60 protein-coding genes, 1 tRNA gene and 8 pseudogenes (1 of these 69 cut by a window edge) are annotated in these 54,487 nt (G+C 57.8%); 39 read left to right on the forward strand and 30 right to left on the reverse strand.

The genetic code is table 11. The features are described from left to right. The first annotated feature begins 22 nt into the window (after positions 1 to 22). The gene (gene katE / locus PYR65_RS26900) at positions 23 to 2,140 is read left to right on the forward strand and encodes a catalase (RefSeq protein WP_276121851.1); all 2,118 of its coding nucleotides are present in this window, start codon (positions 23 to 25) and stop codon (positions 2,138 to 2,140) included. An 85-nt stretch (positions 2,141 to 2,225) separates the two neighbouring features. On the opposite strand, the gene PYR65_RS26905 is transcribed toward katE, so the two are convergent. Genes PYR65_RS26905 through PYR65_RS26925 form a run of 5 tightly spaced genes read right to left on the reverse strand, consistent with a single transcriptional unit; the run spans position 2,226 to position 11,312 of the window. Next, positions 2,226 to 3,635 carry an HlyD family type I secretion periplasmic adaptor subunit gene (locus PYR65_RS26905; protein ID WP_276121852.1) on the reverse strand — a complete coding sequence of 470 codons (1,410 nt, stop codon included), beginning with the start codon at positions 3,633 to 3,635 and terminating at the stop codon, positions 2,226 to 2,228. Further along, entirely contained in the window at positions 3,632 to 5,776 is a 2,145-nt protein-coding gene (locus PYR65_RS26910) for a peptidase domain-containing ABC transporter (protein ID WP_276121853.1), read from the reverse strand. Before PYR65_RS26910 ends, PYR65_RS26905 begins: the two co-directional genes overlap by 4 nt. A gap of 34 nt (positions 5,777 to 5,810) precedes the next feature. Next, on the reverse strand, positions 5,811 to 6,119 hold the full coding sequence (locus PYR65_RS26915; protein ID WP_060637760.1) for a hypothetical protein: 309 nt from the start codon (positions 6,117 to 6,119) through the stop codon (positions 5,811 to 5,813). Positions 6,120 to 6,150: 31 nt separating this feature from the next. Continuing rightward, positions 6,151 to 7,383, reverse strand: a complete 1,233-nt coding sequence (locus tag PYR65_RS26920) for a GTP-binding protein (RefSeq protein WP_276121854.1) — start codon at positions 7,381 to 7,383, stop codon at positions 6,151 to 6,153. A 2-nt stretch (positions 7,384 to 7,385) separates the two neighbouring features. Continuing rightward, complete coding sequence (locus PYR65_RS26925) at positions 7,386 to 11,312, reverse strand: DUF4082 domain-containing protein (RefSeq protein WP_276121855.1); 3,927 nt, start codon at positions 11,310 to 11,312, stop codon at positions 7,386 to 7,388. Between the two features lie 187 nt (positions 11,313 to 11,499). Between PYR65_RS26925 and PYR65_RS26930 the strand changes: the two genes are divergently transcribed. Further along, on the forward strand, positions 11,500 to 11,691 hold the full coding sequence (locus PYR65_RS26930; RefSeq protein ID WP_276121856.1) for a hypothetical protein: 192 nt from the start codon (positions 11,500 to 11,502) through the stop codon (positions 11,689 to 11,691). Between the two features lie 452 nt (positions 11,692 to 12,143). Here the strand turns inward: PYR65_RS26930 and PYR65_RS26935 are convergent, their stop codons facing one another. Next, complete coding sequence (locus PYR65_RS26935; RefSeq protein WP_276121857.1) at positions 12,144 to 12,752, reverse strand: ABC transporter ATP-binding protein; 609 nt, start codon at positions 12,750 to 12,752, stop codon at positions 12,144 to 12,146. Positions 12,753 to 12,956: 204 nt separating this feature from the next. Beyond that, the gene (locus PYR65_RS26940) at positions 12,957 to 13,424 is read right to left on the reverse strand and encodes an ATP-binding cassette domain-containing protein (protein WP_276121858.1); all 468 of its coding nucleotides are present in this window, start codon (positions 13,422 to 13,424) and stop codon (positions 12,957 to 12,959) included. A 253-nt stretch (positions 13,425 to 13,677) separates the two neighbouring features. Between PYR65_RS26940 and PYR65_RS26945 the strand changes: the two are divergent. Beyond that, positions 13,678 to 14,714: pseudogene (locus PYR65_RS26945) on the forward strand (site-specific integrase). An 876-nt stretch (positions 14,715 to 15,590) separates the two neighbouring features. Here the strand turns inward: PYR65_RS26945 and PYR65_RS26950 are convergent. Beyond that, positions 15,591 to 15,758 (reverse strand): annotated as a pseudogene (locus PYR65_RS26950) (integrase core domain-containing protein); the annotation flags it as partial. Positions 15,759 to 15,845: 87 nt separating this feature from the next. Here PYR65_RS26950 and PYR65_RS26955 point away from each other — a divergent pair. Continuing rightward, complete coding sequence (locus PYR65_RS26955; RefSeq protein WP_276121859.1) at positions 15,846 to 16,241, forward strand: hypothetical protein; 396 nt, start codon at positions 15,846 to 15,848, stop codon at positions 16,239 to 16,241. A 126-nt stretch (positions 16,242 to 16,367) separates the two neighbouring features. On the opposite strand, the gene PYR65_RS26960 is transcribed toward PYR65_RS26955, so the two are convergent. From PYR65_RS26960 to PYR65_RS26980, 5 genes and pseudogenes are all read right to left on the reverse strand, one after another. Then, a complete protein-coding gene (locus tag PYR65_RS26960) occupies positions 16,368 to 17,573 on the reverse strand; it encodes a site-specific integrase (RefSeq protein WP_276122338.1) in 1,206 nt (401 codons plus the stop codon). Positions 17,574 to 17,742: 169 nt separating this feature from the next. Continuing rightward, complete coding sequence (locus PYR65_RS26965) at positions 17,743 to 18,888, reverse strand: site-specific integrase (RefSeq protein ID WP_276121860.1); 1,146 nt, start codon at positions 18,886 to 18,888, stop codon at positions 17,743 to 17,745. 113 nt (positions 18,889 to 19,001) lie between these two features. Then, a complete protein-coding gene (locus tag PYR65_RS26970) occupies positions 19,002 to 19,424 on the reverse strand; it encodes a type II toxin-antitoxin system VapC family toxin (protein ID WP_276121861.1) in 423 nt (140 codons plus the stop codon). Next, complete coding sequence (locus PYR65_RS26975; protein ID WP_276121862.1) at positions 19,421 to 19,669, reverse strand: type II toxin-antitoxin system Phd/YefM family antitoxin; 249 nt, start codon at positions 19,667 to 19,669, stop codon at positions 19,421 to 19,423. Before PYR65_RS26975 ends, PYR65_RS26970 begins: the two co-directional genes overlap by 4 nt. Before the next feature lie 132 nt (positions 19,670 to 19,801). After that, positions 19,802 to 20,192 (reverse strand): annotated as a pseudogene (locus tag PYR65_RS26980) (hypothetical protein); the annotation flags it as partial. A 273-nt stretch (positions 20,193 to 20,465) separates the two neighbouring features. On the opposite strand from PYR65_RS26980, the gene PYR65_RS26985 reads away from it, so the two are divergent. From PYR65_RS26985 to PYR65_RS27035, 12 genes and pseudogenes are all read left to right on the forward strand, one after another. After that, a complete protein-coding gene (locus PYR65_RS26985) occupies positions 20,466 to 21,059 on the forward strand; it encodes a response regulator (RefSeq protein WP_276121863.1) in 594 nt (197 codons plus the stop codon). Then, positions 21,056 to 21,238, forward strand: a complete 183-nt coding sequence (locus tag PYR65_RS26990) for a hypothetical protein (protein ID WP_276121864.1) — start codon at positions 21,056 to 21,058, stop codon at positions 21,236 to 21,238. The genes PYR65_RS26985 and PYR65_RS26990 overlap by 4 nt, the downstream gene beginning before the upstream one ends. Positions 21,239 to 21,284: 46 nt before the next feature. Next, positions 21,285 to 21,545, forward strand: a complete 261-nt coding sequence (locus PYR65_RS26995; protein WP_276121865.1) for a hypothetical protein — start codon at positions 21,285 to 21,287, stop codon at positions 21,543 to 21,545. Positions 21,546 to 22,592: 1,047 nt separating this feature from the next. Continuing rightward, positions 22,593 to 23,113 (forward strand): annotated as a pseudogene (locus tag PYR65_RS27000) (transposase); the annotation flags it as partial. Positions 23,114 to 23,236: 123 nt separating this feature from the next. Further along, positions 23,237 to 23,581, forward strand: coding sequence for an IS110 family transposase (locus PYR65_RS27005; RefSeq protein WP_276121866.1), 345 nt, complete (start codon positions 23,237 to 23,239; stop codon positions 23,579 to 23,581). Between the two features lie 103 nt (positions 23,582 to 23,684). Further along, positions 23,685 to 24,173 carry a transposase gene (locus PYR65_RS30630; protein WP_407951361.1) on the forward strand — a complete coding sequence of 163 codons (489 nt, stop codon included), beginning with the start codon at positions 23,685 to 23,687 and terminating at the stop codon, positions 24,171 to 24,173. A gap of 28 nt (positions 24,174 to 24,201) precedes the next feature. Then, positions 24,202 to 25,026: a sensor histidine kinase gene (locus tag PYR65_RS27010; protein WP_276121867.1), complete on the forward strand. Its 825-nt coding sequence runs from the start codon at positions 24,202 to 24,204 to the stop codon at positions 25,024 to 25,026. Next, positions 25,023 to 25,673 carry a response regulator gene (locus PYR65_RS27015; protein WP_276122339.1) on the forward strand — a complete coding sequence of 217 codons (651 nt, stop codon included), beginning with the start codon at positions 25,023 to 25,025 and terminating at the stop codon, positions 25,671 to 25,673. Before PYR65_RS27010 ends, PYR65_RS27015 begins: the two co-directional genes overlap by 4 nt. 115 nt (positions 25,674 to 25,788) lie before the next feature. Further along, positions 25,789 to 26,190: a DUF1236 domain-containing protein gene (locus tag PYR65_RS27020; protein WP_276121868.1), complete on the forward strand. Its 402-nt coding sequence runs from the start codon at positions 25,789 to 25,791 to the stop codon at positions 26,188 to 26,190. A 401-nt stretch (positions 26,191 to 26,591) separates the two neighbouring features. Beyond that, complete coding sequence (locus tag PYR65_RS27025) at positions 26,592 to 26,783, forward strand: hypothetical protein (protein WP_276121869.1); 192 nt, start codon at positions 26,592 to 26,594, stop codon at positions 26,781 to 26,783. Positions 26,784 to 26,912: 129 nt separating this feature from the next. After that, a pseudogene (locus tag PYR65_RS27030) lies at positions 26,913 to 27,261 on the forward strand (nutrient deprivation-induced protein); the annotation flags it as partial. Positions 27,262 to 27,537: 276 nt separating this feature from the next. Further along, on the forward strand, positions 27,538 to 28,026 hold the full coding sequence (locus PYR65_RS27035) for a YciE/YciF ferroxidase family protein (protein ID WP_276121870.1): 489 nt from the start codon (positions 27,538 to 27,540) through the stop codon (positions 28,024 to 28,026). Between the two features lie 58 nt (positions 28,027 to 28,084). Here the strand turns inward: PYR65_RS27035 and PYR65_RS27040 are convergent. Further along, positions 28,085 to 28,453 (reverse strand): annotated as a pseudogene (locus PYR65_RS27040) (TIM barrel protein); the annotation flags it as partial. 698 nt (positions 28,454 to 29,151) lie between these two features. On the opposite strand from PYR65_RS27040, the gene PYR65_RS27045 reads away from it, so the two are divergent. The 5 genes from PYR65_RS27045 to PYR65_RS27065 all read left to right on the forward strand — a co-directional run bounded on the left by PYR65_RS27045 (position 29,152) and on the right by PYR65_RS27065 (position 31,685). After that, positions 29,152 to 29,424, forward strand: a complete 273-nt coding sequence (locus PYR65_RS27045) for a hypothetical protein (protein WP_276121871.1) — start codon at positions 29,152 to 29,154, stop codon at positions 29,422 to 29,424. 62 nt (positions 29,425 to 29,486) lie between these two features. Next, positions 29,487 to 29,756: a CHASE4 domain-containing protein gene (locus PYR65_RS27050; protein WP_276121872.1), complete on the forward strand. Its 270-nt coding sequence runs from the start codon at positions 29,487 to 29,489 to the stop codon at positions 29,754 to 29,756. 764 nt (positions 29,757 to 30,520) lie between these two features. Next, entirely contained in the window at positions 30,521 to 30,703 is a 183-nt protein-coding gene (locus PYR65_RS27055) for a hypothetical protein (RefSeq protein ID WP_276121873.1), read from the forward strand. A 35-nt stretch (positions 30,704 to 30,738) separates the two neighbouring features. Beyond that, positions 30,739 to 31,035 (forward strand): hypothetical protein, encoded by a 297-nt coding sequence (locus tag PYR65_RS27060; RefSeq protein WP_276121874.1) that lies wholly within the window; start codon positions 30,739 to 30,741, stop codon positions 31,033 to 31,035. 89 nt (positions 31,036 to 31,124) lie between these two features. Then, positions 31,125 to 31,685, forward strand: coding sequence for a YcxB family protein (locus PYR65_RS27065; RefSeq protein WP_276121875.1), 561 nt, complete (start codon positions 31,125 to 31,127; stop codon positions 31,683 to 31,685). Between the two features lie 129 nt (positions 31,686 to 31,814). Here the strand turns inward: PYR65_RS27065 and PYR65_RS27070 are convergent, their stop codons facing one another. Next, a complete protein-coding gene (locus PYR65_RS27070) occupies positions 31,815 to 32,171 on the reverse strand; it encodes a hypothetical protein (RefSeq protein ID WP_276121876.1) in 357 nt (118 codons plus the stop codon). Positions 32,172 to 32,178: 7 nt separating this feature from the next. After that, positions 32,179 to 32,805, reverse strand: coding sequence for a hypothetical protein (locus tag PYR65_RS27075; protein WP_276121877.1), 627 nt, complete (start codon positions 32,803 to 32,805; stop codon positions 32,179 to 32,181). Positions 32,806 to 33,134: 329 nt separating this feature from the next. Between PYR65_RS27075 and PYR65_RS27080 the strand changes: the two genes are divergently transcribed. From PYR65_RS27080 to PYR65_RS30495, 3 genes are all read left to right on the forward strand, one after another. Continuing rightward, a complete protein-coding gene (locus tag PYR65_RS27080) occupies positions 33,135 to 33,584 on the forward strand; it encodes a ferritin-like domain-containing protein (protein WP_276121878.1) in 450 nt (149 codons plus the stop codon). A gap of 160 nt (positions 33,585 to 33,744) precedes the next feature. Beyond that, positions 33,745 to 34,341 carry an alpha/beta hydrolase gene (locus PYR65_RS27085; protein ID WP_276121879.1) on the forward strand — a complete coding sequence of 199 codons (597 nt, stop codon included), beginning with the start codon at positions 33,745 to 33,747 and terminating at the stop codon, positions 34,339 to 34,341. A 97-nt stretch (positions 34,342 to 34,438) separates the two neighbouring features. Continuing rightward, positions 34,439 to 36,163 carry a sensor histidine kinase gene (locus tag PYR65_RS30495; RefSeq protein ID WP_328518517.1) on the forward strand — a complete coding sequence of 575 codons (1,725 nt, stop codon included), beginning with the start codon at positions 34,439 to 34,441 and terminating at the stop codon, positions 36,161 to 36,163. An 89-nt stretch (positions 36,164 to 36,252) separates the two neighbouring features. Here the strand turns inward: PYR65_RS30495 and PYR65_RS27100 are convergent, their stop codons facing one another. The 4 genes from PYR65_RS27100 to PYR65_RS30635 all read right to left on the reverse strand — a co-directional run bounded on the left by PYR65_RS27100 (position 36,253) and on the right by PYR65_RS30635 (position 37,875). Further along, positions 36,253 to 36,486 (reverse strand): hypothetical protein, encoded by a 234-nt coding sequence (locus PYR65_RS27100; RefSeq protein WP_276121880.1) that lies wholly within the window; start codon positions 36,484 to 36,486, stop codon positions 36,253 to 36,255. 395 nt (positions 36,487 to 36,881) lie between these two features. After that, complete coding sequence (locus tag PYR65_RS27105; RefSeq protein ID WP_276121881.1) at positions 36,882 to 37,061, reverse strand: hypothetical protein; 180 nt, start codon at positions 37,059 to 37,061, stop codon at positions 36,882 to 36,884. After that, the gene (locus PYR65_RS27110; RefSeq protein WP_276121882.1) at positions 37,058 to 37,465 is read right to left on the reverse strand and encodes a response regulator; all 408 of its coding nucleotides are present in this window, start codon (positions 37,463 to 37,465) and stop codon (positions 37,058 to 37,060) included. The genes PYR65_RS27105 and PYR65_RS27110 overlap by 4 nt, the downstream gene beginning before the upstream one ends. 167 nt (positions 37,466 to 37,632) lie before the next feature. Further along, on the reverse strand, positions 37,633 to 37,875 hold the full coding sequence (locus PYR65_RS30635) for a DUF6894 family protein (RefSeq protein ID WP_407951362.1): 243 nt from the start codon (positions 37,873 to 37,875) through the stop codon (positions 37,633 to 37,635). Between the two features lie 397 nt (positions 37,876 to 38,272). Between PYR65_RS30635 and PYR65_RS27115 the strand changes: the two genes are divergently transcribed. The 4 genes from PYR65_RS27115 (at position 38,273) to PYR65_RS27130 (ending at position 40,551) form a co-directional block, all read left to right on the forward strand. Continuing rightward, the gene (locus PYR65_RS27115; protein WP_276121883.1) at positions 38,273 to 38,533 is read left to right on the forward strand and encodes a DUF982 domain-containing protein; all 261 of its coding nucleotides are present in this window, start codon (positions 38,273 to 38,275) and stop codon (positions 38,531 to 38,533) included. Then, a complete protein-coding gene (locus PYR65_RS27120) occupies positions 38,530 to 39,009 on the forward strand; it encodes a DUF2243 domain-containing protein (RefSeq protein ID WP_276121884.1) in 480 nt (159 codons plus the stop codon). Before PYR65_RS27115 ends, PYR65_RS27120 begins: the two co-directional genes overlap by 4 nt. Positions 39,010 to 39,313: 304 nt before the next feature. Then, a complete protein-coding gene (locus PYR65_RS27125; protein WP_276121885.1) occupies positions 39,314 to 39,844 on the forward strand; it encodes an NAD(P)/FAD-dependent oxidoreductase in 531 nt (176 codons plus the stop codon). A gap of 29 nt (positions 39,845 to 39,873) precedes the next feature. Beyond that, a complete protein-coding gene (locus PYR65_RS27130; RefSeq protein ID WP_276122341.1) occupies positions 39,874 to 40,551 on the forward strand; it encodes an NAD(P)/FAD-dependent oxidoreductase in 678 nt (225 codons plus the stop codon). A gap of 269 nt (positions 40,552 to 40,820) precedes the next feature. On the opposite strand, the gene PYR65_RS27135 is transcribed toward PYR65_RS27130, so the two are convergent. Continuing rightward, on the reverse strand, positions 40,821 to 40,955 hold the full coding sequence (locus PYR65_RS27135; RefSeq protein WP_276121886.1) for a hypothetical protein: 135 nt from the start codon (positions 40,953 to 40,955) through the stop codon (positions 40,821 to 40,823). Between the two features lie 196 nt (positions 40,956 to 41,151). On the opposite strand from PYR65_RS27135, the gene PYR65_RS27140 reads away from it, so the two are divergent. The 5 genes from PYR65_RS27140 (at position 41,152) to PYR65_RS27160 (ending at position 44,040) form a co-directional block, all read left to right on the forward strand. Continuing rightward, complete coding sequence (locus tag PYR65_RS27140; protein ID WP_276121887.1) at positions 41,152 to 41,565, forward strand: CBS domain-containing protein; 414 nt, start codon at positions 41,152 to 41,154, stop codon at positions 41,563 to 41,565. Between the two features lie 63 nt (positions 41,566 to 41,628). Continuing rightward, positions 41,629 to 42,516, forward strand: coding sequence for a DUF72 domain-containing protein (locus tag PYR65_RS27145; RefSeq protein ID WP_276121888.1), 888 nt, complete (start codon positions 41,629 to 41,631; stop codon positions 42,514 to 42,516). A 74-nt stretch (positions 42,517 to 42,590) separates the two neighbouring features. After that, positions 42,591 to 42,770, forward strand: a complete 180-nt coding sequence (locus PYR65_RS27150) for a DUF3606 domain-containing protein (protein ID WP_276121889.1) — start codon at positions 42,591 to 42,593, stop codon at positions 42,768 to 42,770. Continuing rightward, entirely contained in the window at positions 42,767 to 43,003 is a 237-nt protein-coding gene (locus PYR65_RS27155; protein WP_276121890.1) for a hypothetical protein, read from the forward strand. The genes PYR65_RS27150 and PYR65_RS27155 overlap by 4 nt, the downstream gene beginning before the upstream one ends. Before the next feature lie 71 nt (positions 43,004 to 43,074). Continuing rightward, entirely contained in the window at positions 43,075 to 44,040 is a 966-nt protein-coding gene (locus tag PYR65_RS27160; RefSeq protein ID WP_276121891.1) for an ATP-dependent DNA ligase, read from the forward strand. 31 nt (positions 44,041 to 44,071) lie between these two features. On the opposite strand, the pseudogene PYR65_RS27165 reads toward PYR65_RS27160, so the two are convergent. Then, positions 44,072 to 44,796, reverse strand: a pseudogene (locus tag PYR65_RS27165) (DUF2270 domain-containing protein). A 48-nt stretch (positions 44,797 to 44,844) separates the two neighbouring features. Further along, positions 44,845 to 46,611: an SLC13 family permease gene (locus PYR65_RS27170; RefSeq protein ID WP_276121892.1), complete on the reverse strand. Its 1,767-nt coding sequence runs from the start codon at positions 46,609 to 46,611 to the stop codon at positions 44,845 to 44,847. Positions 46,612 to 46,658: 47 nt separating this feature from the next. Here PYR65_RS27170 and PYR65_RS27175 point away from each other — a divergent pair, with 47 nt between their 5' ends. After that, entirely contained in the window at positions 46,659 to 47,030 is a 372-nt protein-coding gene (locus PYR65_RS27175; protein WP_276121893.1) for a nucleotidyl cyclase domain-containing protein, read from the forward strand. Between the two features lie 75 nt (positions 47,031 to 47,105). Here PYR65_RS27175 and PYR65_RS27180 read toward each other — a convergent pair whose 3' ends face one another. Further along, positions 47,106 to 47,939, reverse strand: a complete 834-nt coding sequence (locus tag PYR65_RS27180) for an MBL fold metallo-hydrolase (RefSeq protein ID WP_276121894.1) — start codon at positions 47,937 to 47,939, stop codon at positions 47,106 to 47,108. 111 nt (positions 47,940 to 48,050) lie between these two features. Between PYR65_RS27180 and PYR65_RS27185 the strand changes: the two genes are divergently transcribed. The 3 genes and pseudogenes from PYR65_RS27185 (at position 48,051) to lov (ending at position 50,381) form a co-directional block, all read left to right on the forward strand. Continuing rightward, positions 48,051 to 48,242 carry a hypothetical protein gene (locus PYR65_RS27185; protein ID WP_276121895.1) on the forward strand — a complete coding sequence of 64 codons (192 nt, stop codon included), beginning with the start codon at positions 48,051 to 48,053 and terminating at the stop codon, positions 48,240 to 48,242. A gap of 62 nt (positions 48,243 to 48,304) precedes the next feature. After that, positions 48,305 to 49,201 (forward strand): ATP-binding protein, encoded by an 897-nt coding sequence (locus PYR65_RS27190; RefSeq protein WP_276121896.1) that lies wholly within the window; start codon positions 48,305 to 48,307, stop codon positions 49,199 to 49,201. Positions 49,202 to 49,396: 195 nt separating this feature from the next. Next, positions 49,397 to 50,381 (forward strand): annotated as a pseudogene (lov, locus tag PYR65_RS27195) (blue-light-activated histidine kinase). Positions 50,382 to 50,627: 246 nt separating this feature from the next. Here the strand turns inward: lov and PYR65_RS27200 are convergent. The 4 genes from PYR65_RS27200 to PYR65_RS27215 all read right to left on the reverse strand — a co-directional run bounded on the left by PYR65_RS27200 (position 50,628) and on the right by PYR65_RS27215 (position 51,970). Beyond that, on the reverse strand, positions 50,628 to 51,065 hold the full coding sequence (locus PYR65_RS27200) for an I78 family peptidase inhibitor (RefSeq protein ID WP_328518518.1): 438 nt from the start codon (positions 51,063 to 51,065) through the stop codon (positions 50,628 to 50,630). A 59-nt stretch (positions 51,066 to 51,124) separates the two neighbouring features. Further along, positions 51,125 to 51,298: a hypothetical protein gene (locus PYR65_RS27205; RefSeq protein WP_276121897.1), complete on the reverse strand. Its 174-nt coding sequence runs from the start codon at positions 51,296 to 51,298 to the stop codon at positions 51,125 to 51,127. Positions 51,299 to 51,573: 275 nt separating this feature from the next. Beyond that, the gene (locus PYR65_RS27210; protein ID WP_276121898.1) at positions 51,574 to 51,720 is read right to left on the reverse strand and encodes a hypothetical protein; all 147 of its coding nucleotides are present in this window, start codon (positions 51,718 to 51,720) and stop codon (positions 51,574 to 51,576) included. A 67-nt stretch (positions 51,721 to 51,787) separates the two neighbouring features. Next, complete coding sequence (locus tag PYR65_RS27215; protein WP_276121899.1) at positions 51,788 to 51,970, reverse strand: DUF3606 domain-containing protein; 183 nt, start codon at positions 51,968 to 51,970, stop codon at positions 51,788 to 51,790. A gap of 400 nt (positions 51,971 to 52,370) precedes the next feature. Between PYR65_RS27215 and PYR65_RS27220 the strand changes: the two genes are divergently transcribed. Continuing rightward, a tRNA-Met gene (locus PYR65_RS27220) sits at positions 52,371 to 52,449 on the forward strand. Between the two features lie 407 nt (positions 52,450 to 52,856). Here the strand turns inward: PYR65_RS27220 and PYR65_RS27225 are convergent. Both PYR65_RS27225 and PYR65_RS27230 read right to left on the reverse strand, forming a co-directional pair. Next, positions 52,857 to 53,132, reverse strand: coding sequence for a hypothetical protein (locus PYR65_RS27225; RefSeq protein ID WP_276121900.1), 276 nt, complete (start codon positions 53,130 to 53,132; stop codon positions 52,857 to 52,859). Between the two features lie 195 nt (positions 53,133 to 53,327). Then, the gene (locus PYR65_RS27230; RefSeq protein WP_276121901.1) at positions 53,328 to 54,248 is read right to left on the reverse strand and encodes a DMT family transporter; all 921 of its coding nucleotides are present in this window, start codon (positions 54,246 to 54,248) and stop codon (positions 53,328 to 53,330) included. A gap of 201 nt (positions 54,249 to 54,449) precedes the next feature. Between PYR65_RS27230 and PYR65_RS27235 the strand changes: the two genes are divergently transcribed. Further along, a protein-coding gene (locus PYR65_RS27235) for a hypothetical protein (protein ID WP_276122343.1) crosses the window boundary here: on the forward strand, positions 54,450 to 54,487 show its 5' portion. It continues 277 nt past the right edge of the window; 38 of the gene's 315 nt are visible here — the first part of the coding sequence; its start codon is at positions 54,450 to 54,452; its stop codon lies beyond the right edge, outside the window.

A 54,487-nucleotide genomic window follows, 5' to 3' on the forward strand; every position in this document is an offset into this window, starting at 1 on the left:
CCTCAAATCCGGAGCCCCCTCGATGGCCAAGAAGTCCACACCGGCGTCGCCTGCAAACGCCGCCACCATCCACGATCAAAAACTGCACCGGGGCGAAGGCGGGGAACTGCACCAGTTCGCCGAAGACGGCGCACCGGTCATGACCACGGCGCAGGGAGGACCCGTCGCCGACGACCAGAACTCCCTACGCGTCGGCGCTCGCGGTCCGCTTGTCGTCGATGATTTTCACTTCCGTGAAAAAATGTTCCACTTCGACCATGAACGCATTCCGGAGCGGGTGGTCCATGCCCGGGGATATGCGGCGCACGGCTTCTTCGAAACCTATGAATCCCTTGCCTCGTATACGCGCGCGGATTTGTTCCAGCGCCCCGGCGAACGCACACCCGCCTTCGTGCGCTTCTCCACAGTGGCCGGCAGCCAGGGGTCGGCCGACCTCGCACGCGACGTGCGCGGCTTTGCCGTAAAAATGTACACGAAGGAAGGCAACTGGGACCTCGTCGGCAACAATATCCCGGTGTTCTTCATCCAGGACGCCATCAAGTTTCCGGACCTCATCCATGCGGCTAAGCCGGACCCCGACCGGTCTTTTCCGCAGGCGCAGACCGCGCATGATACATTCTGGGACTTTATCAGCCTGACGCCCGAAAGCATGAACATGGTGATGTGGATCATGTCGGACCGCACCATTCCGCGGTCGTTCCGGTTCATGGAGGGCTTTGGCGTCCATACCTTCCGTCTCGTCAACGCCAAGGATGAATCGACCTTCGTTAAGTTTCACTGGAAGCCGAAGCTTGGCGTTCAGTCGGTGGCTTGGAATGAAGCGGTCAAGATCAACGGCGCCGATCCCGATTTTCATCGCCGCGATTTGTGGCAGTCGATCCAGTCCGGTAATTTCCCGGAATGGGAATTGCAGGTCCAGCTTTTCGACCAGGCCTTCGCCGACAGTTTTGACTTCGACGTCCTTGATCCGACCAAGATCATTCCGGAGGAAATTCTACCGCCGCAGCCGATCGGCCGCCTTGTGCTCGACCGGATGCCCGACAATTTCTTTGCCGAGACCGAGCAAGTTGCCTTCATGACCCAGAACGTGCCGCCGGGCATCGATTTCAGCAACGATCCCCTGCTGCAGGGCCGCAATTTTTCCTATCTCGATACGCAATTGAAGCGTCTTGGCGGGCCGAATTTTACCCATCTGCCGATCAATGCGCCCAAGTGTCCGTACGCACATTTCCAGCAGGATGGGCACATGGCCATGCGCAATCCTGTGGGCCAGGTCAACTATCAGCCGAACTCGTTTGGCGAGGGCCCGAGGGAATCGCCGGTAAAGGGCTATCGTCATTTCCCCGCCGAAGAACAAGGGCCGAAGGCGCGGTTGCGCCCCAAGAGCTTTGCCGACCATTATAGCCAAGCGCGGCAATTCTTTATCAGCCAGACGGAACCGGAGCAGCGCCACATCGCCGCTGCGCTAATTTTCGAGCTGTCGAAAGTGGAGATGCCGGTCATCCGCGAACGGATGGTGTCTCACCTGTTGAACATCGACGAGGCGCTTGCCAAAAAGGTTGCCGATGCGCTTGGATTGGCTTCGATGCCAAAGGCAGCCGATGCGGCCGTGCCGACACGGCAGGATTTGGAAGCGTCGCCAGCGCTCAGCATCGCGGCCCGTGCGCCTCAGCGCTTCGAAGGCCGCAAGCTTGGGATCCTTGTCACCGATGGCGCCGATATCCAGACATTCAACGCCTTGCTCGACAGCGTGAAAAAGCAGAAGGCCTCGTTTGAGGTCATTGCGCCAAAGATCGGTGGCGCGGTGATGTCGGATGGCAGCCGGGTGGAGGCGCATCAGATGATCGATGGCGGCCCCTCGGTCCTCTACGACGCAGTTGCGCTTGTCGTGTCCGCTGCCGGTGTCGCCGATCTCTGCAAGGAGGCGTCAGCCAAGGACTTCGTTGATGACGCGTTCACGCATTGCAAGTATATCGCCTATGTTGCCGAAGCGATGCCCTTGCTGGAAAAGGTGGGGATAGCCGGTGATCTCGATGAGGGCACTGTTGCAATCAAGGATAAAGCAACGGCGGCGTCCTTCCTGGATCAAGCCGGAAATCTACGCTTCTGGCCGCGTGAGCTCGCTGTAAAGCTGAACTGATCGTGATATTGGCAGGGCCTTTGCGGTCCTGCCCATGATCAAAACAAAGATCTTCAAACTTCGGTCCTGGACTGAAGGTTGAGCTTCAAGGCTCCCGGATGGCTGTGTCGAGGCCACGCAGCAGCGGGTAAAGAAAATAGGAAATCACTGTCCGGCTTCCGACCTTGATCTCTGCTGAGACTGTCATCCCTGGCAAGAGGCGAACGGGCTCCCCTGGGGCTTGCAAAAGTGTGCTGGCGAGCAGCACGCGCGCCTTGAAGAATGGTACGGCTGGCTCGCCGCCACCTGCTGGTTTTTCCGGAGGCGGAAACGCGTCCCGGCTGATGGTTCTGACGGTCCCGGTCACAGTACCGAATTTCTGGAATGGGTAGGCATCAAGCTTGACCCGCGCCTCCTTATCGACGGCGACACGGCCAATGTCCTGCGAGGTGATCGAAACCTCTGCCTCAAGCGGAACATCCAGCGGAACAAGTGTCACGATCGGTTCGGCCTCCCGAACGACCGAGCCGACCGAGCGTTGTGCAAGGTCGAGCACGACGGCATCTTCCGGGGCCGTCAGCGTCACCATGTTGCGGCGCAGCTCCATCTTCTTCAATTCTTCGCCCGCCATGTCGCGCTGGTTGCGCAATTCGACCAGCTGCTCCATGGAGGCACGCCGGAAGTCCTCGATGAACGCCTGCCGGTCAGCTGTCAGCTTGGCCAGCGAATGCCCGGCCTCCGCCGCCTTGCCGTGCAGCGCAGTGATATCGGCATCGACATCAAGCCGCGCGTCGCGCGAACCGAGGAAGGCGACGAGCGATCCGGTATCGTTCCTGTAGAGCGTCTCGCGCGCTTTTTCGATCAGGATCAGGTTGTCGCGGCGGCTGGTGAGAACCGTCTCCTGGTTTGTACCCGATTGGATCGCGGCGGCCTGCCCGGCGATCTGCTGATCGAAATTCTGCACCTGGGCGGTGTAGAAAGCGTGGCGCTGCGCAAAAAGCTGGACCTGCAGCTGTTCGTCGGGAGACCCTCCCGCCAGTTTCGAATAATCCGTGCCGGTAATCTCGGCGTTGATACGCTTGACCTGGGCATCGAGGGCCGCAAATTTGGTGCGCTGCTGATCGACATCAGACTGGCTGAAGGTCGCGTCGAGCGTTGCCAATGTCTGGCCGGCCTTGACGATCTCGCCCGTGGTCACGTCGATCGTGCGGATGATCGATGTTTCCAGCGGTTGAACGATAATCGTCGGCCGGGTGGTGATCAGCTTGCCGGGTGCAATGACCACCTCGTCGATCTTGGAGAGCGATGCCCAGACGATGGCCGTGCCAATCAGCGCGGTGATCCCATAGAGCGTCATCCGGGCAATTCTGGGCGGAACACGCTCTTCCAGTTCGACCGCATCGGATTGAAATTCGGCAAAGGCCGGCGGCAGCTTTGGCTTGACGATAATTTCCGTTCCCCGCTTTGCAACGGGAACCGGAAGGTTTTCATGGAGCTTTTCCGGGCGCGCGTTCATGCCGATTGCCTTGTTTGCTGCGTCCAGAGATGACGATAGGTAATGCAGCGCGAGACCAGCTGATCGTGGCGGCCGATATCGGCAATCTTGCCGCGATCAACCACGAGGATCGCATCGGCATCGACCAGCGTGGTCAGGCGATGGGACACGATGATCACGGTACGCCCCTCGGCAATCTTGCTCAGGTTCTGCCGCAGGATGGCTTCGCTGTCGGGATCGAGTGCGCTGGTGGCTTCATCCAGGATCAGCAGTTTCGGATTGGTGATCAGCGCACGGGCAATGGCCAGGCGCTGCTTCTGGCCGCCGGAAAGGTTTGAGGCATTTTCCTCCAGCATGGATTCAAAACCGCGCGGCAACCGCTCGATGAACTCTTCGGCACCGGCAATGCGGGCGACTTCGATGATCTCCTCGATGCTGGCATCGGGCTTGGCGGCGGCGATATTGTCGCGCACCGAGCCGCGGAACAGAAAATTATCCTGCAGAACGACGCCGATGCTGGAGCGCAGATGGACCAGATCGATTTCCCGGCTATCATAGCCGTCGATCCGGACCAGCCCCTGCTGGTTCTGGTAGAGCCCTTGGATCAGACGGGTCACGGTCGTTTTTCCCGATCCGCTCTTGCCGACAATGCCAAAGACAGACCCGGCGGGAACCGTGAAGGACACGTCGTCGAGCGCCGGCGCACCGTCGGGCCCATAGCGGAACGTGACCTTGTCGAATTCGATGCGGCCCTTCAACTGCGGCCGGATCCCCCGCCCACGGCCGAACTGTTCCGGACGCTGGTTCATGATCTCGCCGAGCATGCGCACGGACAGGGCCACTTCCTGATATTCGTGCACCATGGTGACGATCTGCACGAGCGGGCCAGACACCCGGCCTGCCAACATGTTGAAGGCGACCAGCGCACCGATCGTCATGGAACCGCTGAACACATCAAGTGCGCCGAGCCCAATGATCGCAACGCTCATCAGTTTTTCCAAAAGCCCGGTCAATGCCTGGGCAACGGTCGAGATCTTATCGACGCGAAAGCGCACGGAGATGGCTTGCGCGGAACGATCGTCCCAGACCTGGCGCTGACGCGGCTCGAGCGCCAGTGACTTGACGGTGCGCATGCCATGCACCGTCTCGACCAGCAGCGCCTGACGCTCGCCTTCGGCCTGATAGAGGGCCTGGAGCCGCCGCTGAAACGGCCCCACCAGAACCATGACCACCAGGCCGACAAGGGCTGCAAAGCCTAGGACGACAAAGGTCAGTTTGACGCTGTAGAGAACCAGAATCGGTATGAAGACCAGAAGCGAAACCGCATCCAGAAGGGTAAGGAACAGCCGGCCCGTCAGAAACTCGCGGATACGGCCCGTCTGTTGCATATGCTTGACCAGCACGCCGGCCGAGGCCTGCTCGAACAAGGCGATCGGCAGATTGAGAAGGTGCCCGAACGTGCGCGTGGCGATCCTGATGTCGATCTTGTTGGTCGCATAAAGCAGCAGGTAACGCCTCAGGAAAGTGAAGGCCGCATCGAAAAGGAGCGCAATACCAATGCCGATGGTGAGAACCGCAAGCGTTGAATAGCTCTGGTGGACAAGGACCTTGTCGATCACAAGCTGGAAGAAGATCGGCGTTGCGAGCCCCAGTCCGTAGAGGACGAAGGCAGCGAGCGCCACGTCGCGAAGCAGGCTGCGCTGGCGGACGATTTCCGGAATGAACCAGCGAAAACCGAATGGCTGATCGGTGTCGGAAAGACGGTAGCTGCGTTTGACGAGGATGACCGATCCGCGCCAATGTTTTGCAAATTGCTCCTGGTTGAGCAGGATGAATTCCGGACGCTGGGCCAGGGGATCGAGCACACGGATCATCTCGCCCTCACCGCTGCCTGCCGCACCGGCGATGACGACCCAATTGCCGTTTTCAAGCTCGGCGAGCAACGGAAAGGCGTCGCCGAGCTGAAACAGAGACCGCCAGGTCAACGTCAGGTTTTTGGCCTTCAGCCCCGCGTCCTTTGCCATGCGCAGGAGTTGCCGCATCGGCACCGCCTGCTCGCCGACCGCATAGTCGTGCAAAAGCCGTTCGGGGGACAGATCAACACCATGGTGACGGCCGACCAGGGCCAGACACTGGAGGTTCGTGTGCGCGAGTGTACTCATGGCCTCACTTGGAACAAAGGGCTTGCGTGGCCGGTCAGTTGAAATTCGGCGAAGCGTTTACCGAAAGCGGCGGCTGTTGGCCTGAATCTGCGGCCGGCATTTGCGCAATGTCGCCGATGCGGCGAACTGCGCCCGCCTCGACTAGGCCGTTTAAGGCTTTCTGCATGAGATCCACCGCATTGGCGAAAGCATCCACCGGCATGATGATCCGCTGGCGAAAGACGGGTCGAGGATTGTTGCTGGCATCGCGCTCGGTCGGCGAAAGCGACATCATGTCGATCCGCACGATCGTGCCCGTCACGGTGATCTCACCGATTCCATCGGCATAAAGCTCATTGTTCATTATCGTCTCCATTGGTTGATGGTGAGGCCGGTCATGCGGCGTACACGTGCTCCCAGGGCGGGAAAGGATCGTTCAGAGCGTCAGCGAGGCGAGGATCAAATCCGGTCTCTAAGCCGATCAGACAGTCGTCGAGCGCGGCGCGGATGGCTTTTTCCACAAAGCCTGCTCCGATAAAGACCAGCTCCTGGCGCCGGTCGCCCCAGACTGGGCTCCAATTCCGCTCAAGCAACGCTGCAAATTGCGGATGCCGGGGCCAATGTCCCTTCGGAACGGTAACCCACCACATACCCTTGGATTCGACCCGATGCTGCACGCCGGCAATCGACAGAAGCCCGATCCAATCGGGCCGGGTCGCCAGCCAGAAATGGCCCTTTGCCCGGATGAGACCCGGCCATTGCCTGTTCAGGAAGTTTTGAAGTTTGGCGGGGTCGAAGGGCCGGCGCGCACGATAGACGAAGCTGGATATGCCATATTCTTCCGTTTCAGGCACATGGTCTCCCCAACCGTATAATTCCTTGTGCCAGAGGGGATGCCGGGCCGATTTCGCTTCGCTGAACAGGCCGGTATCGAGAATGCCGGACAGTGGAACATGGCCGAAATCCGTTTCGATCACGCGCGCGCCGGGATTGAGCGCTGCAACGATCCGGCGCAACGCGTCGCGCATATGCGGTGTCACCTCCGATATCTTGTTGATGACGACGACATCGGCAAATTCGATCTGCTCAACCAGCAGATCGACCAGGGTGCGATGATCGTCATCCGCCCTTGCCTCGCCACGATCGCTCAACAGGTCGGTGCTGGTATAGTCGGTCAGCAGATTGACGGCATCGACGACCGAAACCATCGTATCGAGCCGGGCGATATCGCATAGCGCAGCGCCCGTTTCATCCCGGAAAGAAAATGTCGCCGCGATCGGCAGGGGTTCGGCAATCCCGGTTGCCTCGATCAGCAGATAGTCGAACCGCCCCTCCGCAGCCAGCCTGCGGACTTCGTTCAGCAAATCGTCGCGCAAGGTGCAGCAGATGCAGCCATTCGTCAGCTCCACCAGCGTTTCGTCGGTACGCGACAATTGCGCGCCGCCATCGCGAACGAGATCCGCATCGATGTTGATCTCGCTCATATCGTTGACCAGGACAGCGACGCGAAGACCCTCGCGGTTGCGCAGCACATGGTTCAGGATCGTGGTTTTTCCCGCGCCCAGAAACCCCGCAAGCACTGTCACTGGCAATCTTTTGCCGCCCTGCACGCCCGCCCACTCCGTCATCACTACGCTGCCAGCTGCGGCCGGAACGCCACATCCACATAGTAGTTGGAGCTGCTGAAACTGCTGGTCGGAAACAGCCCGCTGGCGCCATAGGCATAGACGCCGTTGCCACCGCTCAAGGCCGATGACAGCGCATGCAGGTTGCCGTTGGTGACTTCCGAATTGAAGAAGTTGTTTGCGGCCGAGTAATTGCCATTGGTGCTGTAGGAGACGACATAAGTCGTGTTCGCCTGGATCTGGATTTCCTGCGACAGGGAGACGGCTTGCCAGCCGCTGGCGCTTTCGCCGGTAAAGGTGGCACTTGCAAGCAGCGTTCCGGCCGAGTTCCAGAGATAGCCGGTGTGAGACCCTGTATTGGCCGCTCCCTTGTAGAAGCGGATCTGGGATATCCACCCCCCGGTATCCGCCTGAAACTTCATCCCGAGATTGACCGGGTTGTTGTCGTTGACCGAAACGATCGTCGGGACCGTGCTGGCGCTGAACAGGCTCTGTGTCGCAGCCGGGTTCGTGAAGGTCATCGACGCCGTTGCCGTTGCGGTGCCGCCTCGCCCATCCGAGATGGAATACTTGAAGCTGGCCGGTCCGGTATAGCCATTGGCCGCAGTGAAAGTAACAGTGTTCGACTGACTGTTGAACGCGACCGTACCATTGACCGCATCGCTGACACCCGTCAGCGAAATCGGATCGTTATCGGGATCGCTGTCATTGGCAAGCAGGGCTGACGCCTGGATTGTAAAGGGCGTATTGGTGCTTGCGGCAAGACCGGGATCGTTGACGGCGACCGGAGACGCATTCTGCTGCGACCGCTCAAAGAGCACATCGACCCAGTAGTTCGCCGCGTTGTAGCTTCCTGTGGGAAACAGGCTGTTTGTCCCGTAGGCGTAGACGCCATTGCCGCCGCTTGTCGAACTGGACGGTGCCGTCAGCGCGCCATTGGTACGGCTTGTCGTGAAATAGTTCGACGTTACAGCGTAACGGCCATTGGAATGATAGCTCGCCACATAGGTCGTTCCGGCGGTAATCGCCAGCGGTTGCGAGAAGTTCACTGTCTGCCAGCCGCTCGCGGTTTCGCTTGTGAACGTGGCTGTGGCCAGCCGGGTGCCCGAACTGCTCCAGATCGAGCCGGTATGCGTGCCGGTATCCTGCGCGCCCTTGTAATACCGCAGCCCGGTGATCGTGCCCGCAGCGGATGAACTGAACTTCATGCCGAGTTCGACGGAGCTCGCATCGGTCGTGGACGTGACAGCTGGCGTATCCGAAAGACTGAACAGACTTGTTGCCGTCGATGGCGGTTTCACCGTCAAGCTGACGGTGGCAGACGCCGTCCCCCCGCGTCCATCCGAGATGGTGTAGCTAAAACTTGCCGCACCGGTATAGCCGGCCGTTGGCGTAAACGTTAAGGCATTGGTCTGGCTGTTGAAATTGACTGTTCCGTTGACTGCGCCGTTTGCGCCGGTAATGCTGAGCGCGTCGCCATCCGGATCTGAATCGTTGGCGAGCACAAGCGAGGCGTTGATCGTCAGCGCCGTGTTTTGCTCGGTAATATAGCCATTGTCGTTGCTCGCTGTCGGAGCGGTATTGACCGTCGAGGGGGTAAACAGAACATCCACCCAATAGTTGGCACCGCCGAAACTGTTGCCGGGGAATGTCGTGTTCGTGCCATAGGCATAGACGCCGCCGTTCTGGCCGACGCTCAAGGGGCCTTTTGTGTAGGCGGAGTTGAAATATCCCGACGACGACGAATAAAAGCCGTTGGTATGATAGGAGGCGACATAGGATGTGCCCGCCGTGATCTGGATGGCACTGGAAAAATTGACCGTCTGCCAGCCTGAAATCGATTCCCCGGTCGATGTGCCGGTCGCAAGCAGCGTCCCATCGGCCTTCCAAAGGCTGACCTTGTGCGCACCGATATTATAGAGCCCCTTGAAGAACCGCACGCCCTCCACCGCACCGCTGGTACTGGCTTGAAAACGCACACCCAGTTCGACACCGTCGCGGTCCACGGTCGTCTCAACGGCGGGTTTTGTGGCCTGCGTCCACAGGGTCGAGGCCGTGGGCAGGGTGACGGTGACCTGTTTGCCGGTTGATGGCGTTTCCAGATTGACGCTGTCATCGACGGCGCGTGATTTGATCGTATAGGTGCCGCTTGCCTGCACGACCCAATTGTAGCTCCAGTTCTCGCGGCCAGTGGCCTTGAACCAGGAGAGGCCGCCATCGGTGGAGACTTCGATGCCGGCAATGATGCCGCCACCGGAATCTTGCGCCGTGCCGGTCACGGTCACATGCTGCCCCTCGACGAAACTCGCGCCGATAATCGGTGTCGTGATCGTCGATGTCGGCTTGATATGATCGGGCGATTGCGTCGCAAGGATCAGGCTGGCATCGATCGTCGTGGGCTGGATGCCCATATCGGCGAACATGTTGATCATCGCCTGCTGCACGTTCTTGTCGGTGGGGGTCGCTGCCCCCTCATGGGCGGCGTTCAGCCCCCAGGACCAGAAGACGGTGCCGGCGCCGAACACGAGGGCTCCGCTTTCTGCGCGGTACATGGTTAAACTATGCGTCGCTTCGCCCGGTCCCACCGAGGAGCCATAATCGCGCAGATACGTATCCACCGAAATGTTCGAGAGCGACAGATTGACTAGGCCGGCCGGCCGGAAGCCGTTCTCGACATCGGAATCCCATTCGTAGCCGAGAAGATTTTTGACCAGCTCGAAGGTTTGCCCCGGCAGGATGTTCGCCACATCCGTATTGCGCCAGAAGCGAAGGTTGGAATAGTCGTAAGGCACGGAGATCGCGTCCTGCCGGTAGCTGTCCACGGTGAACATGGTGCCGGTCAGCGCATTTTCCGGCTTCTGCCCCGGATCCGCATAGCGGGGATCGCGCCAGGTGCCTGTGCCGATATTGCTCGGATCCGTGCTGGTTCCCCATGTTTCCTTGTAGCAGACCATGGTGCGATACGCGGTGCCGTTGCCGTCTATGCTGTTTTCCCAACGGACCTTCCAGTAGCATTCGTTGCCGCTCCAGAAGGCGAGGTTCACCCCAGCGTCACGCGCCGCCTCGACATTGGTGCGCTGTTCCGCCGACCAGTATTCGTCATGGCCGACCGAGAGAAAGGCCTTGTGATTGAGCAGCTGGCTGCCGTTGCGCGTCGCATCGACCCCGGAAATGTAGGAGACGTCGTAGCCGTTCTGTTCGATCCACTGGATGGCGGAATGTTCGGCCCCGAATATGAAGTCATGGGTGCCCCCCTTGCCGCTGGTATTGGTCACGATCGGGCGGTTATAGCTGATCGCCGAGGCGCGGCCGATGGCAGTGATCCCGCAGCTGCAATTGGGCGGCAGGTAGCCGATCATGTCGTTGGGATCGACCGGAACCTCGCCAAAATAGAGGCTGGCCCCCCCCCATTCATTATAGGCCTGCCAGGTCGTATCCGATGTCTGAAAGACGATATCGCTGGTCGATCCATCGTCACGGACGATGAATGGCACCATGCTCTGGCCGGCGGTCCCGTCCTCGCGGACCAGCTTTGCAAAATAGACGCCGGAAACGGCATCTGCCGGTACGGCCCAGCTTGCCGAGACCGACCAGTTGCCTGCATCAATCAATCCGAGGGACATATCGACAATCGGATGCGGCTGGATCTGTGCCGTGGTCAACGACTTGTCGATGGTCGCGACCTTGCGGGCACCATCGCCGCCGTAATAGCCCAACCGGTAGATGTCGAGGCGGTAATGCGTCGAATCGGTGGCAATCTTGAAATCAACCGTCTGGCCGATATTCGTGCTGATCTGCGTGGCAAAACCCTGGATATTCGCATCCCCGTCGCCATCGATACCCCACTCGCTGCGGGGATTGCCCTGCTTCAGGTTTTCGAGCGCAATTTTGTTGGGAGCGGCCGCTGCCGAGGAAGCGGTCTGCGGGGTCATGGCCGTCTCCGGTGCAGCGGCGGTCTCAGCGCCGGCGGGCGCCGGCGCCGTTTCCGTCGAAAAGCTTGTCTCTGAGGCAAACACGGTTTTGGTGACAGAAGCCACGGTCGAAAAGACAGGCAAAGCCGTCTCTGACCGGACAGGATCGCTTTGAACCGCCGATGTCAGCGGCTGGGTGCTGTCTGCGATGAAAGACGTTTCGCTGGGAAGAACGACGGATGCGGTGCTTGGTTCGACGATACCCGTTGCTTTCCCAGCAGGGGCTGGATCAAGCACCGGTGGAACCGTGCTGCTCAGCGACATCGACTTCGTAACGCCTGTGGCCGCATCATTTGAAAAATCAGCGCCGGCGCTTGGCGAAAAAATCGCCGATGGCTGATATGCGGCGATAACCCCAGCCTGAAGCGGCGTAGCGATGATGGTCGACGTCACCGCATTTTCCGCAATTGCCCCGGACAACGGACTGTAAACGGTGGTCACACCACCGGACACGCTTAGAAATTCGTCATTCTTGATGTTTATTCTCAGCATTTGGCACCGCCCCGATCGCCGTGTGAGACTGACTTATAGAAACCCATCTTGCCAACTTTCTCGCCGCCGCGAACCGCACCAATCGGGAGTATCCGTGAGAGTTATCCTATCCTCCGATGTGATGAGGGTGGACGGCTTTACAATGACGGTTGCAGTGAGAAGGGCGGGGAAACTCAACCTTAGGTGCAGTGGAGGTTGGCTCTGGGCGCAAGCCGCATGACAGGCTCCTCCGGAGTGGCCCGCCCGCCCGCTCCGGGCTGCCGCTTCAAGGGATGGAAGCGCTCGATATCATCGAACCCATCATTCGCCAGCTTTGACTGCATAATCCGCTAGGGCTACAGGCAAGTGCATCGCGGCCAGAAGTACGCCCACGCGATCGGCCATGTTCCGTATGACCTGTAAATCATGGCTTATGAACAAATATGCGGTGCCATTCTTCGACTGCAGCGTATTGAGCAACACCAGGATGCGAGCCTGCACGCTGACGTCGAGTGCCGAAGTCGGCTCATCCAGCACGATCAGGCGCGGATTGGTGGCAAAGGCGCGGGCAATGGCGATGCGCTGCCGTTGTCCGCCGGAAAGCTGGCCTGGAAAACGATCTGCATAATCCGCATCGAGCCCGACATCTTGCAGGAGCTGTTCGATCTTCGCGTCTGCTCCCTTTGCAGAAAGTCCGCCGGTACGGCGAAGCGGTCCAGCTAGGATACGGCGAATACGGTGGCGCGGGTTCAGGGTCATGTCCGGAGACTGGAAGACCATCTGCAATGCACGTTTTTCGTCAGTTGAGCGGCGTTCGGCCGTGCCAGATAAAAGCTTGCCGGAAAGTTCGATTGTGCCGCTATTGGCTGTTCGCAATCCGGCTATGATTTTGGCCAGTGTGGATTTCCCCGATCCCGACTCCCCGATCAACCCAAACGTCTCTCCTGGGCCAATATCGAGTGCAACGTCGTGCAGAATGGTTTTCGTCCCGTATTTCCGGCCGATATCGGCACAGCGCAGAACCGGGACATGGGCTTCCTGACGGCCAGGCTTTTTAGAGGTTGTAGCGCGCGGGCGCGGAATACTGTCCAGCAGGCTGCGGGTATAGGCGTGTGAGGGCCGCGCAAGGACCCGCTAAGTCTCTCCGGTTTCCACAATTCTACCCGCCTGCATGACCCCCACCCGGTCGGCAAGGCTGCGTACAAGGTGGATGTCGTGACTGATGAGCAGATAACTGGTGTTGTGCTTGTTGCGCATCGTCTGCAGGATGGAGACGATTTCCCGTTGCACGTCGGCATCCAGCGCTGTGGTCGGCTCGACCAGGACAACAAGTGCAGGTCTTAAGGCGAGCTCCGTCGCGATCGTCACGCGTTGCTGCATTCCCCCTGAAACCTGATAGGGATAGAGCGCCATCACCTCGTTGGGGAGCCGCGACACTGTGAAAGCTTTGCACCGAGAGCGATGTGCGGCCGCCAACCGCTCCATGATATGGAAGCCTGAATCACAGGTGCAGTTACACCGCTTAAGTTTGCTTGAATCCGCACATTCAATCAATGTTGCATTACGATTGATAATATTTAAGTTACACACGTGAATCGCCATTGGTTGAGCCTAGACGACCGTCGCGGAAACTGACCCTTTCAAGCGTTCGCTTATTATTTCGACACAAGCGCTTCCAGAGTGTAAACGTCTGATAACTTGGACGCCCGACACAGAACCATGCCCCTCAACGGGTTTAGCCGACTGCTATTGTTCATGAACTTATGGCTGCCCCACGCAATAGCGATGTGTCTTCCGGCATCGGCTTATCGGCGGTAACTTATGGGGCCATCTGATGAAGCGGAAGATGTTGGATATGACTGTCGATAAAGATCAAACTTCACCTCTGCCGGACGTTGTCCCCTCCTCGCTGCATGAAGTCGCTGATACCGATCAGGCTGATCAGGCAGGCAATCTTTCTGCGCATCGCGATAGCCTTGCCAGGCGTGAACGTGGCGATGTCAAGGCCGCCAGTTCCACCAACACCCGGCGGGCTTATGCGAGCGACTGGAAACATTTTACCGCCTGGTGCCGGCGCCAACCTCTCTCTCCCCTCCCCCCGGAGCCGCAGATTGTCGGGCTTTATGTAACGGCCTGCGCGTCTGGCGCTGTTGGCAGAGATAAGAAGCCGAATTCGGTTTCAACCATCGAGCGCCGGCTTTCGTCGCTGAGCTGGAACTACGCCCAGCGCGGACTGCCGCTCGATCGCAAGGACCGGCACATTGCCTCGGTCATGGCCGGTATCCGCAATAGTCACGCGAGGTCACCCTTACAGAAAGAAGCGGTGATGCCGCAGGACATCATTGCCATGCTGGAGACGCTCGACCGGGGGACGTTGCGCGGCTTGCGGGATCGGGCGATGTTGCTGATAGGCTTTGTCGGTGGTCTGCGCCGCTCGGAGATTGTAGGGCTCGATGTCAAGAAAGATCAGACAGAGGATGGCCTTGGGTGGATCGACGTGCTGGATCGGGGGCTGGTTGTCACCTTGCGCGGGAAAACCGGATGTCGTGATGTCGAGATCGGCCGGGGTTCGTCGGACACCACCTGCCCAGTCGCAGCCTTGGATACATGGCTGACGCTGGCCCGGATCACGCACGGCCCCTTATTCCGGCGCGTGACGGGACAAGGCAAATCTGTAGGAGCCGACAGGCTGAATGATCAGGAGGTTGCCCGCCTGGTCAAACGGACCGCCCTTGCAGCCGGTGTGCGTGGAGATCTGACGGAACGCGAGCGCGCGCTCAAATTTTCGGGTCACTCGCTGCGCGCCGGACTTGCTTCTTCTGCGGAGGTCGACGAGCGTTATGTGCAAAACAACGCCAGCATTCGTCCGCCGAAATGACCCGCAGATATTAAAGCGGGCGTGACCGGTTCAGGGGAAACTCGATTAAAGCGTCCGGCGTATGAACGGCTTGTGCTATTTTTTAGCAATCCGTTCCCTCCGACACAGCTGCTCTTTATCTCTCCCTTCATAGCGCGCTGGCCGATACCTTCGGTGTCAAGCCAAAGAGTGAATGTTGTGTCACGGGCCGTTGCGAGAGCGGCGATCAGCGCAATAAGCAGACATCTTTTGACCTGGAATTTTAACGCCGGGTGTTGTGTGAATAGGGCTCAGCTCAGGCTGGTAAAGTTAGGGTGAGGGACGGAATGAGTTAACAACAGAATCATGTTCAAATCAGCGATTTACCTACGTCGTGTCTGGCAGACTGCGCGCAAAACTACCTAACGTATTTGAGTGCATCTTTTGCGAAATGCCATAGACTACTCACTGTATGAGTTTTCGTGATCTTGGCGGCGCAGGTTCTGAAGCCCCCACTCATTGCCCTTTACGACAAGCTCATGCGCGAAGTTGTACATGTACAACCCGGATCCTATTCGGTTTACAAACATGTCTGTGTAGCAGACTGTCCGGCCATGTCGCGAGGTTTTGATCGCTACCATTTGCGTCTTCGGAGAGACGTCACAACGCAGACCGATCCCACAAAAAGATCGCATCGGTCGGTCTGCAAATTCTCCGGTCGCGGATGCCAAACGGCGTGTGCGCGATGGCAGCCCGATACTGGTTATCAAAGCCGACCTGACAAATAGCTCAAAGCTAAGTTGAATAGCGACCAAAAAACGATTGCTTTTGACCTGAGACCATTGTTCCCTCCAATTGTCGGGAGGGTCTTGAGTTTTATGGCTCTGAGTCCAAACCTTGGATCGCCGGGGATTAGAGTTTTCGGGCTTTCATCACGATGACGGGCTGGTGGCGCCACCGGGATTATGTTTCGCAATCGGGACGTTGTATCCGATTGCCGAGTGAGGACGATCCTCATTGTAGTATCGACGCCAAGTCTCCAACTTTTCGCGCGAATCCGCAAGGGTCAGAAACCAGTGCGCGTTTAGGCATTCGGCAAGGTGCTTGCGGCTGGCCGTTTCTTCAAGTCAGAGCTTTGCAGGCAGTACCTGCCATCGATAGTCAAGGTACCCTCAGGTCTGATCTTTGTGATCGCGGCGCTCATCTGCTTGGTTGATCGGGGATCGCTGGCAGGACAAGGCATAGTTTCAGTGTTTCAGGCTCAACTCGGCGCGGTCTCGGGCTTTCACTTGATCTCGATCGGCATTGCACTGCTGTTCTGCGCCATGCTCGATCTTGAGCACGTTCTCAGCCACTGGCCTGTGGCGGGGGCTTCTCTCGTAGCAACGCTGTCTTACAGCCTTTACCTCAGCCACAAGTCCGCCTTTCACGTCATGCGCCTGATCTTCGGAGAAGAGAACCTGCAAGGCACCGTCGGCTTTGTCGCTTATCTGATCGGAAGCTTTGCTGTCGCCGCTGTTCTCTGGTTCTGCGTGGAGCGGATATTCCTAGATCTTCGAGATAAAATGCTGTCGTCGAAGTAGGTCTGCGAACTCTCGCAAATGTCTGTCGCGAAAGTTTGACCTTTGCAAACGAGTTTTGCGACAGAATTTGCGCTGAATTTTCAGCGCCGGTAATCTTGTCGCGAATGTTAGGGAAGTGAGCGAAAACTACTGAATAAGCCTTGCGGCCCGTCCTGTCCGTCTAGTTGCGTTGCTGTAATAAGTGAAGGCCTGCTGGACCGATCTATGTCGCGACTGCTCCATACCTTCTGGCAGGGGGACGCCACGATTGGCTGCCTCGGTCAGATATCCAGACCGAATCCCATGCGCCGAAAACTCCGCTGGCTCCAACCCAGCCATCTCCGCCCGCTGCTTGAGGATCGCATTGACCGACTGCGGATCGATCGCCCGCCGCGACACGGTTCCCCATCGCCCGATCCCCCGAAACACGCTCCCGCTCTCGATCTTGGCGGCGACCAGCCACGCGTTCAATGTCTCTACCGGTCGGCCGGTGAGATAGACGACGTCGTCCTGCTCGCCGCTGCTGGTCTTGGTGCGGCCGAGATGAATGGCGAGCGAGGGGAGGGGAGGGCCGTCCGGCACCTCGATCGGCGCCTCGACGGTCAGTTGCTCGCGGCGCAGCCCGGCGATCTCGCTGCGCCTCCGGCCACCGGAGGCGGAGGCGACCATCAGGATTGCCCGGTCACGCAGATCGCGCAGGCTGTCGGTCGCGCAGGTGGCCAGCAGTTTTGCCAGCACGTCACCGGTGACCGCCTTGGCGCTCTTGCGAAGACGTTGTCTTGGCGCGGTTCGGATCGCCAGCCGAATGGCTGATTTGAGGGCAGGGGAGGCGAAGGCGCTGTCAAAACCGCGCCATTTGGTCAGCGTCGACCAATTGGCCAGCCGCCGGCGCACTGTGGCGGGGGCGTGCGGGCCCGTGGATTTCAGAAAACCCTGGCTTCGAAGATTTTCGTCGACCTCGGCCGGCATGCCATGATCCCGATCGGTCTCGCGGTGTTGCGGGTCCCACAGGTGATGGACGACGAATTTCAGCAGCAGTTCTTCGGGCGCCGGCCAGGGCAGCGATTTTCCTGTCGCTGCCAGTCCCCAGGCTTCGAGATAAGCGAGGTCCGAGGTCAGCGCCCTTAGCGTGTTGTCGCCCATGCCCTGGTTGACGAGATGGCGCAGCGTCTCGACATCCTGGTCGGTGAGCAACTCAGCGAGTTCGTCGCGGCGCTCCATCGGCAGCACGGCGGCAATCGTGTCGAGCTCTTCGGCGCGGCGCTCGACTGCGGTGAGTGATTTTTTGGGTTTGGCGACAGGCGCTCCAAAAGGACGTTTCCGGCGGCCTAGACGACCGTAATTTCCCCCGATTCTTGCTGATTTGCGACTCCAGATCAACTACCATCGATAAACGTTTGTTATCGATGGTTAGACCACCGGGTGTGGCTTTTAGGTCCCCATTTCAATTAGAGCATTAAGCAAGAATTCCGGTACCAAATTCCCCGCTTACGATTTCATGCGGAGGAGGGGAGGGGGCCAGCTAAAGCCCTGAAGCCTTGGTCAGATTCACGCGGAAGCGATCCCGTCGCCGCTGATACCTACGGGTCATTTCCGCAGAAGCATGACCAAGCTGTTTCTGCACGTAGCGTTCGTCAACGTCCGCCGAGGACGCGAGACCCGCCCGCAGGGAATGCCCGGAGAACTTGAAGGCGCGCTCGATCTCGCTGAGATCGCCGCGAACACCGGCCGCCATCGCAGTCCGCTTCACCAGCCGGGCGACTTCCTTGTCGTTCAGTCGGTCCGGGCCAACAGCCTTCCCTTGCCCCGTCACGCGGCGAAAGAGGGGGCCATGCGCCAGCTTGGCGAACTTGATCCAGGTTTCGACGGCCACAATCGGACACGTGGAGTTTGAGGAGCCACGGCCAATTTCAACCTCCCGCCAGCCCGTTTTACCGCGCAGGGTGACAAGCATACCCTTGTCGAGGATCTCGATCCAACCGCGGCCGTCTTCGGTTTGCTCGGCCTTCAGATCAAGGCCGACGATTTCGGAGCGGCGAAGGCCACCGGCAAACCCGATCAGCAACATGGCGCGGTCGCGCAGGCCGCGCAGGGAACCGCGCTCCAGGGTCTCGACCATGGCGATGATATCCTCCGCCAACACCGCTTCTTTCTGGACCGGCGGCTTTGCATGACTGTTGCGGATGCCGGCCATCACCGTCGCAATGTGCCTGTCTTTGCGATCAAGCGTGAGACCGCGCTGGGCATAGTTGCAGCTGAGGGAGGAGAGGCGCCGTTCGATGGTCGAGACGGAGTTGCCCTTGGCGGCCCGCGCAGCCGTGCCAATGGCACTGCCGGAAGCGCAGGCTGTGATGTAGAGCCCGACGGTTTGCGGGTGCGGTGGGAGGGAAGACAGATTGGACCGCCGGCACCAAGCGGTGAAGTGTTTCCAGTCTGAGGCATAGGCCTTGCGGGTATTGGCGGAACTGGCAGCTTCGACGTAACCCCGGGCGCGATCAGCAAGGCCTGCGAGATGGGCTGGCGTCTGATCCCCGCCGACGAGCGAGGGGAGGGGGCTTTCGACCGAAACCTCCGGCGCGGAAACATCACCGCCGGAGGCTGTGCTGAGAGATGGCGCTGGGGAGTCCTCGACGTGAGTTGCGCTGTTTTGCTCGATGATTTGGACCATTCCCTCTATAAAGAGCATAACGTCCGATAATGCAATCTTATCGGACCTTATTTCGGCATGACAGGGTGTGCGATTATACCCGCCATCGCATGCCTAAACCGCACCACGCAAAATCAGCCAAGCCATGGGTCAACGATGATCGCGCCTGTCCCCTCGAAGTCTTTGACGTTGCGGGTGACCACAGTCAGTCCATGGACGAGGGCCGTCGCCGCAATCAAGGCATCGACTTCATTGCGCCGATCAGGAATGTGCAGATGGGCGCAACGTGTCGCAACCGCGTCGTCGATGGCAATGATGCGACCGGCAAATTCAGGCCGGACGTTGCTGTCCAGCCAGGTCCGAAGCCGGGCGCCTTGCTGGGCATCGCGCCGCTTCACGCCAAGGACTCCACGCTCAAGTTCAAGGATGGTGATTGCCGAGAGGAAGAAGGAGGAGGCATTCTCTCGGCCGACCCAGGCCACGACATTGGCGTCGGCTTTGCCGTCGCCGATCTTTCGCAGCTCGGAGACGACATTGGTATCGAGCAGATAGGTCAAGACAGATCCACCGGGCGCGAAAGAATCTCAACACGCTCGGGCGAAAAATCGATCTCCGAAAGCCCCGGCATGGACAGAGTTTCGATCAGGCTGCGGCGCTTGCCGGACAGACGATTAAAGTCGTCATAGGTCATCAGCACGTGCGAAGGCTTGCCACGGTCGGTGATGATCACAGGTCCGTTTTGCGCCGCTTTCTTAGCGCTGCTAACATCATGATTGAGTTCACGGCTCGTGAGGATGTTCATCGCCTGCACTCCATGTAGGTATGTACCTACATATAGCATGGACCATGGCTGACACAAGGCTTTACGTTCAAGGATGATGACTGGGCAACGGGATCGAGCGGAGCACCGCTCCATCAAAAGTCATAGCGGTCGTTACGCGGCTTCCCAGACCTGGTTCAAGATCTTGGCAGCCAAGGCCGCCTTGTCCTGCGGTAGAAAGCGGCCGTAGTGCTGCTGCACCACATCCGGCGTGTCCTGGATCGCATAGCTTGCCTGTTCATAAGACTCGGTCTGCTTCAGAAGATGGGTAGCCAGGATGTCCCGCAGGTTATAAGGGCCATGCGGCAGCAGACCTTTTATGGCGCCACGCCCGGTATAGGGGTTGTAGATCCCATACCGTTGGATCACCGTTCGCCAGGCCTCGTAAAACTTGGTGGAATCGTAGGCCGCATCCAGGCTAGTTGTCTTCACCGTCTTGACGAACAGCGTGCCGGGCTCTTTTGCCGACCCAAAGCAAGACACCGCGATGGCGTTCGATATTGGCGTCGATCGAGTTTCGCGCTTGGACGAACGATGGAAAATTGAGGCATTTAAAGGCCTCAGAGACCAAGCCGATTTCGATAGTGCATATGAGTTTGATCGCGAATAAATCGGTCAGGCGTCGCGTGCATTAGTTGGACCATCTTAAACTAGTTAATAGCCACCCGTCCGATTCAGGCCTAAAATAGCGCCACCAGTCCCCCTACGCTCAACCCTTTCCCGGCTGTGACTGTTTAAGAGACGATCTGCTCTTGCCCGACCTAATTGGAGCAGAGCTATGCCAAATCTGGATCTGTTATACCTTCAAGAATCTGCCGCCAACACCGTCGTTGCCGCCGTCCATGCGTGGTGCGCGGCGACGGGCGTTGAATTGACGAGCGCTAAAGGAAAACAGGCCGTCGTCGCCGCCGTGCGGTTAGCAAAATCGGATATTGCCGGTGATCTGTTCACGGCACTCTCTCAGGAAATGTTTGACGCCGGGGGGGCTCCCGCCATTGGTGCCATTCTGGTTGTCGAAGATGAGCCGCTGATCGCGATGGATATTGAAGAGAGCCTGAAGAGCGCCGGGTTTCCGGTTAAAATTTGTCTGTCTTGCTCGGACGCAATCGCTTGGCTCGCGGATCACACCCCGTCGGCCGCGATTTTGGACATCCATCTAAAGGATGGACCGTGCCATGACGTTGCAAGGCAACTCGAAACTCAAGCAGTCCCCTTTCTCGTATCGTCGGGGTCAGCCAGGGCTGATGCCGAGGAGATTTTCTTACGTGGAACATGGGTCGCCAAACCTTGCGATCCGGACCTGATGATCGAAGCGGTCAAACGGACTGTTTCCCGTTTCTCGAATGACGACCTCGTGGAGGTAAGCGCATGACCGAACTTAAAACCAAACGTCGTCCTCGGGGCATTTCGGCTCGGGGGGATTTCGAGGTCGCCAAAAGCATTGCAACCTCCTCAGAAGAAGCCCGGAAAGCCGCCGACAAACGAAAGACAGAAGCGTTGCGCGACGCGCGTCTTCGAGCCCAAACTGAAAACGGTGACTCTGCGAAATAGAGCGTATTCGCCACAGCAAAAACCAAGCCCTCTGATCGGGAAAGCCATGATGATCGATAAGCCGAAATATCCAGTGTCCCACGAAGACCGCCATTTCGTCTGTCAGGAAGAGGTTGAGGGGCCGCTGAAAGTCATCATCGACCAGGCGAATATGCACGGTTGGGGCACGCTTGAGGTGATCTCGGCCATTGAAGAGGTGATGAAGCACCTGCGGCTGGCGTATGCTGAACATCCCGATCCGGCAGAGGACCCAACAGACAGCAACGAGGGCCATGCTTTCATTCATGGACGTGGGGGCGCGGAATAAACAAAACCGCCACCCCTGTGCCCAAGGATGGCGGTTCGGAAGGGCCCTTCCCCAGCAAAGGCACCTTCGCGCTCTCCTCGGATGAGCATCCGTAAGGAACCACTACTTTAGATTTCAGACAATCCCTGAACTGACCTTTTACCGTTAACCGGACAACGGCAGCGCGAACATCCTCATTGCAAGCAAACATTGAAAAGAGAACCCATTGACAGACCCAAACGGCGCATTGTTTTACGTGGTAGGCGCTGTGGCGGTACTTGCGGTCTTGCTGTTCATCGTTTGGGGCTTGCGAAAACCGTGGATTCGCGGGCCGTGGGCCGCTCCATGGCTGCATTCGACAAACAGTTTTGAACGAAAATAACCAGGGTCTTGAGGCAACAGCACCCTGGCTGAAATTTGGCTTCGCGTCATTATCAACTTCGAGCGGATGAGGGGAGGTCGCTCGCCAAAAAAATCGAACCTAAAATTAGTTTCATATAATATAAGAAATATGGAAAATTCCCATATTGATTGAAACAACTTCATATAATCTACTGCGCTGCGGCTTTTTTAAGTATCTGTGTCAATGAACCCGGTCGCTTCCCGTCAGGCAGCGACTGGTTATAAACTTTCAGTGTGCAGAACGCGGAACAAATGAGTAAAGCGGCAGTTCTCGGCGCAGCTGGCGCAGTCAGGTTTGCCTGCAAGCCAGATAGAGGTCCGAGCCCCCTCCTCGCTGGACCTCGCACATTCTCGCCCCGATGGTTGACGGGCACCATCACTGCCCTATTGTTCGGGCGTCGCTTACGAGGAGCGATACAGAGGGACGACTGAAGTCTGCCTTCGAGAACCGGACGAGCGGCATCGTCCGGTTCTTAAATAGTGAGGGAAGAGATGACTTATGATTGGGATGGACGGCGCAACAGGATTGCAAATGCTGTCCGTTTGGCCACGGGCTTAGCGCTAGCATTTTTGGTCGTCGCAATGCCGGTGCTATTGTTTGCCTGAGGCGACCAAACTTTCTGGTGTGGGCAACAGCGCTCGGCGGGGTGATACCTCCGCCGGATGGCCGGGCAGCGCAATGGTGCTGTACTTTGGCGGCAACTGCGATGCAGAGGCTTTCGCGGCTCCCTTCGCGTCGTTGGTGAATGGACGGCAAGACGACGGCGGGCCGAGCGGGTCTCTGATCAGCAACTTCAAAAAGTGCCATCCGCCAGAACGATTGCCCGATTGATGACAACCGCTCGCGATCAACTGAGCAAGGCCGATACAATTACGATCGCGGCCATAGAAGCCGATGTTCCCGCCTTGATCGAAGCCCGTAATCTGATTGATCGCTTTCAAAGGATGATCAGAAGGAAAGCCAAGGCCGAACTCGACCTGTGGATCGCTGATGCCCGCCACAGTCTGTTCGCTCCCTTTGCTAACGGGATACTCAAAGATAAGGCAGCAGTGTCCGCAGCAATCACCGAACCTTGGTCAAACGGTCAGGTTGAAGGACAGATCAACAACTGAAGCTCGTCATAAGCCAAATGTACGGGCGTGCAAAGCTGGACCTACTTGAGGCGCGGTCAATTGGCGCGATATGAAAGAAACCGTCATCAAATGTGCGTCAGAGGCAATATTCCACACGATGGCGTAGTTGCTAACCGCGTTTCCCAGTCTCCTGGTTGGTGGCAGACTGGTCCCATTGACAACGGGAGGACATCACAATGAAACAGTATGTCCGATTGGACGTCTCACAAAAGGAGACTGCCGTTTGCGTCGTTGACGAGACCGGTCGCCTGATCTTCGAGGGCCGGGCGAAGTCGGATCCTGGCGCTCTGGCGGCGCTGCTGGCGAAGAAGGCCCCGGATGCGGGACGCGTTGGCTTTGAGACTGGTGCCATGTCGAGCTTGCTCTGGCATGAACTGACAAGGATCGGTATGCCGGTTGTCTGTATCGACGCGCGACACGGACATGCGGTTCTTTCCGTCCGGATGAACAAAAGCGATGAGAAGGACGCGCGCGGTTTGGCCGATCTGGTTCGGATTGGATGGTATGCGAGGTTGCGGTGAAGAGTGAGGCCAGCCAACAGGTGCACTCGCTACTGATCGCACGGTCTCGGCTCGTGGCGATGCGACGAGATCTCCAAAATCAGATCCGATCGATGTTGAACGAATGCGGCCTGATCTTTCCTCGCGCCATCGCCGGACAATTCCAGCGCTGCGTCATCGACTTGACCGGAGAGGGTCATGTGCTTTGGACTGTCTTGCTACCGCGCCTCTCCGTCCATGGCCATGTCTGTCGAGAACTTCAGGGGTTGAATCGCCAGATCCGGCAGATGGCTCGAACAGACGAGACGACAAGGCGGTTGATACCGTGCCGGGCATCGGTGTGGTAACGGCATTGATCTTCCGCCATACCATCGACAACCCGTCGCGCTTTCGAAGTGCAACACGTAGGTGCCTATCTGGGACTGACGCCGCGACGCAAGCAACCGGCGAAACGGACACCGTCGGTCAAGTCTCGCGATGGGGAGATCGCTTGTTGCGAACCTATCTCTTCGAAGCGGCCAGTGTTTTGCTACATCCCACGAAACATTGGTGCTCCCTGAAGGTTTGGGGTGTTGATTATCGCCAGAGTTTGATCCAGTTTTCCATTTCGTAATATCCGCTGACACAGCAAAAAGGCGTTTGTGGTCAACGCCCTAATTAATCCTCGGTGGTATAATGCTCGAAGAAAAAATGGAATTGATCTTGCTGAAACTCAACAGAGCAGGATGATCGACAGTCAGCGTGAGGCGTTGAAGAAGCGCATCCACGACCTGTCCAGCCTTCTCACGCAGAACGGCGAACTCAGTGCGAAGCTGCAACGCGCGAGCCGACGCACGACGGCGTTGAACGAGCGATACCTGCGACGTCTGGGAGCGGAACTGCACGACGGGCCGGCACAGCTTGTTGCGCTTGCAGCGCTGAAGGTCGATAGCGATGCCATCAACAATCCTCGGACGCCGCGGAAGATACGGGACGGCGAGATCATATCCATCAAATCCAGTCTGGATGACGCCATGCAGGAGATCAGGACGATCTGTAGCGGTCTTGTCCTGCCGCAGATCGAAGGAGCCGATCTTGGGGAGATCATCGGACGAGCCCTGAAAGCGCATATGCAGCGCACGGGCACAACGGTGAGGCTGTCGATGTCGCCGACATCACCGCCGCTATCGTTATCGGCAAAGATCTGTGTGTTCCGGTTCCTGCAGGAGGCGCTCAACAACGGGTTCCGGCACGGCGGCGGAGTTGGACAATATGTCGTGCAGACCTTCGACGGACAGAACGTTTCAATCACCGTCGGTGATCGCGGTCCGGGCTTCGACCCGGCGGAAATCAAACCGTCCAGCCTTGGGCTGTCGGGCCTGCGCGAACGGGTCGAGAGCCTCGGCGGACATTTCCACTTGAAGACTTCGAACCAGGGAACCGTGCTGCGCATGTCCCTGAACCTACATGAAATGGAGCCAGCCTGATGAAAGAGATAACAATAGCCGTTGTCGACGATCATCCGCTGTTTCGCGAAGGCGTCATGCGCATCCTCTCGGAAATCCCAGGCTTCCGGATCGTTGGCGAAGGCTCCGCATCTGATGAGGCGCTTGCACTGAGCGCGACCGTCAGGCCCGATGTCCTGCTTCTAGACATTTCGATGCCGGGCGGCGGGCTGAATGTGATCTTCCCCATCCTGCACGAGAACCCCGGCCAGAAGATCATCATGCTGACGGTCTCGGAGACGAGCGATGACGTGATGAGCGCGTTGTCAAAAGGCGCGAAAGGCTACGTTTTGAAAGGCATCGGTTCACGGATCCTGGCTGACATCGTGAGATCGGTGGCCGCGGGCGACACCTACGTCTCGCCTTCGCTGTCGGCGCGGTTGCTCTCCGACATGTCATCATCCGCGGCCCTGGCGAAACAAGGCAATCCGATCGACGATCTGACGACCCGCGAGCACGAAGTACTGAACCTCGTGGCCGAGGGCTTGAGCAACAAGCGAATAGCGCTCCGGCTTGGCGTGCACGAGAAGACGATCAAGCAGCACATGACCCATATCTTCGTAAAACTGGGGATCAGCAACCGAACAGAAGCGGCGATGACGCTGCGAAACGTGACGGTTCACGCTTGATGGTTCGTGCAACAGGCTGGACTTAAGTCTCACGTGATTGGGGCATTGGTCTTAGTCGGGAACAGGTTCGATTTCATGACGTTTTGCTGCTGTGAAACAACAGGTGGAGACTGCCATGAACACGAAACTCATTCTCGCATCGGCCTTTGTCACTCTCGCTCTAAGCGGTTCTGCCTATGCCGATGACGCCAACAGCGCGGTCACGGGTGCCGCAGGCGGTGCGGTCACGGGTGCGATCGTTGGCGGCCCGGTCGGCGCTGCTATTGGTGGCGCCGTCGGCCTCGTCGCAGGTGCTGCCATCGACCCGCCGCCGGAACGCGTCGTCACCTATGTCCAGCAGCAGCCTGTGCAGAACTCTGTTGTCGTCAAGCAGCCGATCGTCATCGGCAAGCCTGTCCCGCAGGAGGTCGTCCTGATGCCGATCGCAGAAGATCCGCGCTATTCGTACACCGTCGTCAACGACCAGCGCGTCATCGTCGACCCGCAGACCCGCACCGTTGTGCAGGTCATCCAGTAACGCGAGCCAGCGCCGGGTAACTCGACCGCGCGCAGGAGAGAGACGATGAATAGCTTGATCTTGCTCGTCGGAGCAATCGTAATCATCGGCGCAATTTTGTCGTTCATTGGATTGCGCTGAATTACTGCCCGAGGCAGCCAACGCTGCCTCGGGTGAACTCTCAATGTCCCGAGATCCCCATGTCCTACAATAATTCTCCAGAACCATCCGCCTCGATTGGTGGCCCAATCATAATGTTATTTCTTGTCGTGGCGGTCGCTACAGCTGCGATTTTTTCTACAGGCCTTTCTGGCCCAACGGATCGACGTATTGCTGTGGTTTTGCCTGCGGTCGACCATGCTCGCTGACGACACCTGTCCTTGTGGGCGCAACTCGTAATGAACCTGCCAAGGAGCGCAACTATGTGGCTCGAACTCACATCCGAAAACGATGAGAAAATATTTGCCAACGTCGATCAGTTCGTCGTCATATATCCTGTGAACGACGAGAAACTCACGAAAGTCCTGACACCGGGCGGTCCGATCATGGTCAAAGAGCCAATGGCGTTCATCCAATCGAAACTGGAGGCTGCGGTCGCTCGATCTACACACTAGAGCGGCGGGCGATTAATGTGCAACGCATCCAGCTTGGCGGAAATAGTACCAGCACTCCTGTGGCGTGAAGTCTCGTCCACGAAGACGACACGTCCGGGGCTCCGTTGCATAGCGGGTTGACGACGTGGACAAACCAACACGCTGAACGATGCCATCCTGACGCATTTTCGTGACCAGGCCCTGGTCGGGGGTGCCCTAGCCTTCGCGGTAGGAGCTGCAATAGGTGCGGCACTGCCGCACACCGACCTCGAGGATGAGTTGGTGGGGGATGCCTCCAACACCGCCATGGAGAAAGTCACGGCAGCCTCTCAGGATGTGGTGGACCGTGGAAAAGAGGTTGCGTCAGAAGTGTACGAAAGGGTCGTGGAAGTAGCGTCTGACACCCATGACACTATCAAGGACCGTGTTGTTGACGAGGTCGATGCTTTTAAACAGGGGGTTTCCGAACAAAAACCTGTGCAGCCCTAACGTACCTTGAATAATGCAAAGCAGGTACGGCTCGACAATCTCAAGGGCGTGTCGAGCCGTTTCCATGCCGGGATCCAAGCGCAGGAACCAGAACGTTTCCGCAGTATCGTTTGGCCAGGACAAAGCGGACTCCCCTCACTGTCGATAAAGGGCGGCATTGGCGAAACAAGCAGGTGCTGCAAGTATGGCGGATGGTGGGATGATATGACGGAACATTGGATCCGCCAGCGGGTTGTTTGCGCACGGTTGCCCGGTTGGCGCGGCAATGATTAAGGGAAATCATCTCATGGCTAAATTACTGGAAGATTTGTTCCTCGACACCCTCAAGGACGTTTATTTCGCTGAACAGAAAATTGTCGCGACTCTTCCGGAAATGGAGCAGGCGGCGACAAACTCTCAGCTGAAGTCCGCCTTCCGCAAGCATCTTGACGAGACTAAAATCCACGTGACGCGTCTGGAGGCCATTTTTAACGTGATCGGCGAGGAGCCAGAGGCGAAGACATGCGACGCCATTCTAGGCATTACCGACGAAGGTGCCGAAATCATGGAAGAGTACGAAGGCTCGCCAGCCCTTGATGCTGGGCTCTTGGCAGCTGCTCAGGCAGTCGAACATTATGAGATGTCACGCTACGGTACACTACGCACTTGGGCGCTTGAGCTCGGCTATGAGGAAGCGGCGGAGATTCTTCAGTCGACGCTCGACGAGGAACAAGCCACCGATTTGGCACTGACTGCCATCGCCACGTCTGTGGTGAACCAAAAAGCCGAAGGCTGAATTTTAGTCGGGGTCCGGCGAAAGTTGAGCCCCGGTTTCGCTGTCAAACCGTTGCTCGGGTGCGCATGCCGCAGCAGCAACAGCTTGGTCGATGGACGCAATCCGGGGAAGGCCCCCGCCGAACGCGGAGTTCATCGTATCGCGATCCATCTCTACCGCGATACGAATGGCTTCCTTCCAGGGGGGGACAGCCGCCTGCCGCTCATCCTCGTACGGACTTGCCAACGGTACAACGGTAAGATTGAGGCCAGCTTGACGCTGTGCTTGGTCAACGTTTTCTAGAATTCGAGGATCCGCTTCTTGTGAGTGCGCGGACGCACCCACCAGGGAATGAAGTCGTCGCGTGGCGACGATTCGATGAGCTCATAACCTAACCCAGCTCCGCCCCTTTGCGGCACAGCTGATCGAGCGGCAGATGACAGTGCATATGGGTATCAAGGGCTGTTTTATCGGCAGGTATGAATACACACGAACGCTGGAAATAAGGTGCTATAAAGTTTCCAAGGTCATCCTACAGTCTTGGCTGCGCCCCGCTATTGAAACGCCGGCCCTTCGATGGGGATTTGGAGTTGGGATGGATTGCCGCAAAATTCACCGAGTCGGTCATGGCGCATACAAAGCAAATGATTGCCGCCATCGGCATCCGCTCAGGACTTCGGGTGAGTTCATTGCCTCGACTCAGGCATTCCGACGGTCTACGAAACTTACGAAGCCCACGTCCAAGCACCTCATCTGGATATCATTTACAGCGCAACCCCGCATGGATTTCAAAATGGGCACGCGCTCCTCGCAATCGACGCCGGGGACCGTCGCGAGCTGACCAAGACGCCCTGATGCAGCCAACTTTTGAAGTAGCTTAGACAAACGGTCCATTACGGCATTCGGGTTACCAATAAGACAGAGGCTGCCGACGTCAGTTTCAAATCATCCACATCGCTAGTCATCCGTACCACCATGAATAGTGCTTTTAGGCCGTTTACATTATTAGTCTATGCTAATAATATGTAGCCATATTCCAATCCTTTTCAAGTTGCATTCCCTACGGCATCAAGCGGTATTTTGTTTTTACTTGCATACTTTGTAGTCCTTTTCCTGAACGGGTGGCTCTCGATGTTAACATCAATCATGACTATCGTGATCGTCGCGTTCGTATGCGGTCTCGGGCTAGGATTCTGCTGGAACACCAAGGGCGGCAAGAAGATGATGGGTGCAGAAAAAGAACTTAAGTCACTCCGCAGCGCCTTGGCGGCGAAGCAAACAGAGGTCGATCAAGCAATACTTATGCACGACAAAAGCATCGCCGTCGCGTACAGCGTCGTTCTCGATTATGAGGATGCCAATCTGCCGGCACTGTCGCGACCTCGACATCATGTTGTCTTGTCGCAACCCAGGAAGTAATCCGTGCAGCACCACCTGAAAGCAAGCAATACCGTCCGGTCGGTTGTGTGCTGGGTGCTCTGGTGGCCGATTCGATCGGCAATATTACCGCGAAATCCGACAGCATAGACGATGCTCGTGCGGTGAGCGCCGCAGCCAGCGCCGTCGGCACCATGAAAAAACAGCTCGAAGGGACGATCCGGGACAACGCCTTTTGGGATGACGCATTCGACCAGGTAAATTCGGATAATCGCGACGACTGGATTATTGAAAACTGGGGGACAACCACCAAAGTGCCAAGAAGTTCTATAAAAAGGCGTTATCCCACGAAGTATGTCTTTTCAGACACTTAAGCTATCTGACCAACCTGTCGCCGGTTCGATTCCTATCAAGAGACTGCCCATAGTTGCGGGGGCTCCGGTTCGGACGTCCTGAGATCATGGCGCAAATCTCCGCTTCAGAGCAACAGTCGCACGCGACACCCACGCCGCGCGAGCGTTTAAGTTTTGGTTAACCATGATCCGCTACCTTGAAATTCCCGACGCGATCTCCTCCCTAAGCGTCGATGAGAAAAACTTGGGCCGTGAGACCTCGTCTCCGGCCCTTTTTCGTGCTTCGTCCATGGAGTTCGCCGAGGTGACCCAGTTGGCCGGCTATCTACCGGACATGAGGAACATCAAATCTTCGGGGCGGCCCACAAGGTGGGAGCGAAAGGTGTTGCCGTCACACTGGATATAGAGGGGCTTTGACTAAGATAAATGCATGCATCGCCGCTACCACACCGGAAACTGTTCATCCTGCCGCCAAGGGCGACTGTTTCTGTTTCGCAGTCTCGCGACAGATGACATTTACGCGCACTGCGAAGAATGCGAATGGGGATACCTTACCCCGGCGGAGATTGAGGAGAAGGGCGGATTTCTCACTCTCCTGGAAGAGTTCGACGCTGAGTACGCTGAAGGCGACGCGATCTCCCGGAGCGTCTGGGCCAAATAACAGTCGTGGCGGTTGATGACCAGGATGAAACATGAGATTGCGGCAGGGCACAAAAAAGCCGGCGATCTCTACGCCGCAGCAGCGAAGGCAAATGCCCCGCACATTCAAAGCCGGGAGCACTAAGATGATCGGCACCTACATCGACGAATTCATCATGTTTTGCGCCGGTTTGTGGATGACGTGCGTGGGCTTCGGGTATTTGTCCTTGTCGCGAAACCCGGCGCACAAGTTGCCGGTGGTGCGTCATTTCAAGTGGATGGGGCCTTTGCTGCTTTTTATCGCAATCGTCCTGGCAGTCGCATCATGATCTCAAACTCAGACCGTGTGAGATAAATCCGAGCCATGAATGATATGTTGGCCTGTCCGGCCTGCGGACTGGAAAAAACGGAATCCGTCGTCCAGGGCGGATCATATATCCTGCGATGCGCTGGATGCGGCGAAATGATTGTCGCGACGTCGTTCATGGCGTTGCTGAACTTGGATGGGCAGTATTCGGCCTTCATCGATCCGGGGCCTGGAATACAACCCTCGCCAGAAGCCCTCATCGCGCACGGACTTCTCCGGCAAATCGCAACGGCGATCACACAGGCTGCATGTGGCGGAACTTTGATACGCCTGTTGCCCAACGTGAAGGATTAAAGTCATAAGGATCAGCTGCTTTCCCGTCTTGCGCTCAAGGGGCTTTCGCCAGCCATGTCTCAGACCGCGGTGCGACCATAAGGATCTTAATGCCCAACGAGTCTAAGTACCAGATCACCTACACCCTTACCGCGTGGGATTATGCCGCCATGGCGCGGGCGCTTACTCGCAGGCCCTGGCACCGCAGCATAATCACGTTGGTGCTTTGGCTCATCTCTGTTTGGTGTCTTTTGGTCCTCTTCACGGACCTCTACAATCCGGTCACCATGATCAACGCCATTGCTGAAAACGGTTCTTGGCTTTGGCTTCCGGCATGCCTCCTCGTCGTCGCCTTCTTCTCGCTAGGCACGCACTGGCTGGCGTGGGGCGCATCGTTTCTATACTACCGGCAAATCGCATCCGCCGACGCGACCATCAGCATTAGTCTCAGCGACGATGCCATTCGGGTCAAATCGAACGTGGCGGACTCGACCGTTCCATGGGCAACCGTGAAGCGCGTTATCCGGGAGGAAAACTACTTGCTGCTGCCGATATCGAAGCGGGAGGCCTTCATCCTGCCGAGACGCGGCTTTGAAACTCAAGACAGTTTTGAGGACGCCTTTCGTTATGTAACCGAGAAAATACTGGCAGGCACGGTTGGAGCCGGCTGACAGTGCCGGTGGCTTTTCCGGGAGCTGATAGAAGGCGCGAAAACTTCCACGAATGCTGTCAGGGACTGGGCTGGTCCGGCCGGAGAGTGACAAAGGTCCCCGAACCGTCAAATCTCTCTCTGATCAGCGCTAAGGATTGTCGCAGGAGGTCCGAGATCGCTGATCGGTTCTTATCCAGAAACGCATCCGAGGTGACCTTGATCGTACGGACGGGCTTGATCCCTTGAGCAGTCTCGATGGATCGGTGAGGTCCTCGCCTGTGACGAACGTGATGTTGACCTGCTGCTCGGCATCGAGATGCAGCTTGGCGACCGCGCCGCCGCCGAAGTGGTAGACAAGGTACAAGTGGACCCGTCCTTCACACACTTCCGGCACGGTGTCGAGTATGAGTTGGCGTACGAGCGCAAGCCGCTCTCGCGCTTCCGGCGGCTTGCGCTCGCAGTAAAGGTCGAACTCATCATTATGCCCGGGGGCGTTCATCGTCATCTCTCAATCAACGGAGCAGCCCTTCGACGTCGAAGTCCTCCCAGCCGCGGAGTTCCGTCCCAGGATATTCGGCGCCAACGTCTGCCTTTTTGGTGTGTTTGCTCTTCTTCGACAACCGAGTAAGCTTTGCCTGATACGCAGCCTTTCTTCTCTTCTCCACCTTCGCCTCGGCATCCTCCACCCGCCACTCATCGACGGCACCACGATCGAGGAGGTCTTCCACGACCTTAGGGTCGAAGACATGGAAGGTGATCTGGCGCGCTCGCCCGGCCAGCCTCACGGTTCTCGTGCCGGCACTGGGAAGACGGCCGTCCGCAAGCCAGCGATGTCGCTCACTGGTCTTCATGCCAAGGATTTCCTCGATTTCGCGCGGAATGACGGGAAGCTTCTCGATACCATCCAATGCCGTGCTGACGATTGACCAGGTCAAGACGAATTCCTCTTCACGCTCTTCCGGCATGCCCAGCGTCAGCGTCATCCCCTCCACATCAAGCGATTTACGGACCGCGGAAGGCAGGCGCGCCCGGACCTCGAGGAGGATACCCCGGGCGCGCACGGTGGATCCGAACGAAACCGCAGGCGACAAGGTCCACGTCCGAATATGAGCGGGGGCGACGGTGATTTTCTTCGGCATCTCGCCTAGATGGGTCGTTCGTCGTCGCGCGTCAACAAGGGCGGCTGCGTCATCCACCAACGCAGGCGGCTAGTTCGGTGGCGGTGATCCGGCCCGCTTCAATGCCGGGCCATGCTGCTTTCCCACTCACCACCAGCCTCCTAAAAGATGGTCGGCCGGGCGCATCGGGTGTTCCTCAATGGTCGTCCAACAGCATCTGAGCGGCTACACGTCCGCAGCGGGACATCGAGCAAGCCCGAAGTCGCCTCGTCCATCTAAGCCTGCAATCCGGAACATTATCTCCGACGCGCCGTTAGCGGGTACCCAACAACCCGAACGGAGAAACATACATGGTCACCATGGTCGGAAACGAAGGCAACATCGAGAAGCTCGTCAAGGATCTGCTGTACCTCGAGCACGATGCCATCGCGGCATACGATTCCTGCATCGAACGGCTCGACGACAAGACCCTCAGCGCCAAGATCGCCGAGTTCAAGCAGGACCACCTGCAGCATGTCGTCGTCCTGAACGAGATGGCACGCGAGCTTGGCATCGACGCGCCGACGGAAGGCGACATGAAGCAGATCCTGACGACGGGCAAGATTGCCCTCGCCAATCTGATGGGCGATTCCGCGATCCTCAAGGCGATGAAGACGAACGAAGACGACACGGTTACCGCATACGAGCGCGCCTCCCGTCACGAGGATGCGATCCCGCAGTCGAAGGCGTTCTTCACGAAGGCGCACGAGGACGAGCTGCGTCACCGGGCATGGATGGAAACGACTGCGAAAACGCTGTGACCTTAAACACGGTATCGTGGATCCTCATCTGAGGATCACCACCCAAATTGCCGACGGCCTGCAGTGATCATGACGGTCGCGCGTTTGCCGTCGCGGGTGATGAGGGCGCTCCCCATAACGGGTCGAGCGCCCTCAGTTTGTTTTCAAAAGCCGGGATCGAATGTCAGCATCGCACCTCATCATCTTCCTCCACGGCATCGGCGCGTCGGGCCAGCAGCTCTGGCCTCTCGCTTCATCCTGGCGGGCTCATCGTCCCACATTCGCTTTCGCAACTCCGGATGCCCCGTACCGCAATGGATACGGCGGCCACCAATGGTTCAAGGTGGATGGTATGCAACTCGATCCGGGTCGGATCCGCGAGGCGCGCGAGGCGTTCGACCAGACGGTCCATGACGTGCTCGCCCATGAAGGCTTCGAGGAGCGACTTGGAGACGTGGCGTTCGTCGGCGTGTCGCAGGGGGCCATAGTCGCGCTGGATGGTGTCGCTTCCGGTCGCTGGGGCGTGGGTGCCCTGGTCGCCTTCTCCGGCCTCCTACCTCCGACACCAGTCTCACAGAAGAATAATCGTACCCCTGTGCTTCTTGTTCATGGTGCCGAGGACCGCACGATCCCGTCCGTAGCCTCAACTATCGCGGCCGGGCAGTTGCGAGGCGCCGGGTTTTCGGTCGAGCTCGATATCGAACCGCGCATCGGGCACACAATCTCGACCGCGGGAGCAGACAAGGCCTTCGATTTCCTCCGTCGAAGACTGCAATAGCCTGCCCGCACCGGCAGGACCGTCCTTGGAAAAGTCCAGGAAATGTGCGAGATTGTGGCCAAGTTGAAACGGCTCTCGCCGGAGAGGACGCTTATCCATGGATCAGCGGACCAGACCTTCCACACCGCTTGCAACACTGACGAAGGCGCTCGCGACCGTCAGCAGGGCGCGGAGCAGCGACGAGGTGATCGCGACCATCCGAGTGACCGCGCGATCGCTGATCGGCTGCGAAGGTATCGCCGTCATTCTCAAGGATGGCGACCTCTGTCACTACGTCGAGGAAGATGCGATCGGCCCTCTTTGGAAGGGTCAGAAATTCCCGGCATCTGCGTGCGTCAGCGGGTGGGCGATGCTTAACAGGGAAACGGCTGTCGTTCCGGACATCTCTGCAGACGACCGGATCCCACACGAGCTGTACGCCGGGACATTCGTCCGGGCGCTAGCCATGGCGCCTGTAAACGTCGAGAATCCGGTTGCAGCGATTGGAGCCTACTGGTCGCAGCCTTACACTCCCGCAGAATGGGAAGTGGAAACGCTCGAAGCCTTGGCCGACGCGGCAGCGACCGCCCTGGCGAACGTCGACGCCATCGCTTCTCTCTCCGGCACCATCCCCGAACCCAAATCCACCCCGGCGGAAGATCCGCACCCGTCAGATTTCGCGTCAGATATAATCCGCGTAGCCGGAATAGCCTCCGTCCCTACGATCCTCGATGTCGTCCTGCGCATGACAGGGATGGGCTTCGCAGCGGTGGCTCGTGTGACCGACACGCGCTGGGTCGCCTGCCAGGTGCTCGATCCAGTCCGCTTCGGGCTGAAACCCGGCGACGAGTTGCCGCTGGAGAGCACGCTCTGCAACGAAATCCGAGGCCATCGTCAGACTATCGTGTTTGATGATGCTGCCGAGGATCCACAGTATCGTGATCACCACACTCCCCGGATTTATGGCCTCAGAAGCTATATCTCCGAGCCGATCATCCTCGGCAACGGCTCATTCTGGGGAACGCTGTGCTCCATCGATCCAAATCCGGCCAAGGTCAAGACTCCCGAGGTTCTCGCTGCCTTCAAGCTTTTCGCCGAACTGATCGCACATCATCTCGACGCGGAAGCCCGCCTTCGAACAACCCAGGAAAGTCTTGCGCGCGAGAGAGAACTCGCCGAACTGCGCGAACAGTTTATCGCCGTTCTCGGCCACGATCTGCGCAACCCCATAGCAGCTGTCGATGCCGGAACTAGCCGCCTCTTGAAGGAGGGTTGGACGGATAGAAGCCCCGTCGTTCTGAAGCTGATGAAATCCAGCATCTCGAGGATGGCCGGCCTCGTTGAAAACGTGATGGATCTCGCCCGCGCCAGAATGGGGGGCGGATTAGTCCTTGCAACCTCGGAAGGAGACCTTGCTGAAACCCTGGCCCATGTGGTCGAGGAGGTGAAGGTTGCGCATCCTGATCGGGTAATATCAGCAGGCTTCGACCTGCCGCCAACAGTTGTCGCTGATCATCTGCGCATTGCGCAGATGACGTCGAACCTTCTCTCGAACGCCGTCACTCACGGCGATCCGTTCGCACCGATCGAGGTCTCGGCTCATTCGAAGGTAGGCACGATCGAGATCTGCGTCACGAACGGCGGGCGTCCTATTCCTGTTGAGCAGATCGAGAAACTGTTCCTTCCATTCAAGCGCGGCGACGGCAAGGCTGGTGTGCAGGGTCTCGGGCTGGGACTCTACATCGCGTCGCAGATCGCCCAGGCGCACGGGGGGCGGATCGATGTATCTTCCGACGAGCAAGAAACGTGCTTCACCTTCAGCATGCCATCGAAGGTTAGCTAAAGAGTTTCACGTTCACCGGAGGAAGCAAATCCGCCTTCGCGCCCAGCCTCTATACGGAATACGCGGACAAGGAACGCGGACCGGCAGAACTAGGTGTCTCGCGTTTCCATCGCGAGGTCGTGCAGTTCCTGAGAAAATGCTGGATCATGCTCGGCGGAGTGGATCACGCTGAGAAAGGCAGCTCTAGCGATCTCCTTTTTAGTCGCCTCAGGGAAATGTTCCCTGACAGCGTCGATAAGCTCCTTTGGGCTCATGCCAGGATTGGCCAGCTCCTTGATCGCCGCAGCGATCTTTTCGATCTCTCTGAGTTTCTTCTCGCGCATTTCAGCCCTCTCCCTCGACCGTGGAGTGGACCATGCCACATTGCAATGTGGGTTATGTGACCGAGCTTCGGCGGCAGATGAGCAGGAGCGCGCGCACATTTCCCACAGCAATCGAGCGTCCGCTGGCCTCAAGATTTATGCAGTTCAGCGGTGCCTCTACAATCTCTCAAGTACTTTAGATCGAGCCCAAGCCCTTTCGAAACTGCCGCAGTGTGCTCAACAGGCCACGCAGCCCGCCGTGGCCAACGACATTGGCAGCATCTGACACCTGAACCACTGCCTACCTCTAAATCCTCTTCATTATCGTTACGAATTCCCGATGGCGAGTGCTCATCCTCGGTCCGTCCCGCTTTCTAGGTCGCACTTGTGGTGTTTCCGCAGCTCGCTGACCGAAATTACGCCTGGGAATGTTCCTGTTCACGCTGGAGGCGCGCCATTCGCAACACCTCTGACTTGCGCTTATCAGCCGCGATCCGAGCATCTTCGCTTGCGGTTGCGAAGCTCTTTGCTGCTTCAAATTCGCCGCGGGGTGAAGCGCCACGACGGCGGCGCTTTTTGATTTCGCCCTCCGTCATGCCCGTTGCTCCATTTCACCCTGAATCGCGCGTTGCGCGATCACATCTGCCACGGTGTCGAGAAGGCGCGATGGCTCGAATGGTTTCGGCAACCACGTGGCATGCCTAAAGACGTCGGCCATGTCGTCACTGCGTGAGCCCGAACAGATCAAGAATGGAATGTTTCTGCAGACAAGCGAGCGCGCAATCTGTTCGCTTGAGCCGTCCTTGAGGGCTATATCCAAAATGGCCGAAGCGGGTGTATTGTGTTCCAGCAATCGCAGTGCGTCGCCGTTCGATGTGTGGATCTCACAGATATGACCCGCATTCATCAAGGTCTGCTCGATATCAAGCGCGATCAGAGGCTCATCCTCGACGATGAGGACGGTATTTGGTTTCCGAATAGAGAAATTGTTCAGAGTCATGACGGTTCCCCCGTAGTTGGGCGAGAGCAGTCAACTCCCAAGCGGTCACAGCCGAGGTATGCTTCGTGAGACCGGTGGGTAAGCGTACGCCCATTGGGAGGCGCGTCAATAAAGTAATTTAAAGTAGACTTCCCTCAGATATAGCGCGACTTATCGTTGGGCGCTACTTAGCCAGCTTGGTCGAGGACGACTTTTGCCAGGATCGTACCAGCGCTATCGGTAATGTCGATCGACCGTACGTTGGGCTTTTCCCCGGGAGCGAGGGCTTCCGAGGCCATCTCGAACAGGCTGCTTTCAGCGTCGAGTTTCGCCGCTTCGAGGGTGTCAAAAGCGACTACCGAGCGTGTCCCAGGGAGTAGCTTAGACGATCGCGGCTCATCCCGAAGGGGCGGTTGAGTGTCGGGTCTCATGTTCGCTGGAGCATAGGGAAAGTACTGCGTGAATGGCTCTCTCCACTCGTCCGGCACAGGCCCGGCGTTCCCGCGTGAATACGGTCTTCAACGAGATCCGGAATATTAGCGATCCCGCATTTTTCACGGCAGCCGTGATTTGGGAGATCGAAGGGTTGAAGCTGAACTTCCCTCGACCCTGACATGCAGCTTGCCTCCGTGCTTCTCAAATTCCCAAGCATAGAACCCGCCCGACGTGGCTTGCCGCGTTTTGATACTGACATGGTTGAGGCGCGGCCCTCGGTTCCATAGGTCCTCGCGGAGCGGGGCGCGGTCAGTTTGTGCACTTAGTCGAGGAGGCTAGGGAACTTGCATCCCATGCGAGGGTTTGTCGGTACGATTTTAACAGAGGTAATTTATGGACAGGGTCATCGACGTCAATTTCAAGGTAAAGTGGCAATCGCCCGTCTTCGTCCGGATTGGGAACGGAATGCGGGAACGGATCGGCGGGCCGGACGCGGCATTGGCAGCACTTCTCCATCGCTGGCCATCCAGCAGCCGGTCGGAATATGCCTTGGCCAAGCGCCGCTGCGTCGATGCGGTCGCAAGGCATGGCAACCCCGAGCTTGCCCGCAGCGCGTTTGTCGAAGCCGCGGTCTCGGCCAAGGTACTCGCATGACAGGATTGGAGCGCCCCACTCGAAGCTTCCCGCTGTCCGCCGGGCTGCTCTTAGGCTTGAGCCTTGGAGGCTTTTTCGACGGCATCGTTCTCCATCAGCTTCTGCAATGGCATCATATGCTGAGCTCCTGGTACCCGATCACGTCGATTGAGAACCTTGAACTCAACACCTTCTGGGACGGTATCTTCCACTCTGGTACCTACGTCTTTGTCCTTGTCGGCCTCTTTATCCTGTGGCGGTCCGGTCGCCGTAGCCATTTTCGCTGGTCGGCAGGCGACCTTATCGCGACGATGCTCATCGGCTTCGGTGTGTTCAACCTCGTCGAAGGCGTCATCGACCATCAGGTGCTAGGCTTACACCACGTCAATGAAACCGTCCCTCGCGGGGAGTGGCTCTACTGGGACCTCGGTTTTCTAGCATGGGGCGGCGTGATGCTCGTCATCGGCAAATTGTTGATGAGGAAACGCAATGGCTGAGATGTTACGTGAAGCCAGCACAGCGATGATTTGGGCAGCTTTTGCGTTGGGCCTCGTCTTCGCGACGCGACCGGTGTGGTCGTTCCTTTTCTTGGGGGCAAACTTTACGTTTGAAGACTTGCTCTCGCTGCGTTGCTTTGGCCTCCCCACATGACGCATCGGTTAGATAGACGGCAGCATCCGAGAAACAACCGACGGAGCCGAAGATGACTCTGAGTAACGACCGACCTGGCCTTGGCGTCGATACCGTGCGTTTCGCCATGTCGTCATTATTGGCGGTGGTTTCGGCGGTCTGGCGTGTGCCATGGAACTAGGGAACGCACCGGATACCGGCGTCACGGTCGTTGACCGCCGCAATCACAACCTCTTTCAGCCGCTGCTTTATCAAGTGGCGACCGCGGCCCTTTCGCCGGCAGATATTGCCGAACCGATCCGCAAAACGCTTGCCCGTTTCAAGAACATCCACATGATCATGGCAGAAGTGGTCGGCATAGATCCGCCGGCGCGCACGGTGTCGCTGTCTGATGGCAGTCCGATTTCCTACGATCAGCTCGTCATCGCCACCGGTTCCAACTACAACTATTTCGGACACGAGGAATGGCGAAAGTTTGCACCCGGCCTGAAGAGCATTCACGAGGCGCGGCAGATCCGTCATCGCCTGATTCTGGCATTCGAAAGAGCGGAGTGGGCGAAGAGCGAAGCCGACAAACAGGCGTTGCTCACCAGCATCGTCATCGGCGGTGGACCGACGGGCGTCGAAATGGCCGGCGATCTCCGAACTCGGCCGCTTTATGATCAGCCGCGACTTTCGAAACCTGCAGCCCGACAATCTTAGGGTGATCCTCGTGGAGGCGGGACCACCGCATACTCGCCGCCTTTCCTGACCATCTTTCCGCGTACGCGAAATCCTACCTCGAAAATATCGGCGTCGAAGTGCGCACAGGCAAGCGGGTGATCGACATTCGCGCCGACGGAGCCCATATCGAAGGCGCGTTCGTCCCGGCCGGATTGATCATGTGGGGCGCGGGCGTCAAGGCCTCCCCCGCCCATTCATGGCTGGGGATACCGGGCGTCGCCGGTGGGCGAATACCGGTCGACGATTGTCTCCGTGTCATCGGGTTTGACGGCATCTACGCCATCGGCGACACATCTGCGCTGGCCGGGTCGGATGGAAAGGTTCTGCCCGGTCTAGCACAAGTCGCTAAGCAACAAGGAACATACCTTGGAAAAACCCTGCGAACGGGTAGAGCCGTGGCAGGCTTCCAATTCAAGAACCGCGGCAATACGGCGGTGATCGGGCGGAACGCCGCCGTCTTCGACTTTGGAAAATGGACGTTGAAAGGGCGGGTAGCCTGGCTGCTTTGGGCACTCGTTCACGTCTATCTCCTCATCAATTTCGAGAAGCGCCTTCTCGTTGCCATTCAATGGGCCGGGCGGTACCTCACTCGGCAACGCGGCGCGCGCATTATCGACGAAACGGCCGAGCGTCCCGAGCATAAAGATCAACCAATCGCCACCGACAGCGCCGCCGTTCGACGGTAGGCTGTGGATATCGGTGACGCTCGATCCACGCTTTAAGGCCGGACATAAGATCCGATTTCGCCGTCGATGCCCGGGCAGTGGCATCAGGAGGGAGCTTGCATTTGCGTCGCCAATCGCAGCGCACAAGCGTGCGGGGCCTGTATGCCGCCGGAGACGTGATCAGATCAGCCATGCGATGGGACAGGCTGGGGTCGCGGCAACAACGGTCTTAACCGCCTGAACGAACGATCGGCATTGGTCCGACAAGTTGAAGGGTGGATCCAAATAGATCAGTTGCTGAGAGACAGCGCATGGATGAGAACCAAAACCGGGAAGCCGGCGACGGTCACCGCTGCTCCCCAGGCAGCGAGGATTTTCAAGACGTGTGCCCTTCGGGCCTTTGCCGGATCCCACTCGTAAACCATGTGACGCTCTCTCACTCTTTCGCGATAGGAACATTGCCAAGCACGTTCGTCGAGTGCGCAGCCGCAACAGTCTGAATACGGTTTGCAAGAAGGGAACCGTGCGCAGTCCCGGAAGTTATCGGTTGTCGCTGAGGATGAGGCTGCGGCCAAAAGCTGCCACGCAAACCGGTCAAACAAAGTCCATGGGAGAGTACGTGTGAAGGTCAGAGAATTCATGACGGTCCAGGTGATATCAGCCAAGCCGACCGATTCAGTCGAAGACGTGGCTCGAATGATGTCCGAGATCGACAGCGGCGCCATCCCAGTGATCGAAGATCATGTCGTCGTCGGGATGATTACCGATCGGGACATTGTCATACGAGTCGTCGCCGAGCGCAAGGATGGCTTGACGCCGGCTTCCGACGTCATGACCGAAGGGGTCGAAAGCTGCCTGGAAGACGACGACATTGCCGAGGCCGCAAGACGGATGGCCGAGCTTCAGATGCGCCGGCTCGTCGTTTTCAGCGGCGAAGGGAAGCTTTCCGGCATCATCTCGCTTGGGGACATAGCGATCGAGCATCAGGGCGATCTCGCGACTGAAGCGCTCGAGGAAATCTCACAGGACGCATGATGCGATTGCTCGTGCGCGCGCTGACACATTCTATCCGCTCATCGTGGTGGGGGGGCGGTTAGAATGGCCGAGCGCACCGCCGAAGACGTCGTGGCGCGGCGGGCTAGGCGCGCCGAGCGTCGCCAGAAGCAACGCGATGCGAATATCGATCGCGCCGCCAAAATGCACCAGTCTCGGCTTGCCAAATCCAAGTCGGCTGCTGATCCAGCAAAGGATCAGGTGGCCGGTGGCGTCCACATCGGGTGCTGCGGCTGGTATTATTGGCATTGGAAAGGCAAATTCTATCCGGCCGATGCTCCATCGGGCCAGTATTTTGCAATCTACCAGGACCACTTCAGGACGGTCGAACTCAATGCGCCATTTTATTCCTGGCCGACGATCGGAGCTGTGAAAAACTGGATCCGCCAGGCCGGGCCTGGTTTCGTCTACACCATAAAGGTCTGCGAGCTCATCACGCATATCAAGCGGTTTGACGACACGAGGATTCTGGTTGAGGATTTTGGGTATATCGCTGATCTTCTCGGCCCGCAAATGGGTTGCTTCCTGTTTCAGCTGCCACCCAGCGTGCGCTATACCCCGGCCATGCTGCATTCGATCCTGTCGCAGCTTGACCCTTGTCGAAGGAACGTCGTTGAGTTCCGGCACAAGAGTTGGTGGAACGAGGATGTCTTCGAGGCCTTCAAGTCCGCAGGGGCGATTTTCTGTTCGTGCAGTGGTCCGCGGTTGCCCGACGAACTGGTTCGGACCGCCGATGACATCTACGTCCGGTTCCATGGGACGACGCAGTGGTATCGGCATGACTATACGGACGACGAGCTCATTGTATGGGTGGACCGCATCAAGCGAAGTGGCGCCAAGACCGTGTGGGCCTATTTCAACAACGATCGCGATGGCCATTCAATCAAAAACGCCAGGCGTCTCATAGAACTTCTTGAGCTTCCCAAGGGCTGACTGACCCGCGGGATTGCCAGCGTGGAACTTCCAAACTGGTGGGAAGTTCACTCGTTCAAATAGGAGAAGTAGAAGTGTCGAGCACCAAAGGAGGCAGAGCGCAGGACCGGGCACGCGTCGCAGGCGGCCAGGACCACGGGGTTCGCTACAAAGCCAAAAAAGAGGGCGTTACAACGGATGCCTTAAAAGGTGCCGTCAAGGACGTCGGCAATAGCCGTACAAAAGTCGAAGCCGATCTGGAGAAGAAACGATGAGCCATCGTGAGGTTGCTGCGCCGGTCGGCGTTCGTGATGGGGGTTTTTTAAATCAACGTCAGCGTGCGAAGGTTTCATTGGCATTCACCGAGACCGCCGGTTTGAAGGCAAATGCTCAAATCACCAATGGCGGACTGTTATCGATAGCGGCTTTGGTCTCTACCATCCTTCTGTCGACTGCGGTGCTGGTTCATGTTGCCACACGGGACGCTCGCTCCAAGAGGCTCTGGTAGCCGTGGCAGAGTCCAGCGCGCCTAATCACTCACCTTCAACGTTATATGGCCTGCCCGTCGAGACTGAGCCGATGGAAGCCAAATTGGCTAAAGCTCTTCCGTCCGGGGAAGGTTGGCAATACGAGCCGAAATGGGATGGTTTTAGGTGTATCGTGTTCAAGAACGGCTCATCGGTGGATCTTCGAGCTAAATCCGGAAAGCCGCTCGGCCGCTATTTCCCGGAAATGGTGGCGTTGCTCGCCGATCTTTCAGTGCCTGACTTCGTTATTGATGGGGAATTGGTGATCGAACTGGAAGGGAAGCTTTCTTTCGACGCTCTGCAGATGCGCTTGCATCCAGCCGAAAGCCGGATCCGCAAATTGTCGCGAGAAACCCCTAGCAGGCTCATCGTCTTCGACATGCTCATGGATACGGATGGCACGCCAGTTCTGGACAGAGATCTTGCATATCGCCGCGAGCGCTTGATAGTTTTCTGTGACGGGATTAAGGCCGATCCAACTCACTTTATCATCTCGCCGGCGACCAGGGACTTGCGCGTGGCGGAGACATGGCTCTCCGGATCGGGTGAGGATACCGATGGCGTGGTCTGCAAGCGGATCGATGAACCTTATCGATCCGGGGAGCGGGCGATGACGAAGGTCAAGCGCCTGCGGACCGCGGACTGCGTTGTCGGCGGGTTTCGGTATGAGAAAGACAGTAAGCTGGTGGGTTCGCTCCTGCTCGGCCTTTACAACGATGGCGGCCAACTCGACCACGTCGGTTTTACGTCTGCGATTGCCGACATCGAAAAGCCTGCACTGACGGCGAGACTTGAAGCGCTGAGGGATGCTCCGGGATTTACCGGTAAGGCTCCTGGCGGACCGAGCCGTTGGACGACAGACCGATCTTCCGAATGGGAGCCGCTCAGAGCCGAACTGGTTGTGGAAGTCAAATTCGATCAGATCACCGGCCGCCGGTTCCGCCACGGAACCAAGCTTCTGCGTTGGCGACCGGACAAGAAGCCGTCGCAGTGCGACTTCAGCCAGATAGGGCTTTAAACTATGTGGGTCCGGCGACAGGTGGCGCGGGTCATACATGCGCATCGCCAAACGCAAACTCGCCATCGTCGGTTTCAGGAAACAGCGAGTCAACGAGAACGGCTCCGTACAGGATCAGAACGCTTGCAAGCACAATCCACCCGGGCACAGGTCCAAGCGATGCGTTCGTCACTACATCGCTCCAGCGATTAACGACTTCGGCGCCCCTGTCGTTCGGCATCAGTTTCGGCGACGAGATCTTGAGCCCCCACGCCATGACGAGAATGAGGTACATCCACGTGTAATTCCGCCGGATGCGCCGAAAGACGGCCTCGCGATAGGTGATGAAGAATGTCGGTTTCCTAAGACTTTGGCGATCGCGCTTGCCCAGTCGGACGTGAGCTCCGCCTGGGGGCTCATGACCTGCGCAAAATAATAACGTTCGAGCTGCCTCGCTCGGCTGCGATAGACATCGAAGAACCGATACCGCCCGGCTTCGATCAACAAGAGCAGCGAGATGATCAGCATACCGAACAGGATGACGCCATGATGCGATGTCGGCGTCGAAAGAGAAATCGAAACCAATGCCGCGACGACGGTGATCGCCCAGTTGGACGTGCGGTCAATCCGATCTCGCCAGCTCGTCATCCTGGCCATCTCACCGCGATAGTAGTGGATGACCGCATTGACCTTCTCAGATGAAGTTACCTGCAAAGGCGGACTCGTCCGATGTTCATCCGTCTCAGTCCCCGGATTCACTCCGATCAACCTTTCCATGGTACAATCCTCGAATACCGCATGTTTTTAAAGCCGAGTTTCTGTGGTCTATATCGGCCAGACAAGCAGTAACATGGGAACGCTGACGATGAGAACGATGAAGGACAGGGGCAGGCCCAAACGGGCGTAGTCGCCGAACCGGTATCCGCCTGGACCCATCACCAGCGTATTGCACTGGTGGCCGATGGGCGTCAAAAAATCACAGCCGGCGCCAATAGCGACCGCCATCAGAAATGCGTCCGGCTCGAACCCTAGCTTCGATGCGAAGGTGGCAGCGATCGGGGCCATAACCAGAACGGTGGCCGCGTTGTTGAGAAACGGCGTGACCGCCATGGCTGCGACCATAATCAGAGCCAGCGCACCATTAGGCGGCAACATCTCGGCCGTGCGCGATAGCAAGTTGGCGATGATATCCGTCGTTCCGGTGGTTTTCAGCGAGTCGCTGATTGGAATGAGTGCGGCGAGCATGATCAGGATCGGTGCGTCGAGATGTCGATAGACCTCACGGAGGGGCAAAGACCCGCTTACGACCATGAAGAACGCGGCCGCGAAGAAACCAGCCGCAACGGGCACACCCCCGAACGCCGTTGCGCCCATTGCCGCGGCAAGAATAAGGACAGGAAGGATAGCGTTGCGGGCACTGCCCAGCTTCAGGTCGCGCTCGACGAGCGGCAGGCATCCCCATTCTCGCAGGAGATCGGGAAGGGCTTGCAGATCTCCTTGGAGAACGACGACGTCGCCGTTGCGGATCTTGATTTCGCCTAAGCGTTCCGTGAAACGTTTGTCACGACGGCTGACGGCGAGCAGGTTGAGACCGGTGTTGTCGAAGAGTGAAACGTCCTTCGCGCTCAGGCCGATAAGGCGTGAATGCTCGCCGACGATCGCTTCGACAGAGGTGATGTCTATGGCCTCGTCAGGCGCGACGACTCGATCGGACAGCTGGAGCTTCGCCTCGCTGACAATCTTGTCGAGCGCGCTTTGCTCACCCTCGATTATCAGAAGGTCGCCATCTTTCAAGATTGTGTCAGGAAGCGGAGTTCGTTTTTGACCACCGTCGCCGATGATTGCCGTAACCATCGCATCGCCACCGCCCGGTTTCTGCAGCCAGCTCACCGACTGGCCGATTGCACCGGACAAGGAGGTAATCCGGGCCTCAGTCGTGTAGTTTTTGATTTTTACCGCCTCATTCATCGAGGCTTCCTGCCGCGCTCGTTCTGGAAGCAATTTGTAACAGAGGCCGAGAAAAAGGACGCCCGCCACCGTGAGTGCCAGCCCGACCGGGGTGTAGTCGAACATGGTGAAAGGTTGACCGGTGATCTCTTCGCGAACCCGTGATACGATGATGTTCGGTGATGTTCCGATCTGCGTCATCAGTCCGCCGAGGAGAGATGCAAACGACATCGGCATCAAAAACATAGACGGCGACACGCTCGATTTCCGGGCCATCTGCATGGCCACCGGGATCATGATCGCGAGGGCGCCGATATTTTTGATGAACGCGGAAAGCACGGCGACGATAATTACCAGGATGATCAGCTGCGTCCGCGGGCCGCGCCGCTCCGGCGACAAGCGCCGTAACGCGACATCCATCACGCCCGATCTTGAAATGGCCGCGCTGACGACCAGCGCGCTACCGACGATAATGACGATGTCATCTGAAAACCCCGAGAACGCATCATGCGCCGGTACAATACCCACCGCGATCGCCGCCAGAAGGGATCCGACAGCGACGACATCGTACCGATATCGCCCCCATAGGAACGCGCCCATCATCACTGCGATAATGAGAAGGGAAAGCCATTGATCTGTGCGCATGATTGTATCCTGATGGGTTGATACAAAACTCGCGAGAGGGCAATTTGATGCTGCGGGTGGGCACGAATTCCGTCGCGGAGCCTATAATCTCTCTCGAGAGTTGCTTTGCTGCCGTGGATATTCGGCCGCGCTCAGCGTCGTTGTATTGCCAAATCGTGGTGGCAGGAGATCTGGCTTCCGGCAGCGCCATCGCGGGGCGCGCAGTGGAGGCCATGCGCATCCCTATCGTAATCGGCGACGCCGTTGCAAATGTTCGCGCGACCGTCGGCGGCGTGTGGTCTGCGAGAAAGGACGATCTCGACCTTTTGATCTCTCAAGCGGATCGCTTGCTGTATCAAGCAAAGCTAGCTGGCAAAGATGGTTGGGAGGTTTCCGCAGTGCCGGATGTTCCGTCAAACGCGCGGCCTCGGAGTTTTTAACGACCGTCGCGGCAGTTTTGACCTCTATCGATAGGTCTCGTTTTCGCTCTTGCCCGGCTCAGCTGAATCATGGGCCTAAGGCCGCCCTTTAGGAACGGCAATATCTCGAAAATTCGTTGCCAGCTCGTGCAGCCGTTTCCTCACACTCGGCCCCCTGACTGGCTGGCCATGGCCGCTGATGATCAACTCTGGTTGCAGCGCGGCGAGGCGCTTGACCGATTGCTCGGCCTCGTCCCAATCGGGCGTGAAGTAACGCGGCGGTCCGTGCATCTCGGGGGTCTGCATAATCGCTTCGTAAACCGACTCCTGGCCTGTTGTTACGATTGCATCACCAGAAATCAGAGTGCGGTCACTCTCGCGCCATAACGAGATGTGGCCTGGCGCATGTCCAGGCGTGTGAAGCCATACCCATCCCGGCATCGCCGGCAATGTGCGGTCTGCCGGAAGTATACGCAGCGACTCGCCGACATTGACGGGCGAACGCGGAAACAGGGGAGAGAGCAACGCCATCAGACCACCGCCGACCAGAGGATCTGCTGGTGGATAGGAGGCCTGTCCGTTGAGGTAGGGGAATTCCAGAGGATGGGCATAAACTGGTACATCCCAATGCCGCGCCAATGCTTCAAGAGATCCGGCGTGGTCAAAATGTCCATGTGTCATGAGGATGGCTGACGGCCTGGTGTTGCGGCCGAAGCGATGTTCCGCAGCGTCAATAATGCTGCCTTTGGACGTCGGCAGGCCCGCGTCAATCAGAACCCAACCGTCACTCTTCGTTGGATCTCCGTAGAGAACAACATTGACGATCGACAGGCGCAGATAGGCAAGATCGGGTGCAAAGGCGAGAACGCCCGAACCCGTTCCGGTTGTGGGCGCGATGTCATTGTCTTCGAGCGAAAGCTGAACGGCCATTCGTGTCTCCTGCCATAGCGGACCCTAACCGACCGGCAAGGTTAAAGTTCCGTCCTGCGGAACTTGTAGACGGCAACCCGGTTAGCGCGGCACTGATTGGAGGATGTAAAAATGACCCGTGACGATCCTAAGACCGCCCCGTTTCCAACGCCGGCGATCGCCAAGCCCAATTCGCAACCGGAATCGCTTGATCTCGACGATGTTGATCTCGGCCACGACGGTGTCCAAGGTGATGTGGTCGTCTCCAAGGGCCCGGCAAGCACATTCGTTAGCAAGAATACACCAGCCGGCGACGATAAGTGATAGCGAGCTGTCCGATCGGCCCGCCGGCACGAGTTGCGCCAAAAACTAACCCAATATAAAGGGTGACAACAAATGTCGCTTTACGCCTGGAAAGTCATGGCCCCCGCGAGGGCGCCCCACGAGAACATCGGGACGCTGGATCCATAGAAATCAGTACCACGTTTCCGCTTTTCCTGCCGCCGGTACTGTCCGACCCGAACCAGCTCGAAAGTGCGCTGCTCAATCTGGTGGTCAACGCCCGGGACGCCATGCCGGACGGGGGGATGATCTCGATCTCAGCTCGCAAACACATGCTAAAAGAGAAACAGGATCCGGACCTTGCCGCTGGCGAATACGTCTGCCTCTCTGTCAAAGACGAGGGTGCAGGCATGGACGCGGCAACACTGGAGAAGGCCACGACGCCGTTCTTCACCACGAAGGGCATCGGCAAAGGAACCGGTCTCGGGTTGCCGATGGTGCAGGGCTTGATGGCTCAGTCCGGCGGGCGCCTGATCATGAAGTCGAAATCAGGGCAGGGCACCACAGCCGAGCTGTGGCTTCCTGTGGTAGACATTAGCGCTGTGCCCGAACCTGTCGCGGAGATACCGTCGTCCGCTCCGGTATCTCCCATGACGGTTATGGCGGTCGACGACGACAGCCTTGTCTTAATGAACACGGTCTTGATGTTGGAGGACCTTGGACACACTGTGATCGAAGCAAGTTCAGGGGAGGACGCGCTTCGGCGTCTCGAACTGGGGCCGCTACCGGACATCCTAATTACCGACCACGCTATGCCCCAAATGACGGGAGCGGAGCTGGCAAGGCAAGTGGCCGAGAAGCATCCTGAACTCAACGTGATCCTGGCCACCGGTTACGCTGAACTGCCAGGAGGAGAGGGTGCCGGGTTAGCGCGGTTATCCAAGCCGTTTACGCAGGACCAGTTGAATAACGCTCTTGCCGCTGCGGCCGTATCTCGTTAGCCGCCGTCGGGACCTCCATAGCAGGGAGGCGATCGGCGCTTTATCAGCGAGCTTGTCGACATCTGTACGCGGGATGAGAAACTATTCGCCCCTGTCTGCGTTTTGGACCTTGAGCAATTTTCGAGGCCAAACGTGTCCAATCCCGTGCCATCCGACATTCATGGAGATCTCCCCGCTGCGGCGACAAACCAAGGGATGGCTGATCGAAAAGAGCTTTCCGCCTTCGCGTTTCAGCGCACGAGAACGCCAATGGTGGTCTCCGACGCGCGGCAACCTGATTATCCCATCGTTCTTGCCAACGATGCCTTCCTCAATCTAACCGGCTACACCGCCGAGGAACTTCTCGGCAGGAACTGCCGCCTCCGCTGGGAGAAGCGACCTCGAAGACAGCGGTTGCCCAGATCCGCACCGCAGTTGCTCAACAGCGCGAGGCCACGATCGAAATCCTGAACTATAAGAAGGATGGTACGCCGTTCTGGAACCAGCTGCATCTGAGCCCTATTCACGATGACATGGAAAGCTCGCTTACTATTTCGCGTCGCAAATTGACGTCACCGACTATCGGCGCGTTGAGACGCTCGAAGAAGCCGAGCACCGTTTGCTTCTTGAATTCGATCACCGGACTAAGAATGTTCTGGCAATCGTCGATAGCATCGTCCGCCTTTCCAGGTCCGATAACGCCGCGAGTTATGCAGCATCCGTCCAGCAGCGTGTCCAGGCGTTGTCGCGCACCCATATCCTTCTTGCCGAAAATGGTTGGCAGGAGGTGGAGCTGGCCGACATCATTCGAGCGCAGGTCCAAGTCTTTGGCAGCCGAAACATTGAGATCGAAGGCCCCCCTGTTATGATCCCGGCACCTTCCGCCCAGCCTATCGGGCTCGTCGTCCATGAACTTTCCGCGAACGCGGCCGTGCACGGTGCGCTCTCACAACGGCGAGGACGTTTGGGTATGAGCTGGGTACCAAATAGTTCCGGTTTGACGCTCAATTGGATCGAGCGCAGCGGCCCAAGACCGGCAAAAGAGCCGGGACGGGGATTTGGGAACGTGGTTCTCGGCGCCATTGTCGAAAAGCAGCTTGGAGGTCGGATGTCCCGCGAGTGGCGCGATGACGGGCTCTCTCTGGTGATCCAGCTACCGGCTCTGGATCGCGTCGGACATAAGATGCAAGAGCGGCCTTAGTAGGCGTCAGCCCGGCAGAATGCCCGGCATAGGGCAATCATCTGGGGTCCACGCCAGCAATCTCTGGCCCTCCCTGCTACGTCACTGGCGATAGGCTCACCGGATCCACATCCAGTATCGAGAACCACTCCGCCCCGTCGCAACTGTTGGCAAACCGTTCGATCCCAGGTCCGTTCCGGAGCGGATTTACACGCAGGGCCAACCAAAACCTCATTGCGGTGATAGAGGTAACTGTCCGCCGCAAGATTACCCGCAGATTGCCCTCACCACACGGCCGGAGGCGGCATCGGTCTCCGTGGTCACCCTGTTATCTCGGACATCATGGGTGACGGGCTGACCAGGCGCGATCCGGCGTACAATGGTCGCGCCAGTGCGTTGCTTGACTTCCTCGTCGGTCGGTTTTGGTTGCCCGACCAGTGCCTGTGCGGCTGCGGGATCGCACCTACCACTGGGAACTTCAGAGCCTGCGGAGCAAGCCACCAATGCCGGAATGGTGCTTAGGAAAACCAGAACAGACGTAACACGGAGAGCAGATTTCATTGACGTTTGCCCCTTTCGATCGACGACACAAATATAGCAGTCGATCAAGTTGTTGCCGCATAGTATAAACAAAGCAGGGCGCCTTCGGCTGATTTGCGTCAGTTCGGCGCCGACGAAATCCAGAGAATGCAGGTAAGCGTTCATCCATCTGGTGAGCTATGTCTTTCAACCCGGCATTTGCAGATCCACCTGAGCGGTCGTGCCTACTGGGAATAGAAAATCCCGTACAACATAATGATCGCGTAAAGGATGAACGCGCCAACTGCGATACTGCCGATCAGCATTACTGCACCTCGACCGGCTACAACCTTGCGGCGGTTTTGCGCAGGAGTGTCAGCCGAAGGAGCAACTCCGGTTGGGGTCTCAGGCGTTTCCATCGTGGTGTCCTTTCGCAACGGCCTAAATAGGAATTGCATTTTCTATTGAGACTGATCGGTTAGATGATTGTCCAGGCGTTCTATCACCGTGGCCGGGCAGAAATATCACGAGCGCTAGGACGACGACGAGGCCGACGATAAGGGCTGCTATTATTTTACCGTTGCGCACGTGAAATCCTTCGAACAACGAACTCAGACTTCTGACAAATGTTCCTCGTGAACTTCACTTCGAAATGGGACGTTACGGGCGGCAGTCCCGAAATGGAGAACCGGCCTTAACCGCCTGGTTCTGCGGAATCGACCAATCCTTTGCCCGTTGCCAGTAGATCGGCATCGGAACTCAAGTCAATAATTGATTTGAGAAGGAGTGCCACCGCAATGAGGAGGGGCAGCGCGATGGCAATTTTCGGTGACGTCGTCATGGTTGTCTCCTCAGAGCGGACTGCTCTGCAGAACTGACGCGTGGGACCAAGGTTCCACCACATGTCGCTAGTGATGAAACCTTTGTGCCGCCCGGTCGGCAGCGTCGCGGTCTGAGCCGTGGGCTTTGATCAGACGCAGTGCTTCCTTCATAGATAGCCCATGCTTCTTCGCGAAGTACGCGACGTCATAGCTTCCACCATGAGAAACAGACTTCGTTTCGAGCGGTATTTTTGCCTTTGCGTTGGACATGTCTGATCTCCTTACTAAGGAGAAACGAGTGTAGTGACTCTGCGGTTCCGTCGAAATAAATGCGACCACCCGTTTATCGCTAGGATGGTCGCCTTCAATTTGCCTTTTACTGAGCTGGTGTCGTGGTCGAGGGCTGCGCTGTTGCTGGTTGAGTTGTAGTCGAAGTCGTGGTTGACGGCTCCGTAGTCGAAGGCTGCGACGTTGTCGGCTCGGTCGTCGTAGCCGGCGGTGTAGTTGTGTTTGTCGTTGTGTCATTGCTCCCTGGCATCAGGAAAACAATCGCAAGGACCACAACCACGACGCCAACTGCAACGCCAATAAGGGTATTCCGGTTCATGCTGGTTCCTCCTAAGTGTACCACTTAGTGAAATGGAGCGCGGCGTGGAATTTTCAATCCACATGTCGGAGTAGAGCAGCCCGGTAGCTCGTTTGGCTCATAACCAGAAGTGCCGCAGGTTCGAATCCTGGCTCCGCAACCAATCGCCTCTCTAGCTGTCGGGTCTGGCCTCAGCATCCGCCAAGACGTGCAAGAACTCCTGTCCCGGGATTGCCAAGAAATGGGAAGGCGCATGCCGGGCCTGCTTCCGTGGGAAGCGACGGGGGCCACTTGTTGTCGCAACCTTCCTGCTGGTTGCAAAGCGCTATGAAGGCACAAGCGATAGATTGCCATGGCGGTAGGATCCCGTCCTGTCTCGAGCGAGACAGAAAAAGCGCTCCCAGTTACCCGAGAGCCAGTACCTCCCTGGCCGCGACCAAGGCCGTTTCCGGTTGAACGGTTTGGATGGCAAGGCGCTCCAACAGGAGGCCAGAAGCCTGATAGCGAGGCGCGGAACGGGTCAACAGATCGGTCTACGCCGTGGAGTGGGGAAGCCCCAGCCTCGAACTTTCAAGCCCCGCCACCTTCACCGGTGGCGGGGGTGTATTCCGCTGCATTGCTAATGTCTCCAAGGACGGCGTTCAACGCCTCCGTGAGGTTCTCGTAGCGGTACAGCATCTGCATTTTCTCGTCTCTGAGCCGTTGGAGAACTGCAATTTCAGCATAGGTTACATCGCTAGACATTGCTCTCAGGCGAATGTCTCCTTCGATCGCCGAGATATCGGATTGATAGTTGGCAACGGCTCTCGCTACCTGCTGCTGGTGCGCGCGCAAGACAATGCTCATTAAAACCCCATCAATGGTAAGCGGTGTTTTCCCAGCACATTGACCAAGCTCGATTGGCCATTCGGAAAAAGGCAGCTACGACCTTGATGGCAAGAATGCCCAGAAGCGGTCATAATCGGATGACCCGCCATTGTGGCACCTGCCCGAGCTGCTGGATTTTTTAGACGGCGGTCCCAAAGCATTTGCAGTTCGCCACTAATGTGATCGGGAAGCCATGTATGCGCCGAACACGATCGGCAATGCACCAGCGACCGTCAGCCAGGAGATGGATGCGACGCAGAACAGGGTGAGCAGCAGGAGGCCCACCAAAGGCGTCAGGTAGGCGATCCCTGAAATTGGAGCAGTATGGCCGCTCCGGCTTGCACGATCCCAGAGCGCGTTCGACAGCGTCAAAGGCGCAATGCCGATGGCTGCAATAGCGAAGCACTGCGCCACAGTGAGTGCGGTCGGTTCCTCGAATGCGAAGTGCAGCACCATGCAGATTAAGGCTATCAGCCCCATGGATGGGCCGATCACGTCATGCGGTTCGTGCCCGCGCGAACGGATAGCGGCATAGACCCCGAAGATCAGGCCACTCATGAAAGCCAGAGTGATGCCAGGCAGGTCAAAACCACGGGCGAAGGTTGGCCCGATTGCCAAGCCGGCACCCACGAAAGCGGCGAGGATGCCGCCCCACTGACCAGGTAGGATCGGTGTGCGGCGCATGACCGACAAAATCAGCACGAGGAGTATCGGCCAGAGGTAGGAAATCACGTTGGCCTCGGCAGGCCCAATTCGGGGCATAGCCATGAAATAGAGGATGTTGTTCACCAGTAGGCCGACTGCGACGAGCAGGGTCGTCCGGGGTGAGGTGCGCACGAAGGCACCTACTTTGCCAAATGCAGAGGCCCGGATTATGAAGACGCAGAAACCCACAACCGAGGCCAAAGATAGGACGAGGAACGGGGGCGTAGGGCGCGCCCACGTTGCCAAGGTTGGCCAAGTTGCCCAGAGCACCACGGCCCCTAACGCAAGCGAAACCGCCCGAGCCTTCGGCCCAAAGGACGGCAGGGCGGCCAGATCATACCAAGAGCGAAGAACGGCGATCATGTCTGGAAAACGCTGTGGTCGTTCCATGCTCCATTCTCCTCCTCGGCTGGAATGTTTGAACCGTCTCATAATTCAATATTTTGCACCAGTTTTCTGACTCTGCAACCTATTAGCTTTCACGGTGCATAAGTCAGGCGCCGCAGCGTCCGAGGTGCTGATCAATCCCGCAGATGGTGTTGTGCCATTGCCAACGGACGAAAGTACGGAGACGGTCAATGGGTAACATCAATCTCTCGCTTTTATCGAGAGCTGACGCGTGCCACAGA

It is taken from the genome of Pararhizobium qamdonense (assembly GCF_029277445.1).
Lineage (GTDB): Bacteria > Pseudomonadota > Alphaproteobacteria > Rhizobiales > Rhizobiaceae > Pararhizobium > Pararhizobium qamdonense.

Coding starts and splice junctions, on each gene's coding strand:
- PYR65_RS27120 (WP_276121884.1), top strand. CDS start 38,530: ATGACAGGATTGGAGCGCCCCACTCGAAGCTTCCCGCTGTCCGCCGGG.
- PYR65_RS26975 (WP_276121862.1), bottom strand. CDS start 19,669: ATGAACATCCTCACGAGCCGTGAACTCAATCATGATGTTAGCAGCGCT.
- PYR65_RS27100 (WP_276121880.1), bottom strand. CDS start 36,486: ATGCGCGAGAAGAAACTCAGAGAGATCGAAAAGATCGCTGCGGCGATC.
- PYR65_RS27200 (WP_328518518.1), bottom strand. CDS start 51,065: ATGAACGCTTACCTGCATTCTCTGGATTTCGTCGGCGCCGAACTGACG.
- PYR65_RS27145 (WP_276121888.1), top strand. CDS start 41,629: ATGGCCGAGCGCACCGCCGAAGACGTCGTGGCGCGGCGGGCTAGGCGC.
- PYR65_RS27125 (WP_276121885.1), top strand. CDS start 39,314: ATGGAACTAGGGAACGCACCGGATACCGGCGTCACGGTCGTTGACCGC.
- PYR65_RS27060 (WP_276121874.1), top strand. CDS start 30,739: ATGAATGATATGTTGGCCTGTCCGGCCTGCGGACTGGAAAAAACGGAA.
- PYR65_RS26940 (WP_276121858.1), bottom strand. CDS start 13,424: ATGGCGATTCACGTGTGTAACTTAAATATTATCAATCGTAATGCAACA.
- PYR65_RS27175 (WP_276121893.1), top strand. CDS start 46,659: ATGCTGCGGGTGGGCACGAATTCCGTCGCGGAGCCTATAATCTCTCTC.
- PYR65_RS27085 (WP_276121879.1), top strand. CDS start 33,745: ATGTCAGCATCGCACCTCATCATCTTCCTCCACGGCATCGGCGCGTCG.
- PYR65_RS26915 (WP_060637760.1), bottom strand. CDS start 6,119: ATGAACAATGAGCTTTATGCCGATGGAATCGGTGAGATCACCGTGACG.
- PYR65_RS30495 (WP_328518517.1), top strand. CDS start 34,439: ATGGATCAGCGGACCAGACCTTCCACACCGCTTGCAACACTGACGAAG.
- PYR65_RS27205 (WP_276121897.1), bottom strand. CDS start 51,298: ATGGAAACGCCTGAGACCCCAACCGGAGTTGCTCCTTCGGCTGACACT.
- PYR65_RS26930 (WP_276121856.1), top strand. CDS start 11,500: ATGAAAGACGTTTCGCTGGGAAGAACGACGGATGCGGTGCTTGGTTCG.
- PYR65_RS27215 (WP_276121899.1), bottom strand. CDS start 51,970: ATGTCCAACGCAAAGGCAAAAATACCGCTCGAAACGAAGTCTGTTTCT.
- PYR65_RS26925 (WP_276121855.1), bottom strand. CDS start 11,312: ATGACCCCGCAGACCGCTTCCTCGGCAGCGGCCGCTCCCAACAAAATT.
- PYR65_RS26995 (WP_276121865.1), top strand. CDS start 21,285: ATGATGATCGATAAGCCGAAATATCCAGTGTCCCACGAAGACCGCCAT.
- PYR65_RS27115 (WP_276121883.1), top strand. CDS start 38,273: ATGGACAGGGTCATCGACGTCAATTTCAAGGTAAAGTGGCAATCGCCC.
- PYR65_RS27225 (WP_276121900.1), bottom strand. CDS start 53,132: ATGAGCATTGTCTTGCGCGCGCACCAGCAGCAGGTAGCGAGAGCCGTT.
- PYR65_RS27005 (WP_276121866.1), top strand. CDS start 23,237: ATGAAACAGTATGTCCGATTGGACGTCTCACAAAAGGAGACTGCCGTT.
- PYR65_RS27080 (WP_276121878.1), top strand. CDS start 33,135: ATGGTCACCATGGTCGGAAACGAAGGCAACATCGAGAAGCTCGTCAAG.
- PYR65_RS26985 (WP_276121863.1), top strand. CDS start 20,466: ATGCCAAATCTGGATCTGTTATACCTTCAAGAATCTGCCGCCAACACC.
- PYR65_RS27210 (WP_276121898.1), bottom strand. CDS start 51,720: ATGACGACGTCACCGAAAATTGCCATCGCGCTGCCCCTCCTCATTGCG.
- PYR65_RS27185 (WP_276121895.1), top strand. CDS start 48,051: ATGACCCGTGACGATCCTAAGACCGCCCCGTTTCCAACGCCGGCGATC.
- PYR65_RS27035 (WP_276121870.1), top strand. CDS start 27,538: ATGGCTAAATTACTGGAAGATTTGTTCCTCGACACCCTCAAGGACGTT.
- PYR65_RS27105 (WP_276121881.1), bottom strand. CDS start 37,061: ATGACGGAGGGCGAAATCAAAAAGCGCCGCCGTCGTGGCGCTTCACCC.
- PYR65_RS27025 (WP_276121869.1), top strand. CDS start 26,592: ATGTGGCTCGAACTCACATCCGAAAACGATGAGAAAATATTTGCCAAC.
- PYR65_RS27055 (WP_276121873.1), top strand. CDS start 30,521: ATGATCGGCACCTACATCGACGAATTCATCATGTTTTGCGCCGGTTTG.
- PYR65_RS26990 (WP_276121864.1), top strand. CDS start 21,056: ATGACCGAACTTAAAACCAAACGTCGTCCTCGGGGCATTTCGGCTCGG.
- PYR65_RS26920 (WP_276121854.1), bottom strand. CDS start 7,383: ATGACGGAGTGGGCGGGCGTGCAGGGCGGCAAAAGATTGCCAGTGACA.
- PYR65_RS27075 (WP_276121877.1), bottom strand. CDS start 32,805: ATGCCGAAGAAAATCACCGTCGCCCCCGCTCATATTCGGACGTGGACC.
- PYR65_RS27020 (WP_276121868.1), top strand. CDS start 25,789: ATGAACACGAAACTCATTCTCGCATCGGCCTTTGTCACTCTCGCTCTA.
- PYR65_RS30635 (WP_407951362.1), bottom strand. CDS start 37,875: ATGAGACCCGACACTCAACCGCCCCTTCGGGATGAGCCGCGATCGTCT.
- PYR65_RS27180 (WP_276121894.1), bottom strand. CDS start 47,939: ATGGCCGTTCAGCTTTCGCTCGAAGACAATGACATCGCGCCCACAACC.
- PYR65_RS27065 (WP_276121875.1), top strand. CDS start 31,125: ATGCCCAACGAGTCTAAGTACCAGATCACCTACACCCTTACCGCGTGG.
- PYR65_RS27045 (WP_276121871.1), top strand. CDS start 29,152: ATGACTATCGTGATCGTCGCGTTCGTATGCGGTCTCGGGCTAGGATTC.
- PYR65_RS27110 (WP_276121882.1), bottom strand. CDS start 37,465: ATGACTCTGAACAATTTCTCTATTCGGAAACCAAATACCGTCCTCATC.
- PYR65_RS26905 (WP_276121852.1), bottom strand. CDS start 3,635: ATGAACGCGCGCCCGGAAAAGCTCCATGAAAACCTTCCGGTTCCCGTT.
- PYR65_RS27230 (WP_276121901.1), bottom strand. CDS start 54,248: ATGGAACGACCACAGCGTTTTCCAGACATGATCGCCGTTCTTCGCTCT.
- PYR65_RS27155 (WP_276121890.1), top strand. CDS start 42,767: ATGAGCCATCGTGAGGTTGCTGCGCCGGTCGGCGTTCGTGATGGGGGT.
- PYR65_RS27160 (WP_276121891.1), top strand. CDS start 43,075: ATGGAAGCCAAATTGGCTAAAGCTCTTCCGTCCGGGGAAGGTTGGCAA.
- PYR65_RS27070 (WP_276121876.1), bottom strand. CDS start 32,171: ATGACGATGAACGCCCCCGGGCATAATGATGAGTTCGACCTTTACTGC.
- PYR65_RS30630 (WP_407951361.1), top strand. CDS start 23,685: ATGCGGCCTGATCTTTCCTCGCGCCATCGCCGGACAATTCCAGCGCTG.
- PYR65_RS27170 (WP_276121892.1), bottom strand. CDS start 46,611: ATGCGCACAGATCAATGGCTTTCCCTTCTCATTATCGCAGTGATGATG.
- PYR65_RS26910 (WP_276121853.1), bottom strand. CDS start 5,776: ATGAGTACACTCGCGCACACGAACCTCCAGTGTCTGGCCCTGGTCGGC.
- katE (WP_276121851.1), top strand. CDS start 23: ATGGCCAAGAAGTCCACACCGGCGTCGCCTGCAAACGCCGCCACCATC.
- PYR65_RS27135 (WP_276121886.1), bottom strand. CDS start 40,955: ATGGTTTACGAGTGGGATCCGGCAAAGGCCCGAAGGGCACACGTCTTG.
- PYR65_RS26965 (WP_276121860.1), bottom strand. CDS start 18,888: ATGGTCCAAATCATCGAGCAAAACAGCGCAACTCACGTCGAGGACTCC.